Raw genomic sequence first — 57,671 nt, forward strand, 5'->3', positions numbered from 1 at the left:
GCTGGGACTGATCTTGCTCTCCCAATCGCTGGACCGCGTCTTCAATCCGCGAGTCCGGACGAAACTGTCGTCGTTCGACGCCATTGATTCCGACGAGGACGACGTTGAGGAGGTTATGAACGAATGAGTATTGATAACGTGACTGCGGAGTCTGATGAACAGCCACCCGAAGTCGAGCAAGTCGAGAAGCCCGACCCGATCATGCGCCTCGACGACGTTCGGGTCACCTTCGAGATGGATCGGGGTATCTCGCGGGTCCTCGACGACATCAACATGGACATCGGCCGCGGCGAGATCGTCGGCATCGTCGGCGAGAGCGGCGCGGGCAAGTCGACACTCGTCTCGGCGATGATGGACTCAGTCGAGGAACCCGGCGTCCTCGAAGGGTCGATCGAGTATCGGCCCTCGGAGGGCGAGGCAGTCGACATCCTCGAGTTCACCGACGAACAGCTCCGGCAGTGGCGCTGGGAGGAAGTCGCGATGGTCTTCCAGGGGGCGATGGCCTCGTTCAACCCCGTCAAGCGGATCGAGGATCACTTCGTCGAGACGCTGAAGGCTCACGACCACAACGTCAAAGAGGGAATGCAGCGGGCCCGCGACCTCATCGCCGACCTCTACATGCAGCCCGACCGCGTGCTATCGGCCTTCCCCCACGAACTTTCCGGTGGGATGCGCCAGCGCACGCTGCTTGCACTGGCGATGGTGCTCGATCCCGAGATGTTGATCATGGACGAGCCGACCGCCGCGCTGGACCTGCTGATGCAGCGGTCGATCCTCCAGCTGCTCCGGGACCTGCAGGAAGAACACGACATCTCGATGGTGTTCATTACCCACGACCTGGCGCTGGTGGCCAGCCTGGCCGACCGCCTGGCGGTGATGTACGCCTTCCGGATGGTCGAGGTCGGGCCCAAGGAGAAGATGCTCCGGGACCCCGGCCACCCCTACACACGGATGCTGTTGAACTCGACGCCGGATATCGACGCCCCGATCGATCAGAACCGTTCGATCGACGGGTCGAGTCCGGACCCGCTGAACGTGCCAGAAGGGTGTTCGTTCCATCCGCGGTGTCCGCTGGCCGAGGAGGCCTGTCTCGAGAGCGAGCCCGATCAGTTCTTGCTCGATGACGACCACGGGGCCGCGTGTTTCCGCTGGGAGGAGGCCCAGACGTCGATGCCGCTGGTCTACGAACAGGAGGTCGAGGACGTCGACAGTGAGGGAGCGGAAACCTCGACCAGCGCCAGACGCTCACGGGACGAAGAGCCGTTGCTCTCCGTCAACGACCTCGAGGTCCACTTCGAACAGTCACAGGGGATCATCGAGTCGCTGTTCGGCGACGACCCGAATGTCGTTCGTGCGGTCGACGGGATCAACCTCGACATCTACGAGAAGGACGTCGTCGCGCTGGTCGGCGAATCCGGCTGCGGGAAGACGACCCTCGGGAAGACGATCCTCGGACTCCAGGAGCCCACCAGCGGGTCCATCGAGTACCGTGGCGTCGACCTCGTGGAGGCCAAGAAAGGCAACGCCGAGATGTCCTGGGACGAGATCCGCAAATCGTTGCAGATCATCCATCAGGATCCGGGGAGTTCGCTCAATCCCAACCGCCGGCTGAAGTCCATCCTGTCAGTTCCACTCAAGCAGATCCACCCCGAGATGAGTACCGGGGAGCGTCTCGACCGGATCTACACGCTGATGAACTACGTCGGCTTGACGCCGGCGACGGAGTACGGTGAACGGTACCCCCACCAGCTCAGCGGCGGAGAGAAACAGCGCGTCGCCCTGTGTCGGGCCCTGTTGATGAACCCGGATCTGATTCTCGCCGACGAGGCGATCAGCGCACTGGACGTCTCCCTGCGCGTCGAGATGATGGATCTGATGCTCGAGCTCCAGGAGGAGTTCGACACCTCGTTCCTGTTCATCTCCCATGACCTCTCGAACGCCCGGTATCTCGCCCAGAAGTCCGGCGGCCGCATCGCCGGGATGTATCTGGGCGAGTTTGTCGAGATCGGACCTGCAGAGCAGATCACCCGCAATCCGTCCCATCCGTACACTGACGTTCTGCGATGGGGGACGCCGAATATCGACCCGGAGAAAGCCCAGATCGGGGAAATGCCGATGCGGAAGATCGACATTCCCGACCCGATCAATCCGCCCTCTGGCTGTCGGTTCCACACGCGCTGTCCGGAGGCTCGCGAGGCCTGTATCCAGGAGAAGCCTGCCGGCCAGCAGATCGACGCTGAGGGATTCCACACCTCGAGTTGCTTCCGGGAGTACGGTGAAGACCACCCCTACTGGGACAGCGAACCGGTCACCGACGAGATGATCGACGACTGATTATCCGCGTTCTTACTCGGACCCGCTCTCCGTGCGCCATTCGCCTCGTTGACGTCTGTTTTTCGCGCAACGCCACTGCATGAACACCGTCACGGCCAGCGCGGCGACCACCAGGATCAGATCGATCACTGCGATGATGTGTGAGGGTGAACCGCTCGTGGTGTACACGACGGAAAAGACAGTCAGGAGCAGCAGGACCAACAGGATGGCGAACAGGATCCGGAGACGTGGTGTCTGCTCGCAGACGACGGTCCAGAATTCTTCTTTCATATACGTACCGAGTGCAGGCTCTCGGTGATAACAATTGGCAATCGGATTTTGGGCGCGGAAGGCTCCCCCTCGCTTTGTGTATGCTCCTCAGTCGGTTCCCTACACTACCACCAACCCAAGCGCCAGTAGTCCAGCGCCGACCACGACGGGGACGATGCCGATCTTTGCCACGTCCCAGGCGACGCTGCGCTCGCGACCATCCGCGATGAGAAACCGCCGAATTCCATCGCCAGTGACACGGACGTTTACTTCGCCACCGCGACGACCCGCTCCGCTGTCATAATGTGCCCGTCCGTAGACGTAACACTCCTCCCCGGGATCGAGCCGCCGCTCGATGAACCGCTGATCGTTCCCAGTCTTGAGTTCGGTTACGCCCAGATCGATGGTTCCGTCCTGTGCGGCGACGTTTGGATTCCCGGAGACAAACTCTGCGAGTCGATCCGGCAAGGCCGTTCCGCCTGGAACCTCGACTGTCTGTTCCTCCAGATGCCGAACCGAGCCGGCCGGTTCGACGCGACAGCTCGCGGTGTCGTCGGCGAGTCGGAACGGTCCCCCGAGCAGCCCTTCGTCGAGCGTCTTCCAGTACGTGTTTGTCCCCTTGCCCGCACTGGTCGTCCGACGTTCCTGTACTTCCCATTCACAGATAAGGCTCCGAGAGCCGGAGATCGGCGATTCAACTGTCCCCTCGTCCGGTTCGGCGACGCCCTGGACTTCGACGGGCCCGAGTTCGTTCGGGAGTTCATAGACTGCGAGGGGTTCGCCCCGATAGATCTGCCACGCGAACCACAGCTCTCGGGTGCCGAGCGCGAGAAGGGCCACGCCAGCGACGGCGAGACCGCCGGCGAACAGGAGGGCTCCTGATACCATGCCCCGGATTTCTCAGGCCTGTCGAATCAACGTTGTGCTGTCCGGCACGCAACGGGAGTGACGACAGTCGGATTGCCAGCGGGCTGAACCTTAATATTCGTGCTGTCCTGCGTTACCGTATGGAAGACGAAGCCTGGCGCTCGATCGACGTGATTCACAACAACAAAGGTGAGCCACACGTCCTCCAACAGAAGGTAAAAGTGTTCACTGCTGGGGTCACCGAGGAGTCAAGCGGCTATACGAAGCCGACCGTGGACCATCGGCTAGTTCCACTCGCCGAGGTCACGAAGTGATCCTCACGACGAGCCAGCGGCTACGTGGTGTAATAGTGTATTAGGAAAACGCGAGTCGCGTCGAAGCCTTACTGGCGGACGACGTTGGTCGCGCGGGGGCCCTTCTCGGCCTGTTCGATGTCGAATTCGACTTCCTGTCCTTCCTCGAGGTCCGGGCCGCCGACGTCTTCCATGTGGAAGAATACGTCTTCGTCCGCATCCTCAGTCTCGATGAAACCGTAACCGCCAGTGTCGTTGAAGAAATCGACCGTACCAGTTGCCATTGCATTTCTACCAATGAGAGTCGGATGTATAAGGCTTCCGAGGGATGGCGTACCACGGGTGTGAAGGCCTCTCGTGACCCGTCTCTATACGCTATAGTGGGTCATTTCGGACCACCTTCGATGGCCGGCTGAGTCAAACCGGGCAGCGGGTTCTCGATACGAAACTGTGGGGTCGCCGCCGAAGGGGGCACACCCCGGCTATACAGTGCTCCCGAGCCCTATTTCTCGTCAGTTGTGTTGGGTGCGATCTACGCAGCGCAATATCGCTCCTAGATACCTACAAGGCCACTCGCGCCGCCCTGCTCAGTAATGCCAACGATCGATCACTGTGTGGTGACGGCTGTCGATTCGCGGCTGGTGTATGGGCGTGTGCACGAGGCCGCCCCGGGGCGCGACGATGGAGCCACTCGCGTGTGCTTTCGGCGTAGCGACAATGTCTTGGTTCGGGAGGGCGAGGCCATCTCGATCGAATACCGGTACGAGCGACCCGGCGAAGACCGTTTGCCGACGCTGTTGGTTGACGTCACTTCTGTCTGGAGCGCCGTTGCGTGAGCGTCTCGTGGATGCCGAGTACCAGTGCGGGAACGACGAGCATGAACAGGTGCTCCTCGATCGGGATGGCGAGCAGGTCGACCCCAGTCCGCAGTTCGATGGCGAAGACACCCACCTCGAGGGTGTACCAGTCCCAGACGTACGCCAGTGGGTAGAGGACAACGATCGTCCGTGCTGCCCGCGTGAGTGCCTCGGCCCGGACGAGCAACGTCAGCGCGAGCGCGCCGAACGCGACCTCCGTCGCGAGGTAGGTGTAGGGACCGAGCACGCCGATGTCGACGGGCAGCGGACCGGTCATCGGTCGATACCAAAGCGCGATCAACAGGAGGGCGAGGAAGACGTACGCCCCGCGGACAAGCAACATCGTGGCCAGTCGTGGCTCGGCCCGCCGTCCAACCGCGGCCACCGCGCCGAACGCGAAGACGGCCAGTACCGTCCCCGTCGGAAACACACCGACGGCGGCCAGGACGGCTACCCCAGCGAGCCCGACAGCGAGCAGCCCCTCCGCCAGTTGGCGCGCTCGACGCGGCCCCAGGACGACGGCGACCGTTCGCTTTCCGATCGAGCGGTCGTACGTCAGATCCTGGGCGTCGTCGATGATCTTGATCCCCAGGAGGACGGCGAGCAACACGCCAGCCAGTCCGAGGACAGTCGGGGTCACCGTGCCGGCCCCGGCGACGTACGCACCCACCAGCGACAGCGCGATCCCGGCCGGATAGCCCCCGGTCGCCGTGACCGGATTCGTATCCAGTTGCGGCGCGTGGAAGTACCCGAGCGCCCACGTCGGTGCGGTCAGCGCGGCGGCTTCCGGCCCACCAGTCAGGGCGACGCCGGTCAGCGCCACCGCGAAGAGGGTCCCGGCACCGGCCAGTGCAATCCGACAGCCACCCACCGACAGCGGATGATCCTCGTCCTCGCTCCGGACGAAGAAGTCGACGTAGCCATCCTTGACGTGGGCGGTGTAGACCGCTGCGAAGATCGCTATTGCGTGGGCCGCGACGACTGTGGGAGTGAACGATCCCGTCGCTCTGGCAGCGAGTAGTGAGCCCGTCAATGAGACGGCCACCGGCGGCAGCATGAACACCGGATGGACCTGGGACACCAGCGCACGGACTGCCGCCGCTGGACCGGGACGGTGACGGGCGATCGACATACCTGTTCCTCGGTATCGATCCGCATAGTCGTGTCGCCGCGTTCAAGTGTTGCTGCGGAACCGGTGGTTCACCCACCGTCGGCTCCGACACTGGTCTCGGCCCCGGTGTCCAAGTAGATCCGGCCCGATGGACGGCCATGCCCGAGACCGCCGTCGTCTGGCTGCGTCGCGACCTGCGAACGCGGGATAACGCGACGCTTGCGGCCGCCTGCGCTGCCGATCGCGTCCTGCCCGTCTACTGTTTCGAGCCGCGCCGGTACGGCCAGCGCGCCTTCGGCGGAGCAGCGTCGTTCGAATACGATGGCGTCGGGGCCGGTCGGGCACAGTTCGAACGCGAGGCCGTCGGGGACCTCCGTGACCGACTTCGCGAGATCGGTAGCGATCTATTCGTCCGCCACGGCCGCCCCGACGCGGTGCTGCCCGACCTGGTCGAGGCAGTTGATGCCGATCACTTGCACTATCAGACGCTCCCAATCCCCGAAGAGCGCACCAGAGAACACCAGGTCCGGCGGGCGCTACCGGAGGCGGTCACTGTCGAACGCCACTGGACGCACACGCTCCACCACGTCGAGGACCTGCCGACCCCCTACGACGAGATGCCCGACACCTTCACCCCCTGGCGACAGTCAGTCGAGGCCGAGAGTCGCGTCCGGGAGCCGATCGAGGCACCCGCGGTGCCGCCGGTTCCAGCGGACGCGCCACAGCCGGGGCCGATCCCGGAACTCGCCGATCTCGGCGTCGTCGGCGACGTCCCCGACGACGACCGAATGCCCCTCGACTTCGAGGGCGGGGAGACCCCGGGGCAGCGTCGGCTGGAACAGTACGTCTGGGAGACGGACTCCCTCCGGGCGTACAAACAGACGCGCAACGGGCTGGTCGGGCGGGACTATTCGTCGAAGTTCTCGCCCTGGCAGAACGTCGGCTGTCTGTCGCCGCGAGACGTCTATCAGACAGTCAAAGAGTACGAGCGCGAGCGCGTCAGCAATGACTCGACGTACTGGCTGAACTTCGAGTTGCGCTGGCGGGACTTCTTTCAGTTTCAGTTCGCCAAGTACGGCGGGAAATTCTTCACGCCGGGTGGGATCCGCGAACGAACGGACCTGGACTGGCGGCGCGACGAGAGCGACTTCCGGCGCTGGCAGGAGGGGCGGACTGGGGTACCGTTCGTCGACGCCGCGATGCGGGAACTCGTGGCGACGGGCTACGTCAGCAATCGCGCCCGCCAGAACGCCGCCTCCTTCCTGGTCCACGATCTCGGGATCGACTGGCGGTGGGGCGGGGCCCACTACGAGCACCACCTGCTCGATTACGACCCGGCATCGAACTACGGCAACTGGGCGTATATCGCGAAGGTCGGCAACGACAGCCGCGAGGGGGGTTTCGACGTCCTCTCGCAGGCCGAACGGTACGATCCCGGCGGCGAATACATCTCGCGGTGGTGTCCCGAACTAGACGGGCTGATCGCCGAGTACGCCCGCGAGCCCTGGCGAATGGACGAGGAAGAGCAGCGAGAGCGGGGTCTGGTGCTCGGCGAGGACTACCCCGAACCGATGGTCGATCCCGAGCGGTTGTGAGGAGGGCGACCTGACTCAGGTCCGTACGGAAAATTGTCATTTACTTGCGGCTGTTCGCCCAGCGCCGGGACCTCACAACGAATTTATTGCTCCGCCTCAAATACTGACAGCATGGAGCAAAATCCGGTTGAGGATAATTTCATCACCCGCATCATCCTCGGTTTCGTCGTGCTCTATGCGATGCTTATTGTGGGTAGTTCGCTTGGAAACATGTTTTCGACGGATAATGGATATGTAGCATTGATCGGCTTTGTCATCGGGGCTCTCTTCGTTTTCGTGATTTTTGCGGCTTTGTACAGCAGGTACGATCAATCATATACTAGTTGATTATGGGAGTACTGTCCTCTGTTGTGGTCTTTTGCAACTACTGTTCGGCCCGTTTTTGGAAACGGTGACTGACTGGGCGGCCGGCCGTCGAAAGCGATTACTGACGGCTGCCCGAAGACGAAAATATGACCGCAAACTTCCCAGGAAACCGCAAGCACAACCTGGCAATCGAGTTCTCCCGGTACGCCGAGTTCGGCGTTGGCGACGTCCTCGAAACCGACGAGGGTGAGGAAGTCACCGTCACGGACTTTGCCTTTCGGTTCGAGACCGACGACTTCGTCTACTGGTTCGAGCAACTCGATGGCTCCTACACCGAGAGCGAGATCGAGGAATGGGCGCTGGTCGAGGCCGCCGAGCGCGAGGAGTACGTCGATCCCGGGTTCGAGAGCCAGCAGATCCCAGATCCGGATGACGTCGACGGATCGTCATGACGACCGATCCCTGCGACGGCTGTGGCCGCGAGGTGCGGATCGCGGGCGGGATCGGCGACATGTGGAGTTCGGATCAGTCGGCCACCGGTGGGATGACGCTCGAACTCGCCGACGGGACCGAACACTTCCTGTGTTCGGATTGCATCGACGCGCTGCCCGACGACCGTGAGGTCCAGGCAGCGGACGTAGCCGGCCTCGAAGGTCGAGACGATTGAGCCCTGGTGCTCGGATCCTGGGTCCGTTGGGACTGCTGGAAGATTCGCCGAACGGTGTGCAATCGCTTCGCCCAACCACGGGGTTGGACAGCCACGTCGATCATCCGGACTCGTCAGCGTACTCGAAATAGTCGATGGTTCCCGCATCGATTTCGGTCCACACACCATCGCGTCGCTCCTCTGTAACGCGTCTGATGCGGTCTGTATCCGGCATTTCGAGCACGCGGATTCGCCGCGGTGGTCTCCCGATCGGATGGTACTCCATTTTGAATATTACGGCCATGCCATCACCGGAATCCGGTTTGCAGTTCAGCAGGTGTTTGCCGGCTGTCTTAGCGACTGGTATGTGCCGAACGTAGTGCTCCGGAACACACTTATCGGTACATGGGTCGGCTTCACGTGGGTGTCAGGCTTCGTCTGATCTCATCCCCTGTGCTGGTTTTCCACACGAACGAAGGGGGTTTGAAACAAACAGGGACTCACCGCACTGTCAGGCTGTTGCCGACGGACCCCTTCACACCACGCTTTTGCTATCGCCGGTTCAACTTAGCTCCAATGCGCGCAGACGAGATGAATTCCCAGGCACAGGCCGTCGTCGATCGACAGCGACGGCTCGGGATCTCGCCGATCTCCGATCATGATCACCGAATCATGCGCTTGTTGCAACGGGTGAGTACCTGGTTCGGCAATCGCGATCCGCCCGCGGTCGGCGCGACAACTGACGGCGCTATTCCAGGGCCCGAGGGGGACCTTCCCGTCAGGCTCTATCGCCCCGATGGACCCGGTCCGTACCCGACGATCGTCTTCTTTCACGGGGGCGGGTTCGTACTCGGAAGCATCGGGACCCACGACTGGCTGTGTCGGCAACTCACCCGCGAGACGGGCGCGGTCGTCGTCTCTGTCGACTATCGCCTCGCACCCGAACACCCGTTCCCGGCGGCTGTCGAGGACGCCTACGCCGCCACGCAGTGGGCGGCGGACAACCCCGACCGCCTCGCCTCCGACGGCACGCTTGCGGTGGCAGGCGACAGCGCCGGCGGGAATCTCGCGGCTGTGGTCGCGTTGCTGGCCCGGGATCGCGGTGAGCCAGCTGTCGATTACCAGGCGCTCCTCTACCCCGGGATCGGCATCAGCGACGACCAGGCCTCAGTCCGGGAGAACGACGGCATCGTCCTCTCGGTCGCGGATCTCGAGTGGTTTCGGGAGTGCTATTACGATGGTGACATCCACCAGCGCAATCCGTACGCCGACCCGGCCAACGCCTGCGACATCGGGGATGTCGCTCCCGCGACAGTCGTGACTGCGGGGTTCGATCCGATCCGTGACGGTGGCGTTGCCTACGCTGAACAACTCGACGCGGACGGTGTCGACGTCACGCATCGCCACTACCCGGACATGATCCACGGGTTCGCGACCGAGTCGTCCATCGATCGTGCCGAAGTAGCTCTCCGAGCGGTGGCGAGTGATTTCGCTGCTACAGTCGGGGATGAGTCTTGAACGGCGGCTCGAACGCGGCGAGAAGCGTCCTTACTGTGCGGTGGGAGTGTCGTCGTCGCCCATCGCCTGCTTGACCTGCAGTGCGGCGCTTGCTGCGAGTCCCTGTGCCAGGTCTGTACACTCCTGATCGTCGATCCGGAGATCGGTGTCCGGTTCCGGGGTGTACCCGGCGCTGACCGGTGAGCCGACCGGCGGCTGGACGGCGATCATCGCTTGGGGTCCACTGGCCCCGCTCGATAGTTCCGACCCGACCACGAACTCGCCGGGCAGCAACTCCCGCGTCTTGGCCGCGACGCGAGAGAGGTCGCTCCGGAGCGATCGACGCTCCTCCGGCGTGAGCTCGACATCGGGTTCGGCCTGCCCCGAGAACGGCGAGTTTCCATACATGAATCGTCTCCGGGTGTAGGCGAGGGGTCGGTATAAACTCGCCGACTCCTGTCCTCGAGAATAGGTTTCCTCCGGCGCGTCGCTCTCGGTCGTCAGGATTCGATCAGCGAGTGACTCCGTCCGTAGACAGCCAGCACGATCGCTGTGGCGTATGCCTCGTCCGCGCCGTCCGCACTCGCTGTCTCGAGTGCGACCTGGGTCTCGCCGAAGTCCCAGTCCCGGAGGTCGCGACCGGCCGCCAGCCCTGCCCGGACGTCTTCGCGTACAGTCTGCTTGTTCGACCCGGAGACTTCATAGAAAATGCCGGGTCCATCGGGCTCGCGCGTCCAGCCGATCGCCGCCGCTGCTTCGCCCTCTTCGGCCGTCTCCGCCGCCTGGACGACGTACAGCCCCTGCCCGGCAGGCCCGAGATCCGGGGCCGTCCCGACGCGCTCGATGGTCGCGTCGCCGGGGACGACCGACGACAGCGTCACGAGGTTGTAATTGTGGACGCCGGCCGCGGCCAGCGCGGCGTCGTAGGCGGCTGTCGGCGTCGGGCCGTGGCCCGAACCGCTGACGATCCGAATCGTTCCCATCACCGGGAATTCGGGCGAGCGACAAGTAAAGTCCGTCGTTCGGGGCCTGGGGTCACGGCCCCGAAACGTCGATCAACAACCATTATAATGATAGTTTCTCATTAACTGGGAACGCCCGGTAGGACTTACTCCGACACTGACACTCAACGGACTAAGAGACGAGTGAGGTGCCGATCTCGCACCGTCTCGGGGTGCACGAACCAATGAAAACTATCGATCGATCGGAGTTCGCGGCGTTGATCGACGAGCTGATCGCGTCAGATCCGCGCGACGTCGTCGGGGTAGTGACTGACGGGGAACAGTACGTCTTCGATCACCTGGAATCGGCCGACGAACTCGTCCTGGACTATGACCTCACGGCACTGTCGCCGAAGAAGTACATCATGCCACAGCGCGAGACGTTGTTGACCTACGATCGTCGGGGAGACGACTACGAGATGCGGGCCGAGGCTGACCCGACCGGTCATATCATCGTCGGCGTCCATCCCTACGATCTGGCGGCGATCAATCAACTCGATAAGATCTTCATCGACACGCTGCAGGACGAACCGTACCGCCGCAAGCGCGAGAATTCTGTCCTCATCGGAGTGACGATGCAGGACGTGGCCGAGACCTGTTTCGCCGGGAGTATGGACACGGCGACGGCCGAGTCGGGGTACGATCTCATGGTGACTGACCTTGGCGATCGGTTCGCCGTCGACATCGGCACCTTCGAGGGCGACCGATTACTCGAGTCGGTCCCGACCCGGAACGCGAGCGCCGAGGAGATCGATCGCGTCGCGGAGATCGAGGCTGCTCTCGAAGACGAGTTCGACCGCGAACTCACGTTTCCACCGGCGGCACTGCCGACGCTGCTCGAAGCCAGCTATGACGACATGGACTTCTGGGAGGACTATGCCGAGCAGTGTCTCTCCTGTGGCACCTGCAACGTCGTGTGTCCGACCTGCTTCTGTTTCAGTGTGGATATGATCCGCGACCTCGAGGGCGACAGCGGTCGCCAGGAGCGCCGCTGGGACGGCTGTCTGCTGGAGGACTTTGCGACGGTCGCCCAGGGCGAGAACTTCCGTGAGGAGGTCGCTCAGCGACACCGCCATCGGTTCATGCGCAAGGGCTGGTACATCTACGAGCGCTACGGCGACATCGCCTGCGTCGGGTGTGGTCGATGTACTCGCCACTGTGTCGCCGACGTTGCCGATCCCTGTGAAGTCTACAACGAACTCCGGGAGGCCCAATATGCGTAGTCCGACACGAAAGCGCTTCGAACACGGCACCAGCGAGTACCAGCCGATCGAGGGCCAGATCGTCTGGATCGACAACCACACCGACGAGGACAAGCTGTTCGTGATCGACCTGCCCGACGGCGTCAGTCTGGATCACGACCCTGGCCAGTTCGTCCAACTGTTCGTCCCCGGCGTCGGGGAAGCCCCGTTCTCGATCGCCTCGTCACCGACCAACGAGGGCCCCTTCGAGTTGTGCATTCGCGCGGTCGGCAACGTGACCAACGCCATCCACGACATGGAAGCGGGCGACGTGGTCGGCATCCGCGGCCCCTACGGTCAGGGGTTCGACGTCGACGCCATCGCCGGCGAGAACCTCCTCTGTATCGCCGGCGGGATCGGCCTCGCACCGCTGCGCTCGGTGATCAACTACGCCCTGGATCGCCCCGGAGAGTTCGGCGACCTGACGACGCTGTACGGCTGTACGGAGCCCGCCGAACAGCTGTTCCCGGACGAACTCGAATCGTGGGCCGCCTCCGACGTGATGGCGTACCGTGAGACCGTCGACGAGGTACCCGACGGCCAGGCGTGGGACGGACCGACGGGCGTGATCACGTCGCTGATCCCGCCGCTCGATTTCGATCCTGAATCCACGGTTGCCCTTGTCTGTGGCCCGCCCGTAATGTATCGGTTCGTCATCAAGGCCCTCCGGGAGAAGGGGCTTGCCGACGACCGAATCTACCTCTCGCTGGAGCGAAACATGCACTGTGGCCGCGGACTCTGTGGACACTGCCAACTCAACGAACTGTACGTCTGTCTCGACGGGCCGGTGTTTCACTATCCGACCGTCCGCGACAAGGAGGAGGCCGAAGTATGACGGGCGAGGACAAACCGCGTGTCGCCTTCTTCGATTTCACGGGCTGTGAGGGCGATCAGTTGCAGGTCATCAACCTCGAGGACCGACTGCTGGATCTCGTCGAGGTCGTCGAGGTCGTCAGTTTCCGCGAGGCGATGACCGAACACAGCGACGAGTACGAGATCGCCTTCGTCGAGGGTGGCGTCGCGACGGCTCACGACGAGCGCCGGCTGACCGACATCCGTGACAACGCCGATGTCGTCGTCGCGCTGGGTTCCTGTGCTGCCTTCGGGGGCATCAACGCGCTCCGGAATCACCAGGACTTCGAGACCGTCAAGGAGCGAGTGTACGGCGAGGATGCTGATTCGATCACGTCCTACCCGATCGCCCGGCCCATCGAGGATGTCATCGAGGTCGAGTACGAGATCCCGGGCTGTCCGATCGATCGCGAGGAGTTCCTCGGTGCCGTCACCGCGCTGGTCAACGGTGCTGAACCGTCTATCCCCAACTATCCCGTCTGCCTGGAGTGCAAGTTCGCGGAGAACACCTGCGCGTTCGAGCGCGGCGAGACCTGCCTCGGACCGATCACGCGTGGTGGCTGTTCGGCGACCTGCGTCTCGGCGGGCACCCACTGCTGGGGCTGTCGGGGCATGGTCGACCATCCGAACGAGGACGCCTACACGGACGTTCTCGAAGCCAACGGGCTGACGACCGAGGAAGTGATCGAGGAGTATCAACTCTACTGGGGCTGGCAACGTGATCAGGTGGCAGTCGCTGACGGCGACTCCCAGCCCGTCGCCGACGGGGGTGAGCGATGAGTCACACGATCGACGTCGAGGGCGACCTCGTCACCCGCGTCGAGGGCCACGGCTCGATCGTGGTCAACGCCGAGGACGGCGAACTCGACACCTGCGAGTGGCAGGTCGTCGAATCCCCGCGGTATTTCGAGTCGATGCTGGTCGGTCGCTCTTTCGAGGAGTCCCACCACGTCACCTCGCGGATCTGTGCCATCTGCTCGGTCAGCCACACCATCGCCTCGCTGCAGGCAACTGAGGCGGCCCTCGGGGTCTCCGTCTCCGAGCAGGACCGCCGGCTGCGAAAGCTCGCGCTCTACGGCGAGACGCTCCAGAGCCACGTCCTGCACCTGGGCTATCTCGCGTTGCCGGATCTGGTCGGCGAGAAATCCGTCCTGCCGCTTGCGGACACGCACGAGGACGAACTGGAGACCGTCATTGATCTCCACCGGCTGGGCAACGAGTTGACCGAAGTCGTCACCGGCCGATCGGTCCACGCCCAGCGACTGGTTCCCGGCGGCATCTCGCAGCTTCCCGAGGAGAGCGAACTCCAAGCGCTGCTCGATCGGCTCGTCAACAGCTGGGACGCCGTCGCGGAACTCGCCGATCTGTTGGCCGTTCTGGCCGATGAATTCCCCGCCTTCGAACGGGAGACCGAGTATATCTCCCTGACTCATCCCGAGGAGTACGCTTTCGCCGAGGGCACGATCTACTCTTCGGATGTCGGGGAGATCCCTGTTTCCGACTATCGGGACGTCGCCAACGAGTACGTCGTCGAGCACTCGACGGCGAAGTTCGCGCGGCACGAGCGCGAGTCGTACATGGTCGGCGCGCTGGCCCGCTTCAACAACAACGCCGACCAGCTTGCCCCGCGAGCGACGGAAATCGCCGATCGCTTCGGTCTGGACGCGCCCGTCCACAATCCGTATCTGAACAACGTCGCCCAACTTGTCGAGGTCGCCCACCTCCTCGGCGAGTCCGTCCGGCTGATCGAGGCGTTGCTGGACGATGGCCTCACCCCGCAGTCGAACTACCACGTCCCCGAGATCGACCCGACCGCGGGCCAGGGGATCGGGGCCATCGAGGTGCCCCGGGGCGTGCTCTTCCACGAGTACGCCTACGACGACACCGGCGAGGTGACCGAGGCCAACTGCGTCATCCCCACCAACCAGAACCACGGCAACATCCAGCGGGACATGGAGACGCTGGTGCCGACGATCGTCGACCACCCCGAGGACGAAATCAAGCACTCTCTGGAGATGCTCGTCCGGGCCTACGACCCCTGTATCTCCTGTTCGACGCACTATCTCGACGTCGAGTTCGCCGGTGGCGAGGGATGACCGGTATCGCGAACCCGACTCGTGGAAATCACGCATGACCGCCGATCGCGCCATCGTCGCACTCGGCAATCCCTATCGTCGGGACGACGGGATCGGGCCCGCGCTGGTTGATCGGCTCCGCGAGGAGGGACTGCCGTCGGTGGACTGTCTCGACCTCGGCGACGCGGGCTTCGATCTGGTACACGTCGTCGCCGATTACGACGCCGTCGTGATCGTCGACGCGGTAGATTTCGGCGGTGATCCGGGTGAGATTGTGGTGTTCGATCCGGCTGACCCTGCGACGGCACCCGACCGACGGGGCACCCACGGCACTGATCCGTTCGAACTTCTGGATGTGGCGACACGGCTGTCGGATTCGACGACTCCGATCCGCGTTGTCGGTGTCCAGCCCGCCGAGACTGGATACGGTGACGAACTGAGCCCGCCGGTTGCCGAGTCACTGTCTGCCGGGTGCCGGACGCTTTCGGAGACTGTCCGATCGCTGTAGGCCCATCGGACTGTCCCGATTGATGCTCGTTTCCCGTGGTACGTCATGTGTATCCAAACCAAGATTTGATTATCCCTCCCGACGAAGTATGACTGGTACGATGGATATTGCTGATATAGCCACCCGCGACTACATCGAGGTCGACGCGGACGAACGTCTGGGCAAAGTCCGATCGATCTTCGAGCGCGAAAATCCCAAAGGAATCATCGTCACGGAAGGGGGTGAGTACGCCGGCGTCATCACGCAAAAGGAGCTGGTCCAGTCCCACGTCGAGGACCAGGCCAAGGCCCGCGCGCTGATGCAACACGCGCCGAAGATCAAGCGGACGGGCGACGTCCGTGAGACGGCACGTGTGCTGGTCGAGAGCGGGACCAAGGTCGCCCCGGTGTTCGAGGCCAACAAGCTCTGGGGGGTCATCACCGACGACGACATTCTCTCGGCCGTCATCGACAACCTCGACGCCCTCACTGTCGAGCAGATCTTCACCGGCGACGTCGTCACTGCCACCGAAGACACCGAGGTCGGCCAGGTGATCAACAAGCTTCGCGAGCACGGGATCTCCCGGGTTCCTGTCCTGAACGACGACGGGAAGCTGACGGGGATGGTGACCCGTCACGACATCGTCGACGTCGTCGTCCGGGACATGGACAAGGCGACGACCGGCGAGCGCGCCGGCGACGTCGATCGGGTCCTCGATCTGCCCGTCTACGACGTGATGAGCAGCCCCGTCGCGACGACGACCATCGACGAGTCGGTCGAGGACGCCGTCCGCCGGATGCTCGAGAACGACTACGCCGGCCTCGTCGTGACGCCGGAACGCGACGACTCGCTTGTCGCCGGTATCATCACGAAGACGGATGTCCTCCGTGCGCTGTCGTTCACCGAGGAGGAACACATGGACGTCCAGATCACGAACATCAATCTCCTGGATACCCTCTCCCGCCAGGACGTCCGCGTCGGGATCGAGGACGTCGCCGACAAGTACCAGGCGATGCAGGTTCAACACGCCCACGTCCGCTTTCAGGAACACAAGGAGAAACTCCGTGGGACGCCGCTGATCAACTGCCAGATCCGCCTCCGGACCAACAAGGGCCAGGTCGCGGGCACCGGTGAGGGCTACGGCTCGAAGACCGCCTTCAACGTCGCTCTCGACAAACTCCAGCGCAACGTCCTCGAACGCAAGGGCGTCCGTAGCGACGAAGAGTACCGGGGGCAACTCCTCCGGAAACTCGGCGAGCTGTAATCGTCGACACCGGTTTTCCGATTTTGCTGTGCGGGAGTGATCCTGTGGATTGGCTCTCAGTCAGTCCTGCGTGGCCGAAACACCGGTCTGGGTTCGGTCACCGACCGTCACGGATGCCGCGGCGTGACGGTCCCAGAGCACGAGGAGGCTAGGCAACACCAGCAGGCTGACCAGAAATGCCGTCACCAGGGCGACCACGACGATCGACCCGAAACTCACGAGCTGTGGGTGTGGGACCAGTGTCAACGTCGCGAACGCGCCCGCCGTGGTGAGCGTGCTCCCGACCAGTGCGCCGCCAGTCCCCGTCACGGCCGCCCGGAGAGCCGGGATCGTTGGCGTTCCGGCACGGCGTTCATCGGCGAAGCGGTCACCGATGTGGATGTTGTAGTCGATCCCGACACCGACGACCAGACTCATCAGCAGGGCCGTCAGTAGCGTCAGTGGAATCTCCAGCAGATACATCGTGCCGATCACGCTCCCGACGACCAGGGCAATCGGGACTGCAACGACTGCCCCGAGTGTCGCGCTGCCGTGCATGGCCCTGAACACACCCATGGTCGTGAGGAGAATCGCCGCCAGCGCGAGCACCATCGTCAGGAGGATCCCCGCGACGAGGTCGGCGACAACCGCCTGATTCACTGAGAACGGGCCGGCAAGCGTGGCCGTCCGGTCGCTTCCGTCGACCATCGCCGCTGCGGCGGTTTCCATTTCCGTGACAGCCGTGTCCTGGGTCTCCCAGCCGGCGTCGATCGAGACGGTGACGAGTGCCGACCGGTACTCGCCGTCGGTGCGCTCGAGGACCCGACTCGCCAGATCACTGTCGGCCGCGTACAGAGCGTCGTAGAGGCGCGCGACGTTTCGGTCGGGGATCCCGTCGCCGTCACTGTCCGCGCGGTCGACCATCGCAGCGACGGTCGCGTTCCGGTCGGCGACCCTTCGCAGGGCTGACAGTGGTGATTCGACGCCGCCGGCATCGGCCTGGACGAGCAGCGACGCGGATTCGAGGTGATCGATGCCGTCGGCAATCCCGGCAAGCGTTCCGCCCCCGGTGACGTCTCCGTCCAGGAGAATTTGGGTCCGCGTCGCGTCCGCGGCACTCGCCGGCCGGTAGGTTTCCTCGACGTGGTCAGCCCGATCGTAGTACGCATGCCGGTCCCAGCCGATCGGGTCGGGCAGGTTCTGCTTCCAGTCGGCGACCTCGCCGTCACCCTGCTGGAAGCTCTCCTGATCGAGTGCGAACCACGCTCCGCCGCCCGCGGCCCCGAGCAGGACGGCAACGATCACGACTACTGGGGCCGCTCGCCTGGCGAGCGTGACTGTCCGTTCGAGTGCCGGACGGAGATACCGGCCGTGTCCCAGTGGGGCCTTCCGCCGGTCGAACCCGACACGTTCGAGCAGGCCGTCGATGCTGATCTTCAGGGCGGGGACGACCGTCACGAACAGCAACAGGGCCGAGGCTACGCCGAGCGTGATGGCGATCCCCAGGTTGCGGATCATCGGTAGCGGGTTCGCCAGGTTCGCCAGGAAGCCGATGGCCGCGGTGACCGTCACCAGGACGAGTGCTGTCGCGACCAGCCGGACGCCGCGGTTCATCGACGGGCGAATGCCCGCGTCTTCCCCTCGGCGGGTCGCATCCGCTTCCCGCTCGTCGGTTCGAGGCGCTCGGTCCGCTCCCGCCGCGCGCTGTTCCCGGTACCGGTTGAACACGTGAAAGCCGAAGTCGATGCTCAGCCCCGTTATCAGCACGACCGGGGCGATGATGACCACGCCCGCGCTGACGCCGAGCCACCCCAGCAGGCCGAACATCCAGGCGACCGAGAGGACGACCCCGGTCATCCCGACGATGACGTCGACGAGATCACGATAGGCGAACGCGAGAATCGCGACGATCAACAGCAACGCAAGCGGGAGGACGAGTTCGACCATCTCGCCCGTGAAGTGACTGTTGGCCGCTTCCATCGCCGGCCCACCGAGCGTGAAATAGCCCGACGCGTCACGGTCGTTGGCCGTCTCGAAAATCGCGTTCCGTGCGTCCTCGTAGACGTCTTGGTCGACGCCGGTATCGAGTGCGATCAGTAGCCGTCGATCCGTGGCACTGGTTTCCCCCGCAAAATCCGCCGGGAGCAGGCGACCCGCTCGCGGGTTGTCGGTGACTGTCTCCCTGAGGAGCGTCCGGATCTCCTGCTCGCTGGCCGACTTTACGGCAGCGAGTTGTTCCTCAAGGGAGGCCGCCCGATCGCCCGCCGCGCGTGTCGCGACCAGATTGGCGATCCCGGTCATCCCATCGGGGTGAAGTGCACGCCCGACGGCGTCGTCCTCGCGCAGTGTTTGCTGGAACTCGAGTTCCGCTCGCAGCGCCGGTTTCGAGAGGACGTTCCCGTCGGGCTGGTGGACGTACACTGTCGCGAGGGTCCGATTCGACTGGGAGTGCTCGTCGGCGCGATAGACATCCTCGATGTGCTGGGACGCCTGGACGCGATCAAGGTGCTCGAAGTCCGCGGCGGTCCCGCCCGCCTGACTCCCTGTATTCAACTGGGGAATGCCGGCGAGGACAACGCCCGTCAAGAGCACCATCACCAGCAGTGTGATGCGGTTGTGTTCGGTGACAAAATCAATACAACGTCTGAGGGGCCTTGTTCTCATGCTTACTCAGGGATTGCCACAGCAATACCGTATAAGCGGACCCAGAGTTGTCTCCGGCTCATCTCTGCGAAGGATTTAAGTACTCGATTCGGTTGACGCCGGTCAATTTTTGGCCGCGGTCAACGTCTCGACCAGCGAATAGCCGTCGTCGAGCAGTCGTTGTGTAAGCCATCCGGCCAGCCGGGCCAGGCCGTTGACGACGTTGAGGCCGAGCAGTGTGATACCCACGCCGATCATGGATACGAACAACGCACCTGGGAGCGTCTGGATCCGCCAGTAATCGAGCGAGAGGACGGTCTCGAATCCGATGAGGAGTTTGTTCCAGCCGACGTAGATCGCGGGGTGGATCTCGACCGGACGGTCGGTGATCACGCCGACGTAGACGCCGGGCTCGCCGAAGTACAGGGGCGCAAACACCAGGCTGATGCCCGTCGTCAAGGTTGTGAACACGACGACGACTGTGAGCACGCCAAACACGAACTTCGCCGGGAGATACACGAGCGGCGTATAGGTCCGGAGATCCGTCACGGCGGAGACGAGCTTTTCCCGACTGGAATCTCCCTCCAGCGTCGATCGTGTCTCGAACTCATGCCCGAGGAGGCGGGTCGCGAGCCACCGTTCCCAGCCGGCCAGCAACGTCCCGACAACGACGAGCGTCGCCAGGATCGGGATGCCGACGACGACGATAGACAGGCCGACGCCCAGCGCCAGCCCGACCACCACAACCACCAAGTACGCGATCCCGAGCGGAAACGCGAGTCCCAGGTACAGGAGATTGCGATAGGTCTGGCGGCGAAACGGGGCTCCGAGAAAGCCACGGAATCGAGACCGACTGTTCACCGACGTCACCCATGCCATCGATGTATGGGGGTGCCCGGCAACAGCGTATAAAGGTTCTGGGAGAGTTGGCGAGTGTCCAACCGATCAGGACAACCTTGTCGAGGGCATCCGAAGCACTACTGAAGCGGCGTGTATCCGCAAAGGGATCCATGGAACTATGACGTGCGGGCTACCACCAGCATGACGATGGATGACGGGGATCCGAAGGCGATCGTCGACCTGGTCAGCGACGGCTACGGCTGGCGGATCCTCGTCGAGACGCGAAACGAGTATAAGTCCGCCCAGACGCTCAGCGACAGCTGTGACGCCGATCCCTCGACGATCTACCGACGGATCGAGCGCCTTTCGGAGGCTGACCTGCTTGAGGTCCAGCAGCAACTCGACCCCGATGGGCATCACTACAAGGCCTACCGGGCGAACTTAGACGCGCTTCACATTCGTCTGGAGGACGAGGGCTTCACCGTCGAAGTCGACCGCCGTGAACCGCCCGCCGATCGCTTCACCCGGCTCTACGAGGGATTCAAATGACGACAGCGACGCCACTCCCCGCGTTCCCGTTCCAGACAACGGCCACCGGCGGATCCGCGACCGTTGTCGTGCTCGCGCTGGGGGCACTTTTGCTCGCGACGGTGCTGTCTCTCGTCGTCGCCCTCCGACTCTACCGGGGGTATCGGGCCGGCGGCAATCGCGACATGTTGGTGTTACTGATCGGCCTTGTCATGCTGACGACGGCACCGATCCTCCTCAGGCTCGTACTGACGAACGTCACCGAGACAGCTACGATCACGCGTGAGATCGTTGCGAGCGCGAGTCAGCTGCTCGGACTGCTTGTCATCCTGGAGGTGATCTATGTCCGTCGTTGATCCGGCCACCGTGCTGTTGGTCACCGCCGCCGCGACAGCCACGCTCGGTACCGTCGTCGCCTGGCTGGCCGACCGTGGCGGTCGGCGCAACGATAGCGCGACGATGCGGTGGCTCGCGGCCGGGATCGTCTGTATCGCCGTGCTCCCGTTCGGCGTCAACTACCTGCTGGAGCCGCTGGTCGGGCTCTCGGACGCCGCGACGCTACTGGCTGTCCTCGTCTGCTTCAACGCGGGACTGGTTGCGATCCTCTATTCGCTCGAGGGGACGTAGCTGATAACTCACTCAGGACAGCGGCTCAACGGTAACGTCTCCGGTGTCGGTTTCGATGCGCAGTGTCGGTCCGCCGTCGCCAAGCGTCCCGCGAACGGTCGTTCCCGTCATCGTCTCCGCCCGTTCGAGATCCGACAGAGAGAGCCCTTCAACCCTGAGATCGCCAGTTCCTGTCTTCACGAGGATTTCCACGTCAATATCGGTGGCCAGGCGGATCTGCGGATCGCCAGTGTCGGTCGATATCGACGTCGGCCCGTCGATCGCTGGGACGTCTGCCTCGATGTCGCCAGTGTTCGTCTGTAAGTCGCTGATCGTTCCGCCGCCGCTGACTTCGACGTCACCCGTCGACGTCCGCGCCTCGATACTGCCATCGACGTCAGTCGCGATCGCGTCCCCGACGTTCGAGCGTACATCGACGTCGCCGTCGATTGCGGTCGCGGTCACGTCGCCCACGCGAGACCGGAGTCTGACCGGGCCGCTCATTCCGGTGACCGAGACGTCTCCGACGCCCGATTCGAGCCGGTCGACAGTCATCGAAGCTGGTACTTTCGCGTCGATGTCAAGCTGTGCGGAGCCATCGAACAGGCCCCTACCACCGGCCCATTCGGAGTGAAGATGTACCCGGTCGCCCGAACGTGAACTCCGCAAGTCGAGTTTCGAGAGGTCGGTCCCGACGGAACTGGACTTTTTGATGTACGCCACGTCGATGGTCGATCGATCGGTGGCGGTCACCTGCACGTCCCCACCCTCCACAGTGATTCCCACTTCGTTGGCACCAGCCGGGTCGATCGTTCGGCTCCCCTCGATGCGCTTGCCGACGAATGGCGTCAGGCCGCTGCAGCCACTCAATCCGGCCAGGGTGGCAATCGCGCCCCCGGCAAGTACATCCCGCCGTGTGCGTTCTGTCATGCGTTGTTCGTCTCGGGTCGGGCGTTTCAAGATGCCATCCCCGTTGCTGTCAGCACAACCGATCCGAACCATTATATACTCGCCGGGATCCAAGTCGGCTTCGATACCGATCGCCGAGTGCAACGCTACGGCTGTGTTTCCGCGGCGTCGACCCGCGCTCGCTGGGTCTCCCTGACGAACGTCAGGAAGTTATCGAACAGCGCTTTGGCTTCACAGGCCCTGGCGTAGTTCTCCGCGTGGATACCGTCGAGCACAGCCTCGATCAGCGCCGGGGACACCTGCTCGGATTTCCCACGGGTTATCATCTCGGCTGTGTCCATGTCGTATTCCGGATGGAACTGGACGCCGAAGGCCCGCCCCTTCTGAAACCCCTGGATGCCGTACTCGTTTTTCGCGAACACCGTCGACCCGGGCGGCGCGTCGGTGACGTGATCGGAGTGGCTCATGAACACCGTCATCGTCTCGTCGATCCCCGCAAGCAGGGGATTGGATCCGTCCTGGTTCACCGGCCGGTAGCCGAGTTCGTACTCGCCCATGCCCTTGACGCTGCCACCCATGACGTCCGCGAGGAGCTGGTGGCCGAAACAGACGCCCAGCGCGGGCAGCCCCGCCCGGACCGCGTCGCCGACCCAGGTCTTCAACTCGCCGATCCACTCTTTGTCCCAGTAGACAGAGGCACTCGAGCCCGTCACGACGAACCCGTCGTAGTGGAGACTCTCGGGGAGTTCCCCGGCCGGCACGTGGAAGACGTCCAGGTCGGCGTCCAGTTCCCGCTCGAAATTCCGGCGCGTGTCCGCTGCTTCGTGGGCCGCGTTCAGGAGCGCGAGACGTGGACGATCCATTTATGCACGTGTTTCCGTCCGCAGGGAAATACGGTTTCGTCTCGTCATCTTTTGCCACTGCCCCTCGACGCTCAGTCGGCTGTGATCGAACTGACGCGACGGACGTCCGCTTCGAGGCGATCCGCGTATTCGAGGCGGCGGTCTCGCGCCTGTGATTCCGTGAGTTCCGCCGGCGCGTCCATCTCGCCCGCAAGGGGATCGTAGGCCTCGACCGAAAAGCCCATCCGGTCGAGGTAGGACCGAACAGCGCTCGAATCGAGGCCGTCAGTGATCGCGGCGTCGACGTACTCTGAAACGGCGTCGAACTTCGGCAGGACGATTTCCCCGGCCGCACATCCCCCTCGATCCCCTTCGATCCGGACCGCCGCCTCCGTGACTCGGCTGACGATACTGGCGACGTCGTCGGCCAGCCGGAGGAGCTGACTCGGCAGTGCGGCGTCGGGCGAACGCCACTCGACGGTCGAAAAGCGCTCGCGAAGCTGGACGGGCGTCCAGACGGCGCTTTCGGGCCCGAAGTACGACTCGACGCGCTCGCGGTCGAACCCGGTGATGATCGACTGGGTGACGAACTCGCCGTAGCGGTGTTCCAGGCGTTTGGCCCACTCCTCCAGATCCTCCGCGTAGGGCCACAGTCGCCCCTGATGGGGCAACGTCTCGTAGGCCATCCGCCGGTAGAGTTGTGACCGCGCGCCGGTCGTCAGCCGCTCGTGGCCGAAGTACGGCGAGGAGTTGACCAGCGCCAGCGCCGGATCGAGGGCGATCAGCGTGTTCAACTGCTCGATGACGTGGCCCGGCTGTTGTTCGACGTGGATGTGCGTGCCCGCACAGTGGCGGACGTACTCGAAGTCCGACCCGACGACTCGATCCTGGATTCTGGTCCGCTCGCCAGGACGGTCCGCGATCTCCCCGTCGTGCATGGGCGTTCCGAGTGGGACGAGGCGCTTGCCATGGTCCGACGCCCGCCTGAGTACCCCATCCAGCCGCTCGTAGAACTCCGTCCGAAGCGCGGCCGTTGACTCACACGGCGTGGTCTTGATCTCCAGCAGCGGCTCGACGAACTCCCGTTCGACGCCCTCGCCCGCGTCGCTGAGCTCACCCGGATCGGTCAACCGACCCTCGTCGTCGATCACCCAGTACTCGACCTCGATGCTGCGACGCAGTGGGGCGACACCCCCGTCGTTCCCGCCTCCGTCCTGCTTCGCCCCCGTCGTGGGATCGATCCGATCAGGCATGTTCGACGGGTGGGATATGAGAGCCACTCGGCGGCCGACCCAGCGCTGGCCGCCTTCTTCTAGGACGGTGCTGCCTTGTGGGGCTGCTCTCGCCGTGCAGACGCTGCCTGGCTCCGAGCCGCGGCTGTCGCCTCCTGGCCCGGACGCCCGGTCGAATCTCGTTTTTCGTGTGCATAGTTCACATACGTATTGAATCGACTGACGTTGGTATCTTAACGCTTGTGTATATATTGATCGGATATTCCTTATACAATAGCAATGGCTGTGCGTCTCCCGGCCACGTGTCGAGGTGGACGCCGTCCCGTCCGTGAGATTTCCCCGTGAAACGTCCCGTCGCACCCCAAAATTTTCCGATCATCCGTTCTTTTTTCGAGACATGCAACACTCGACCAGGGCGTTTCTGGGTTCACTCGCCGTCGGTACGGTGGTCGGGTTCGGGCTCTACTGGCTCGTGGGCAGGGTCACTCTTGCGGTCGTAACGGGTGTCACCTGGACGGCAGCACTCGGGGTTACGCTGCACATCAGGCGTGCGTATCCAGCGTTCAGTACCGGCGAGTCCTGGGGAGACAAGCGATGGACTGGGCTCGCTGTCGCTGTCGTCACGCTCGCTGCGCTCATCGGAGCGGGACCGGCGCTTCCCGTTTCGGCGGACTTTCAGTTCGCGCTCGGTCTTCTCGTGCTCGGTGCGTCTTTCACTGCATACATGGCGGGAACGCTCGCCGTACTGGACCGCGTCGACGTCGATTCGAACACGACGGGGTCCAGTCGTGTTTCACACGCAGCGGACGACGATTGAGGGCGGGAATCTGGACGGTTCTTTCGCAAATGCCGCTTTAGATGAACCGCCAGCTTGTCATGTATTGGCTCCCCGGTGCGTTCCCCGGAGACTGCTGTTGGACAAACACATTGATAGAGGCTGATCTGATGGAAGATGAAGATGTCCGGCGCGCGTAGCGCGCCGGTTCACCGCTGGAGCGGGACGCAGTCCCGCGACGGCGGCATTTTTGGCCCACCGTCAGAGCAAGCTCTGACGAGCCTTGTCACCGAAAATCTTTGATTTTCGGGATGAGCGTTGGACTACGTCCAACGAACCTGCGAGCGGGCCTGCGGCCCGCGAGCAGATGACGAGAGAGTCGTCCGAAAGAGCGCGACGCGCTCTTTCGTGATCCCGAGAGAGCTGCGCTCTCTCGGACGACTTCGCTCTCTCGAACCACCTCGCTTCGCTCGGCAAGAGAGCTTTTTTGGCGGGGGTCGAGTGCTCGCCGGAGGCGAGCACGAGGCCCCCGTGAAAAAAGGTCGTCTCCTACTGGAAGCCGATCCGGTCGGAGCCGCGGGGCTGGCGTGAGTCGGGGCCGCCGCCCTTGAACTGGTCTTCCATCTGCTCGAAGTACTCGCGGATGTCGTCGGTGACAGTCGGCCGGACCCCCTCCAGGGCCGATCGGAAGTGGGCCATGCCGATCTCCTCGGCGTCTTCGCTCTCCCGGAGGGCCTGGATGGCCGCCTCGCGGGCGATACTCTCCAGGTCGCTGCCGACGTAGCCCTCGGTGATCTCGGCGAGTTCGCGCAGCGAGACGTCGGGCGAGAGCGGCGAGTCGTCGGTGTGGATATCGAGGATCTCCTCGCGACCGTCGACGTCGGGTTCGCCGATGTAGACGAGGCGATCGAAGCGGCCCGACCGGATGAGAGCGGGGTCGATCATGTCCGGGCGGTTGGTCGCGCCGATGACCATCACGTCCTCCATGTCTTCGAGGCCGTCCATCTCGGTGAGGAGCTGGTTGACGACGCGCTCGGAGACGTTCGACCCCGAGCCCTGGCCGCCACGGCCGGGGGCCAGCGAGTCGAGTTCGTCGAAGAACACGACCGTCGGGGCGACCTGGCGGGCCTTCCGGAAGGTCTGGCGGATGGCCTTCTCGCTCTCGCCGACCCACTTGCTCAACAGCTGTGGCCCGCGCACCGAGATGAAGTTGGCGTCGGTCTCGTTGGCGACGGCCTTGGCCATCAGCGTCTTGCCGGTCCCCGGTGGCCCATAGAGCAGGACGCCCGACGGGGGTGCGACGCCCATCCGCTCGAACTTCTCCGGGGTGGTCATCGGCCACTCGATGGACTCCTGGACGTCGTTTTTCGCCGACTCGAGCCCGCCGACGTCGTCCCAGCTGATCTTGGGTAACTCGACGAGCACCTCCCGCATCGCCGAGGGCGACACCTCGTTGAGTGCGCCCTTGAAGTCGTCGCGCTTGATGATCATCCGGTCGATGAGACTCGGCGGGATGTCCTCCTCGTCGAGGTCGATCTCCGGGAGGTACCGCCGGAGGGCCTTCATCGCGGCCTCCTTCGTCAGGGACTCGATGTCCGCGCCGACGAACCCGTGGGTGTCCTCGGCCAGGCCGGGGAGGTCGACGTCGTCCGAGAGGGGCATCCCGCGGGTGTGGATCTTGAGGATCTCCTCGCGACCGGTCTCGTCGGGCACGCCGATCTCGATCTCGCGGTCGAAGCGACCGGGCCGCCGGAGCGCGGGGTCGACCGAGTCGACGCGGTTGGTCGCGGCGATGACGACGACCTGCCCCCGGGATTCCAGGCCGTCCATCATCGTCAGGAGTTGGGCGACGACGCGGCGCTCGACCTCGCCGGTGACGTCCTCGCGTTTGGGCGCGATCGAGTCGAGTTCGTCGATGAAGATGATCGACGGGGACTCCTCGGTGGCGTCCTCGAATATCTCCCGCAACTGCTGTTCGCTCTCCCCGTAGTACTTCGAGATGATCTCCGGGCCGGCGATCGAGAAGAAACTCGCCGAGGTCTCGTTGGCGACGGCCTTGGCCAGCAACGTCTTGCCCGTGCCGGGCGGGCCGTGGAGGAGGACGCCGCTGGGCGGTTCGATCCCCAGTTTCTTGAAGATCTGGGGGTGTTTCATCGGCAGTTCGACCATCTCGCGGACGCGCTGGATCTCGTTCTCCAGGCCGCCGATGTCCTCGTATGTGATCCCGCCCCCGGTCTTGTCGTATCCCGAGATCGGTTCCTCGCGCAACTCGACGTCGGTGTCCTCGGTGATGAGGACGACGCCCTCGGGTTCGGTCTCGACGGCGATCAGCGGGATGGCCTGGCCCGGCGAGCGCATGAAGGGGTGGTTCGTCGAGGACATCACGGGGACGATGTCGCGCTCGACGACCGGGCGTTTGAGGATCTGACGTTTGACCATGCCGGCCGCGTCCGAGCCGAACTGGACGCTCGCCTCCTCGGGCGGCGCGAGCACGAGCGAGTCGGCCTTCTCGGCTTCGGCCTTGCGGATCTCGACGCGCTCGCCGATGCCCACGTCGGCATTTTGCCGGGTGAAGCCGTCGATGCGGACCGTGTCGGTGTTCCAGTCCTGCCGGTCCGCGCGCCAGACCTTCGCGGCGGTGGTTTCGGCCCCTTCGATCTCGATGATGTCGCCGGGGGAGAGCTTCAGGTGCAGCAGCGTGTCGGGATCGAGGCGCGCGATACCCCGCCCCGAGTCGTTCGGGTAGGCTTTCGCGACCTCAAGTTGGACTTCGTTCATGATGGGGATGCAGTATGACACACTCAGGCATCCCGGGAGATATGCTTTTTGCTACTCAGGGTTTCCTCAACGTATCTGGAACGGTCGGTGGCGACGATCGAAAAGAGGCCAAACAGGTGGCTCGAACCGCGTCACTCCTCTCTCGCACCCACCGCTGTCTGTCCCAAACTGCAGATTCGGCTGGCTTCGTCAGTCTTCTTCCCAGTAATAAATGTCCTCTTTGGGTGCGCCGCAGGATGGACACTCCTCGGGGAGTTGCTCGATCTGTCCCATCTCGCCGCAGGACCAACAGCGCCACATGAGTTCAGCCTCGCCCGCAATCCCGCTTGCGAGATGTTCACTCGAAAGCGCTGCGATCCCGTCGTCGGTCGAGACATAAAACCCGTGTTCGTCGAACCCCCGCACTGTCCCGAGCTTGTTGCCTGCTTCGTCATAAACACCTGTCCCGAAGGTCACCTCAGTGGGTTCGGACGCCATCGTGGGTAGTCAAACGATAGCACACTGCAAAAAGCTTCTGTCCTCCTGTCAGGTCTGCCGGCAATCGTTCGGCGTCCACCATTCAGTGCTCAGGGTAGGCCCATTCTCGGGGAGTTAGCCACCGCCGTCGTGCCTTACCGCGAGAACAGGCTCGTGTGGACGGGCGCGAAGTCGCTGTCGGTCGACTCCTCGGCGTCGTTGCTCGTATCCGTGATGGCCGACCCGGCGACGCCGTCTTTGAGGAAGTCCGCGAGCGGTGGGCCGACGTTCTCGGGTTCGACGAGGAACGCGTCGTGGCCGTGGTCGGATTCGATCACGTGGTGGGCCGTCCCGACCGTTGCGTCCCTGAGGGAGTCTGCCAGGGATTCGGCCTGGGCGACGGTGAAGTGCCAGTCCGACGTGAATGACATCACCAGCGCTTCTCCGTCGAAGGCCGCCAGCGCGTCGGCGTCGGACTCGAAGCCCGCGGCGAGATCGTAGTTTTCCGTCGCGCGCGTCATCGTCAGGAACGCGTTGGCGTCGAAACGGCCCACGAACTTCTCGGCCTGGTAGTCGAGGTAGGATTCGACGTCCCGGTAGGGGAAAAACGAGGCCGCGGGTTCCTCGGGGAAGGACCGGTGGGCGTCTCTGCCCGCCGATCGGCGGCCGAACTTCCGATCCATCGAGGCCTTCGAGAGGTACATCACGTGGCCGATCTGGCGTGCCAGGGCCATGCCGTCCGTGGGATTAGGGTGCTCCTCACCGTAGTAGTCGCCGCCGTCCCAGGCGGGATCGCCCGTGATCGCGCGGCGCTTGATGCCGTGCAGCGCCAGCGACTGGGTGTCGAGTCGCGCGGAGGCGGCGATCGGGGCGATCCGGTCGACGTGGTCCGGGTGGCGCTTTGCCCATTCGAGGACGTTCATGCCGCCGACGCTGCCGCCGACCACGGCGTGGAGATGCGGTACCCCGAGTTCGTCCAGCAGTTTGCGCTGGGCCTCCGTCCAGTCGCTGACCGTCACCGGCGGGAAGTCCGTCCCGTAGGGCTCGCCGGTCTCGGGGTTCGTGCTCGCGGGACCGGTCGTCCCGTAGCACGACCCGGGGACGTTCGCACAGATGACGTAGTACTCGGTGGTGTCGATGGCCTTGCCCGGGCCGACGATGTCGTCCCACCACGCGCGGGCCTGGCCGCTGGTGGCGTCGTCGGCGTCGGGGTGGGCGGCGACGTGGGCGGACCCCGTCAGGGCGTGACAGATCAGCACCGCGTTGTCGCCCTCGAACTCGCCGTAGGCCTCGTAGGCGATCTCGAGTTCGGGGATCGACTCCCCACACTCGAACTCGAACTCGCCCACTGAGACCGTCTCGTGTTCGGCGGTGACCGTCATGTAGCTGTCTCGATTCCCTCTTTGAGGTCCCCAATGATGTCTCTGACGTCTTCGATCCCGACCGACAACCGGATCATGTCGGGCGCGACGCCGCTCGCCCGCTGTTCCTCGGGCGAGAGTTTGGCGTGGGTCGTCGAGGCCGGGTGGATGATCAGCGTCTTGGCGTCGCCGACGTTCGCGAGGAACTGCGCGAGGTCGGTCTCCTCACAGAGCCGTTTGGCCCCCTCGTACCCCCCGGAGAGGCCGAACGTGACCATGCCGCCGAATCCACCCTGCAGATACTCGCTGGCTTGCTCGTTGGTCTCGTGGGATTCCAGACCCGGATAGGACACCCACTCCACGGCAGGATGGTCGGCGAGGAACTCGGCGACACGTGTGGCGTTCTCGCAGTGACGTTCCATCCGGACAGCCAGGGTTTCGGCCCCTTGGAGCGTCGCCCAGGCATCGAAGGGTTTCTGGCCGTCGCCGACGTTTCGGACGGCCCGCTGGCGCGTTGCCACGGCGAAGGCCCGCTCGCCGAAGCGATCGACGAAGCTCTCGTCGTCCAGCGCGCCGGCACTCTCGCCCAGCGCGGGATACTTTTCGGGATGGTCCGCCCAGGGGAAGCTTCCGCCGTCGATCACGACGCCGCCAACAGTGGTCCCGGAGCCGTGAATCCACTTCGTCGTCGACTCCCAGACGACGTCCGCGCCGTGTTCGATCGGATTGCAGAGATAGGGCGTCGCAAAGGTGTTGTCCACGACGAGCGGCGCACCGTGATCGTGGGCGATGTCGGCGATCCGCTCGATGTCCGGCGTCACGAGCGAGGGGTTGCCGATGGTTTCGAGGTGGACGTAGGCCGTCTCGTCGTCGATGGTCGCCGCGTAGGCCCCATAATCGAGGGTGTCGACGAACCGCGCTTCGATCCCTCGCTCGCGGGCGGTCGTCGTCAGATAGGAATGGGTTCCGCCGTAGATCGAGGCGGCTGAGACGATATTCTCGCCCGCACTGGCGAGGGCTGTCGTCGTCGCGTCCAGAGCGGCCATTCCTGACGCAGTCGCGACGGCGTCGACGCCGCTCTCGAGCGACGCCAGTCGACGTTCCAGCGATCGGACCGTCGGGTTGTCGAAGCGACTGTAAACGTTGCCCTCAGCCTCCAGGGCGTAGAGATCTGCCGCCCGATCGGCGTCCTCGAAGGCGTAGGAGGTCGTCTGGTAGATCGGCGGTGCGACTGCGCCGGTCTCGGGATCCGGCGACTGGCCCGCGTGCAGACACCGCGTCCCGAACTGTCGTGATGGGGATTCCTGACCGCTCATGTTTCATATGCATATACCTCTGAACTGGTATAACCACGAGTTACGGCAAAATTGGGGATCGTGTCGCTGCAGTGTCCTGTCTGCCGACCGGCGATTTCTCGTTTCGATGTCCTGTGGCCCACTGTCCCTGCGCCCCGTCGATCTTTCGACCCCTCGTGCGTGCAGTCTGCCGGCTTCCGATCGGCAGTTCACACGCGGGCGAGTGAGACAGGGAAATGAGCGCGTGAGCAACTCGCCCCCTGTGTCACTCTCGGATACTGTTTTGTTGAAAAGTACGACCACGTATGTATATGAATAATTATGATGAACTATATACATTGGAACACAGAACTGTTCAGCACGCCAACCATCCGCCGGGCAGGCACCCAGGCCGAGACATCGGATTCGTATCGGCTCAGGAGACAATATTTGCTCGGTCGGCACAGGGTCGGCGACTGGGCGATCGGCGTCATTGGCGTCGAGGCGCCCGGGGAGCGAACATGATTCACAGATTCACACGACGTTCACAGCGGCGATCCGGAGGCGCCGACAGCCGACGATGACCTTCCAGCGCGAACGGGTCGTGATGGTCGGTCGAGGTATCGAGAATCACGGACAACCACACGGGCAGTTTCCGTCGGTGGCCGACGGCAATCACCTGCGCTGGAGTTTCGATCCGGCGGTCGGATTCGCCGATCACGGGTATTACCTGTTCCGTCGCGAACACGTCGGCGACGAGATCGATCCGACGTCGGTCGAGGATTACGTCGAGGGTGGGGGTGCGACCACCACGACGTACTCGGTTTCGACGCCGAACGGGCCGATCACGTTCACCAGTGATCGGCCGCAGTCGTTCGTCTCCGGCGGTGGCCTCGCGGTCGACGTCGACCCCGGACCGGTCGAGGTCGAGTTCCCGGAGCCCGTTTTCGAGGTCGCCCTTGACATACGGGTGAGTGACACCACCGAAGTCCGGGCGGTCGCCGGCGACGTCACCGTCGACTCAGCCGTCCTCGAGACCACCGGGACGGCGAGGGTGTCGTTCGACCGGATCGAGTCGGTGGTCATCGAAGGCGGACGGGCGACACTCGTTGACGTCCTGTTCTATCCCGTCTCCGCCGGGTACGTGGCCGAATGGAAACCGGTTCCGGGGTTCAACGGGCCCGTGACGCTGCCGCTCCAGCACCCGGACTACCCCGCCACCGGTGGCACCGGCCAGGATCTATCGACGGCCAGAACGTGGGCTCGCGATCGCATCGCGTACGGCGATCCGGCCCATTACACGAAGCCACGGGAGACGCTGGACCGTGGCGCGGTCGACGTCCAGTCGGGCTCGGCAGTCGTCACGGGGGCCGGGACGGACTGGTCGACCGACCTGGCCGGCCGGACATTCCGTGTCGGCGGCGATGACACGGCCTACGTCGTCACTGAAGTCCGTCCGAGGGAGAACAGCCCCGACGAACTGTTGTTGAGTCGCCCCTACGAAGGGATCACGGCAACCGAACAGGACTACGAACTCGCCGACGATCGCTTCGGGCAACTCCACGACTATCTGGTGCATCTGGTCGACGAGGGTGATTCCGCCGGCGGCCAGCTCGGCCGGGCGCTCCCGATGCCGATCGAGGGGGCCGGTCGGGCGGAAGTCACCAACGACAAATCCGAGGTAGACGGGACGAACACGAACTGGCGCGAGGAGCTACGCGGGCTCTACGTACAGTTCGCCACCGAGTGGGATGGGACCGTCGAGGTCGCCACCGGTGATCGGACGGTCCGTCGCGAGCCCGGAAGCACGAGCGACCCGGCGTGGTCGGCGGACCTGGCGGGGAAGGCGATCCGCTTTGGCGACCAGCGCGCCGTCTACACCGTCGCCGCCACCGACACTGGCGATCCGAACACGCTCGAACTCGACCGGGCTTACGCCGGGCCGGACCGCTCCGGGTCGTCGTTTGCGATCTACGGGTCGGCCCGCTATCGGATCGAAGCTGTCCAGCCAGGCCCGGAGACACTCGAACTTGCGATGCCGTATCAAGGCTCGACGGGGACGACGAGGTACCTGATCACGGGCGCGTTCGGGCCGCAGGGTCAGGAGGCGACGGCACCCTGGCAGAGTCCGCTGGAACTGGCGCTGCTCGGCAGCGTCGACCCGGCAATCGCCCAGGCACTCGGGCTGTACTGGATCGACGAGGACGCCGACCCCGACACCAGTTACGATTACCTGCTGTTGGCTGACCACACCGGGCGCGTCGGTGAGCAACTCGAGCGATCGGAGACGATCAGTCCGGAGGTCCTCGAACTCCGGTACGACGACGCCGTCGACGGCTACGTCACGTTCGACGTCCAGCGCGGACAGGCACCCCCGCTCGACGCACCGACGGGAACCGAAGTCCACGGCCTCCCGCCGAGTCCACCCGACGCTCACCAGACACCCGACGGGACGCGCTACGGGACGAACACCGCCGGGATCGGCTGGGACGAGGGACCGACCGCTCAGGGGGCGCTGTTGCCGGACGATCCCGTCCAGTATCACCTCTGGCGATACGATTTCGACGGCGACAGTCAACCGCCGTCGGCTCCCCCGGCCGAGAAGTACGAGCCCCTGACTGCGCCGGCCGTCGCCGACGCGGATCGGGCGGACCCGGTGATGGTGAGTTCGGCGGATGTGGCCGACGTCGAGGGCTGGCCCGCCGACCCGATCCATACCGTCGATCGCGGGTTGCTGGACGGCTGGTACAGCTATCGCGTCAGCGGCGTGGACCTGTTCGGCCGGGCGAGTGAGCCGAGCGACCCCGCCGACTGGATCGAGGACGGCACCGTCGCCCACCAGTCGGCGATCGAACTGCTCGACGACCGTGCGCCGCCTGCGCCACGGCAGGTCGAGGCCGAGGTGCTCGACGTCGAGCAACCGGTCGCGGGGACCGGCGAGGCCCGCGTCCGCTGGATCTGGCCGGAGACGTACCAGGCACAGGCTCCCGACGCCACCGAGTTCCGGATCCAGTACTACCCGGGCCAACTCAACGAGCAGTTCGGCGAGATCACGGCCGTCACCCCGCAGTCCGGGGACGGCTACGCGGTCGAGACGGACATCCCGGCGCTGTCGCCGGCCGACGGCTACGTCGGTGCGACCCTGCAGATCGGCGACGCGAGCTACGAGATAGTCGAAAGCGATGCGGCGGGCGACGGCACCCTCACAGTCGAACTGTGGGATCACCGACCGGATCCGAAGCAGACCGTCGAAACGAGCGACGGGACGAAGGAGATCGTGATCGCCGACAGCCGGCCGGGTGCCGCAACCGACCACGAGAGCCCGACGACCTCCCTGGACGCCGCGATCAAACGAGATCCTCCCGACGTCGGAGCGTCCTGTACGGTGTCGATCCCGCCGGTCTACCGGGAGGGAACCGTGAACGTCACCGACGGCGACCTGATCGTCTGGGGAGTCAACACCGACTGGACGGGCGCGTTAGCCGGCCAGTCCTTTACGACGCCGGACGGGCGGGAGTACACGATTGCAAGCGTCCAGAGCAGGGACAAACTCGAACTCGAATCGCCATACGAGGTTCCGGGCGCTGATGAGGAGCGGACCCGCTTCGACTACGCCATCGAGCACCCGGTCAGAGTCGACTACAGCGATCCCGACGCGTGGGAGACGCCGACCGTACCCAGCGACTGGCGGTCGACCTATGCGACGGTCGATATCGGCGACTACGACGAGCAGATCGCCGCGAGCGACCAGGACAACCCCCTGGACATCGACTACCGGGCTTACGAGACGACCATCCCCATCCCGAAGGTGGGCGACCCGCCGACCGATCCCTTCGCCACGAGCGAGGCCGAACCGGTCACCTACGCCCACGTCGGCGTCAACACCGTCGACCGACGGGGCAACGCCGGGCAGGTGAGCGCGCCCGTGACACTGACGCGCGTCTTCGAGGAAGTGCCCGAGCCACCGGCCCAGCCCTCTTTCGAGAGTTCGATCGACTACGCCACGCCGCCCGATTACGACGGGGAGTCGAAGTACACCGTCCGGTTCGTCCATCCCGGCGACCATCGCCGCGTCCACGTCTATCGGGCGATGGACAAGGCGATCTTCCGGGCTGATTACAACCGCCGACAGGCGGGCGAGGCGACCCGGACGCTCGATCCAAATCAGACGGACTTGTTCCCGCCGTACCGTCGTGACAGCAGCACGCTCCCGCGCCGGGAGGAGATCCGGGACGCGATCCAGTCTCTGCATGACGCTGTCACGAGCGAGTCGAACTTCGAGGACGCCCTCGTCCACTATCGCGATCTGGAGCCGGACGTGCTCCAGACGCTCGCCGGACTCGACGGGACCGACGCCGCCTACACCCAGCGGACGATGGATGCGCTGGATCCCGACGACTATCCCAACCGCAAGGGCCCGGACTTCCAGGCGGGCGATCCGGGGCCGAACTACCAGCCCGGGCCGAACGCGCCGGATTCGGCCGTCGCGGGGGGCGACCTCTGTGCCTGGGTCGACAGCTTCGACGGGAAGTCCCGCCGGCGGTACTTCTACCGGACCGGGACGGTCAACGAGGCCGGGACACGGAGCGACGGATTGAGTTATCCGACGCGGCCGGTCCAGGCGGTCGATACCGTGCCGCCGACGCCGCCGCGGCTGTCGAAGATCACGGCGGGCCACGCCGATCCGAACGAGTCTGACCACGGGGCGATCACGCTTCGGTGGTCGCCGAGTCCGGAGCGTGACGTCGAGAAGTACACTGTCTACCGTGCCGCCGACCGGGACGACGCCGAGGATATCCGACTGATGCAGGCGGTAGGTACTGTGTCACATACCGACTCCGACGAGATCGTCTGGACGGACGAGGGGCCGCCCCTTCTCGAACGTGTGTTCTATCGGGTGGTCGCCGAAGACGACAACGGCAACCAGTCCGATCCGTCCGGCCTATCTTCGGCACGGGCCGTCGATCCCTCTCTGCCGAGTCCGCCAGCGCCGTCAGCGACCTGGACGGCCGACGGCAACGGCGGCCAGGAGATCGAGATCACGTGGTCGAGTGCCAACGAGACGCTACTACAGCGACGGCCTGCGTCCGGGGGCGGATGGAAACCGGTGACGAACTGGTTACCACCAGATTCCCACACCGTTTCTGACAGCAGCGTCGATCCGTCGGCCGGCTACGAGTATCGACTGCGCGCCCGCAAAGCGACCGGCGCCATCGGCGCGGGAACAGCAACCACCATTTCCAGCACCTGATTCCAATGCCCGACATTCAAACACTCAAATCGACGTACTTCGTACAGAGTGACGACGCCGATCCGCCGACGAAGCCCGAACCGACGACGTACGAGAACAGCGATCTCGTTCCGCTGATCGACGGTGACGAATACTTCAGCGATCTGGCCGGCGAACTGGCCGCCCTCGGCGACGGGCCGGATTCCGACCAACACTTCGTGTATTCGACTGGGTGGCAGTTCGACCTCAAGGGACTGGTGGAACTCGCGCCTGGTTCGGCCGGGATGAGCGGCAAGCCCGGCATGCGGACGGGGCCGTTCAAACTCACGGCCAGCGCCGATCCGTTGCTGGACCTACTCAAAACGAAGGCTCGTGCTGGCGTCGACGTCCGCCTCCTCGGAAACGTCTTCTGGGCGTTGATGGGGACGCCAGGCGGCTGGCTGGGTCGCCAGCTGTTCCCGAACCAGGCAGGGGCCTGGACCAGAGTCTCCGCGAGTACACTCCACTCGATCGCCGACCTCCGGGAGGAGTCAAAACTCTCGAACGACTGTTGTCTCAACACGCTGTCTCACACCGTCGGTTCCGCACACGCTAAACTCGTCGTACTCCGGAACAAAAACGGGTTCGTCGCCTACACTGGCGGGATCGACTTCGAAGGGAGTCGCCACGCCGCTCGCGACCACTCGGAGTCCGCCTGGCACGACATTCAGGTGAAGATCACGGGGCCTGCCGTCCAGAGCATCTACGACGTGTTTCGGGCGTTGTGGAACGAACAGGTCGACCGCGATTCGATGACGTTTTCGGTCGGCGATAATCGAGTCCCGTCTGTCCCTTCGGGGGCGGAAGACGTCCCCGGGAAGTCCCTGGCAGCGTCGAACGCGGGAACCCACCACGTGCAATCGCACATCACCATTCCACAATTCAATTACGAGACTGCCAGTTTCGCCCCGGAGGGCGAGTCGCTCTCGTTCGCACCTGCTGGCCGATTCGAAGTCGCCAATGCGTGGCAAACAGCCATCGAGGGGGCCGAGGAATACGTCTACATCGAGAACTACGAGTTCGGATCGCCGACGGTCATGTCCTGGCTGAATGGACGGCTCAAGGCCGAGTCCGATCTCAAGGTCATCCTCCTTTCGGGCACGCGTCCGCCAAGCGAGCCAGCATTGAGTGTCTGGAGCAAACGCGCGATCAAGCAGGAACTGCTCGACGGGTTGAACCAGGCCCAGAAGGACCGGATCGCGATTTTCGGACGCGAGGACGCTTACGTTCACTCCAAAACGCTGCTGATAGACGATTCCTGGGTGTGTATCGGGTCCCCGAACTGCTCGCCACGGAGCCTCTATACCGATATCGAGCATTGTGTGACTGCCCTGGACGAAGCCGGCACTCTCGTCCCGGCGTATCGCGCCGAATTGTGGGGCGAACACCTCGGAGTCTCCGAATCGCAACGACAGGCCGGATTCCCGCTGGAGCAGGCACTCCATGCGTTTGACAACAACTGGGGGTCTTCGGGACTCGGTGTGTCTTCCCCTCCGTTGAAGCGCTTTTCGGTCAGTTCGATCGATTCAGCGTCGACCGGCGTCACTGATTTCCAGGAGTACAAACACCGGACGCTGGACAAACCGGATTCCCGTGAGAACTGGGGGGTGTTCCCGGGATGAGTCCCGACACCGTCTACCGGCCGCTGGGTGAGTATTTCGAGCAAAGCTGGCCCGACGCGTTCCCGGAACTCCCCACTGATGGGGCGCTCGATGAGATCTACATCGAACCGCCCGGCCTGACGAGCGACGATGCCACAGCCCTCTCGAGCAGTCTGATGTTCGAGCAGGAACTGGCATTGTCCGTCCAGGGATTCGACGCCGTCGAACTGTTGTTGGCGCCGGGTGGACTGGGGACCGCCGTCGACTTCGAGATCCAGGTCGAGCCGGCGTTCGCGTTCCGGATCGTCGACGTGCCCGTCGCATTACGGCTGGACGACGACCTGTTGCAGCCTGTCAAACCAGTCTCCGGATCGGGCGGGAACGCCTTCGAGCCGGATCCGAACGCGGACGCGGTCGAGGTCACAATCGCCACCGCCACTGTCGAGATCGATGGAAGCGGCAACGTCGAACTGGACTTTGACTCCAGCATCTCGTTGCCGCCCTGCATGGTCGGTGACAGCGGGCTGGTGATCGAGGCAACCAACCTGGAGCTGTACCTCGGTAGTGGCTCACCAGCCGGCAAACCCGACGGCTGGCGTGGGGTCACATTACAGAGTGCCTCACTGTACTTGCCCGACCCGCTGTCACAGTCCGTCGGGACGATATCGATCAGTGACGCCGCCCTCGGTAACGGTGGGTTCTCCGGCACTGTCTCGACGACGTGGTCACCCGGCAAGCAGGTCGACCTCTTCGGGATGGACGCGACGCTGCAGTCGGTCTCGCTCACGTTCGTCCAGAACGCGCTCACGGAGTCGACCATCAAAGGGACGATGACGATCCCGTTCTTCGACGATCCGGTCGACATCGAGATCGGGATCGACCTCGATGGCGGACTCGGGGTGACCCTCGCCGGCAGCCAAGGGGCACTCCAGACGATCGAGAAGGAATACTTCACCCTGGAGCTGCATCGCATCGGCTTCGAAATCGGCGATGACACCTCGGCAGTGTTGCTCGGCGGCGTGATCGACCCCAAAACCGACCAGATGGACGCCGATCTCTCGATGCCGGGCGTCGATATCGAGGAGTTGCGTGTCGACTCGGAGGGCAACGTCGACATCGAGGGTGGCTGGATCGAACTGGGTGATCAGTACCAGGCGAAGGTCGCCGGCTTCGGCCTCGAAGTCACGAAGTTCGGCTTCGGCAAGACCGACGACGGCGGGAAATGGGTCGGCTTTAGCGGCGGCATCGACCTCATCAAGGGCATCTCCGCCGGTGCCTCGGTCAAAGGACTGCGTTTCGAGTGGGGAGGCGACCGCGATTCCATGGAAGTCTCCCTCGACGGTGTCGGCCTGGAGTTCGAGATCCCGGGCACGCTGAAGTTCAAGGGCGAGGTCTCCTGGGAGGGCCAGACCTTCCGGGGGGACATCGACCTCGAATTGATCGCCCTGGACATGACTATCGACGCCGAACTCGTCTTCGGGACCGTCACCAAGAACGGCTCGGAGTTCGAGTACATGGGCGTCTACCTCGACGCCCAGTTGCCCGCCGGCATCCCGCTGTGGGCGACCGGCCTCTCACTGTATGGCTTCCAGGGGCTGTTCGCCAGCCAGATGGAGCCCGACAAGACCGAGGGGGAGAAGTGGTACTCCGTCGAGGAGGGGGAGAGCTGGTATCACAACGCCGATCCGGCGGGCGTCGTCCCGCTTGGCGAGCAGTGGGAACCCACGGAAGGGTCGATGGGCTTCGGCGCGGGGACGACCATCTCGACAGCGCCCGACAGCGGGCTCTCGGTCGCGACGGACGTGTTGCTGGCCGTGGTCTTCCCCGGCCCGGTGATCATGGTCCAGGGTCGAGCCGACATGATGAAACCGGGCGCGGAAGTCCCGGACGATGCGCCCTTCCAGGCGCTTGCCGTCATCGACGGTCGAGCGGGCTCACTCACGCTCGGCATCGACGCCAAATACAAGGAGGGCGATCAGGGACAACTCCTTGACATCGCCGCTTCCGTCGAGGCCTTCTTCAGCTTCTCGGATCCCGGGGCGTGGTATCTCAACATCGGGAAGAAAGAGCCCCGCGACGCGCGGGTTCGCGCCTCGGCGCTGTCGGTGTTCACCGCCGAGTCGTACTTCATGTTGAACCCGAGTCGGGTCGCGACCGGCATCTGGTACGGCTACGACAAGTCCTGGAGCTTCGGGCCGCTGTCGCTCACGCTCGAAGCCTGGCTCGACGCCAACGCGGTCCTCAACTTCGAGCCGGCCCACTTCACCGGGAGTCTCCACCTCCACGGCAAGGCGGCGCTGAAAGCCTTCGGCGTCGGGATCGGGCTGACCGTCGATGCGAAGATCGCTGCGGAGGTGTTCGATCCGTTCCACCTCAAGGGCGAGTTCAGCGCCTCGCTGTCGACGCCGTGGTCGTTGCCCGATCCGTCGGCGACGGTCACACTGGAGTGGGGCCCGACGAAGGACCCGCCCTCGCTCCCCGAGGTGGTCGACGAGGCCGGAGTCGGCCACGAGAAACTCGCCTCGACGTGGTCGGCCACCCAGGCGGTCGGCCCGAAAACGGTCTCCTCGGCGGAGCCGACCAGTAAACCGAGCGACGGACCGGCGGCGGACGCGCCGGTCGTCCCCCAGGATCCGCGTCCGGAGGTGACCTTCGCGCGGCCGGTCCACGACGAGAGTTCGGTCACGGAGGATCCGAGCCCGCCCAACCCGGCCCGGGAGGTCATCGGCGATCCCGCGAAGAACGAGGGGCCGGTCGACGCGAGGTACGCGCTCACCCAGCTGCGCCTGCTGGAATACGATGGCAACAGCTGGTCGGCCGTTGAGGACGTCGGCGGCGACTGGGCACCCATGCCAGCACAGCCCAAACACGGACAGGGAAAGCAGGGTGCGGATCCTGACCTCGTCCAGACGAAGCTGCACCTCTTCGCCCGGACGCCCTTCGCGTACAGTCGTCACACCGGCGGCGCATGGGAGGACTCGCTGTCACAGTCGTTCCCGCAGTATCCCTGTGCGACCGACAAACAGTGCTGGGACTTCGACGACCGGTCGCTCGAGACGGACTTCGATCGTGAACGTGAGTACGTCAGGGAGTCCGATCGCACGTCGATAACCTACCGGAGCCACGACCAACCCTGGCCGCAGTTGACGGTCACCGAGTCCGGCAAAGTCCAGTCCCTGCAAACCCTCTCGGTGTCGATCGAGCCGGCACGCGGCGGCGGGGACGCGCTCGTCCTGGCCGAGGGCGATCGGCATCCGGACACTGAGGCCGAATACCCCTACGAATTCTACGTGTCCGTCCCGGGCTCGCCCCGGTCGGTGAGTCTCACCTTCCAGGGACCGAAATACGAGGTCGAGGGCGAGGTCGTGACCCTCGACGATCAGTCGCCGCTGAAAGAATCGTGGTCGGTCTCGGCCGGCAACGACGACCCGGTGGTGATCACCGCACCGGGCGACGGCAGCGTCGGCTTTCTCACCGTCCGCTTCCGGTTCCCCGGCGAGCCGAACATGGAGGGCAGACGCAAGCTGTCCCTGCTGGAGATCTGTGGCTCGGCGGTCGATCTGGCGAACCCGCCGACCGGGACCGATTCACGCGTCGAGCAAGCGCGCGATCGCCTGGAAGCCTTATCGGAGCGCGGCCAGGTTCTCGAACCCGACACCGACTACCGGCTGGAAGTGGTCACCGCCACTGACGCGGACGGCCGCGGGGACTTCGAGTACGACGAGACGACCTATCGTGCCCACTACTTCGACTTCCACACTGCCGGGCCGCCGGGACTGGAGACACCTGAAAAGCCCGGGGAACCGCCCGAGAGTGGGACGGAGGGCAAACAGTCCAGTGGTCTGGCGACGCTGGCCCGGTACGTCGATCAGACGACGCCGGCCACGATCCCTGCCGAGGGCGAGCGCCCGCCATTGCCCCGCCCGGTCTACCGCACCGACCCCATCGGCGCGGACTTCGACGTCGACTACGTCGATCAGCAGTACCGCATGGCGAAACGCGATCTCACGCTGCACCTCTACGACGACAACGATCGACCGGTTCGGGACGCCCGCGGCCGACTGGTCCTCGTCGACGACGAGTGGGGGTCGACGCCCGAACTGTTGCTTGACCGCGCCACAGCCCGGTGGCTCGCGACCGTGGGCGAGAGCCCGTGCCTCGACGACGACGGCATCCGGATCGAGGCGACGAAACGCCTCGAACGCGCCGCCGAGGAGCGCGTGCTCGAACCCGACGCGGTCCACGAAGCGCGTGTGAAGCCCCTCCTCTTCCGTGAGCGTTTCGATCAGGGGACCGACGCGTGGTCGGCCACCGGCGGCTCGTGGGGACTGGACGTCCACGACGGGTTCGACGGGGACAGCGGCACGCTCCAGGGCGATACGCTCGGCGTCTCCGGCGGCGTCGTCGGGAATCTCCGGGCGGGGTTGGACACGGTTACGATCGAAACCCAGAGCGGGACCGAAGGGTTCGGTATCGACGCACTTGACGCCGGCGACGACGAGATCACGCTCGACCGAACGCCGAGCGTGGCGGGTCCGGTCGAGTGGTCGGTCCCGGCGCGGTCGGTCGCCGTCCAGACCGGGTCGACCGGCGGCGAACGCTTCCGGCTCACCGATCCGCCGACGTTCGGTGGCGACCCGCCCACCGAGTGGACCGACTACCGGGTGGCGGCGACGGTTCGCGTCCGGAGCGGCGGCTCGGGCGCGGTCGGGATCACGGTCCGAGACACGGGCAGCGATCGGTACCGCTTCGAACTCGACACCGGCGGGACGCGACGGCTCGTCCGCGTCGAGAACGGGAGCGTCGCCGAAACCTGGGAGGCTTCGGGCGGCTGCGACCCCGGGAGAGACTACCGGGTCGCCGTCGAGGTGATCGGCGACGAGCTACAGGTCCTCGTCGACGACGAACGCCAGGCGTTCGACGAGGCGTCGGTCGTCACCGTGACCGATGCGGATGGGGCTGACAGCGGGACCGTCGGACTCTACGCGGATACACCGGACGCCCAGTTCGACGACATCCGGATCGACGACTTCCGGGCGGGTGCGCCGGTCGCCTACCGCTTTGCGTTCACGACGTCACTGTTCGCCGACGCTCGCCACCACCTCCAGAGCTTCGACGACGTCGTCTGGCCGGGATCCTACCCCGCGAGCGAACTGAGCGGCGTGACCAGCGTCGCCCTCGGCGACGACACGTCTTCCGGTGAGTTCCGGGACTTCCGGTCGGTCGCAACGGCGCTGTCCGCCGGCGAGGTCGATCGCATGGAGGTCACCCGACTCGACGACGACGGCACGAGCAAGGGCCTGTTCGTCAACTCGCCGGAACCGATCGACTGGGAGACGACGGCCATCGAGCTGGAACGTGGCCCGCGATTCGATCACCAATCCGAACCACCCGAGCAACTCAAACTGACCGATGCCGACCCCGGCGCGGCCGACGTGAGGGCACTGCTCCGGTCGGATGGCGACCTGCGTGACTACGTGATCGAGTCACGTCGGCCCGGCGCGGGCTTCGATCCGTGGCTGGTCGAGGACGGCCCGTCGCTCGATGCTGACCTCGACGAAGTCGGAACGGGAACCTGGGCGTTCGACGGCAGTGTCACGGGCCAGACCGGTGGGACGCTCTCCCTGCTTGGTGACGCCGGTGATTCGACCGTCGCCGAGGTCACTGTCAGTACCGGTGACGCGACGACTGGCTTGCGCTTTCGCCGCACAGCGGCCGACAGTCACTACCGGTTCGTCGGCGACAGTGACGGTCTCCAGTTGCTTCGAACCGACGGGAGCGAGACCGTCCTCTGGGAGGGCGGCCCGTCGCTCACTGCCGACACCGCCCGGACGCTCACGGTCGAACTCGTCGACGGACGGATCCGGGGGCGTGTCGACGGCGTCCCCTGTTTCGACGTCGCCGATCCCGGCCAGGGCGGTCTCGGCCGGACCGGCCCGACAGTTGCGGACGGCACTGCGACCGTCGAGACGTTCCGGACGGGAGAGGACGCCGTCGTGACGACGCTCGATCGACGCGAGTTCGAGACGTCAGGTCTCGGCGACTGGGACATCGTCGACGAACCGCCCTACACCACCCAGGAGTCCGACTGGCACGTGAGTAACGGTCGGCTTCGCCAGACGAGCAACATCTACGGGTTCGTCGGCGGCGACTACAACGCACCGGGGACCTACGCCGTCACCGGCGAGGAATGGGACGACTACCGGGTCACGGCCCGTCTCTCGGCGGGCGACAACGACGCGATCGGACTCATGTTCCGGTACCGCGACGACGGGAACTGCTACCGGTTCTCGATGGACAACCAGCGGAGTTACCGCCGGCTGATCGCCCGGATCGACGGCGAAGTGCGCCTTCTCTGGTCCGACGAAGGCACGGGCTATGAGTCCGGTCGGGAGTATCTGCTGACCGTCGAATGCGTCGGTGATCGCCTCCGTGGCTATCTCGACGGCGAGGAACTGTTCGACGTCCGCGACCGATCGCACGCGAGCGGCCAGGTTGGCTGTTATACCCGCGCCAACGAGGACGCCTCGTTCCACGACCTCCAGGTGACCGCGCCGGCGGACACCTGGCGGGAGTACCATCGCTTCGGCGAGCAACCCCCGATGCCGGCGGGGACGCGCGTCTCGATCGCCGACTCCCCGCCGTCCTGGGTCGGCGAGGCGCGCACCGACCATCACCAGCCCAGTTCGGGTCGGCCGTTGCCGACGGGACAGACAGTCCTGCGGGTCCGCGACCCAGACGGGGAGAGTACCCATGTCCGGGCGTTCCGTGACGCCACGTACACGGCAACGTCCGTCGACGTCCTGCGGAGCGAAGACGGGACCGGGCTGGTGTTGTACGATTCGAACGGCCTCGATCCGGGTGCGTATCGACTCACTCTCTCGCCGGATGGCTCGGACAGTCCACTGGACGGGCCAGTCAGCCTGGACCTGCCGTGGGTTCCCCGGTCGTAGGGGGACTCCGTCGGTCGTTCACTCGTTCCGTCCTTGGCGCAGCCGACCACGGACGCGCGGCTATCAAAACTACCATGTTTTACCGCATCGAGGGTACTGGTACGACGATGTGCCCCGTGACTGACGCACCCGACCGCGAATATACCGACGACTATCCCGAAAAGACGCTGTACATCCCCGGACCGACCGAGGTCCGTGAGGACGTTATCGAGGAGATGGCCCAGCCGATGTTCGGCCACCGGATGGATCGGATGACCGACCTCTACACCACGATCGTCGAGGACACCAAGGACTTCCTCGATACCGACAACGAGGTCATCATCCTGACGGGGTCGGGGACGGAATTCTGGGAGGCCTCGACGCTGAACCTCGTCGACGAGAAGATCCTCGTGCCGACCTGCGGGAGCTTCAGCGAACGCCACGCCAACGTCGCCGAGCGCCTGGGCAAGGACGTTGATCGCCTGGAGTACGAGTGGGGTGAGGCGATCAAGCCCGAAGACGTTCGCGAGGCCATCGAGGAAAGCGACAACGAATACGACGTCGTCGCTAGCGTGATGAACGAGTCCTCGACCGGCGTCCGCAACCCGATCGAGGAGATCGGCGACGTCGTCGCGGAGTACCCGGACACCTACTTCGTCGTCGACGCCGTGAGCGCGCTGGGGGGCGATTACGTCGACATCGACGAGCACAACATCGACGTGATCTTCACCTCGACCCAGAAGGCCTTCGCGATGCCGCCGGGGCTGGCGATCTGTGTCGTGAGTAGCGAGGCCTACGAGCGCGAGATCGAGAAAGACAGTGCCTCGTGGTACGGCGGGTTCCAGCGCTGCCTGGACTACTACGACCGGAAGGGCCAGACCCACTCGACGCCGGCCATCCCCATCATGTTGGCCTACCGCAAGCAGATGAAACACATGCTGGAGGAGGGCCATCACGCCAGGGACGAGCGCCACCGCGAGATGACCGAGTACGTCCACGAGTGGGCGCGCGAACACTTCGACCTGTTCGCCGAGGAAGGCTATCGCTCTCAGACGGTCTCCTGTATCGAGAACACGCAGGGCATCGACGTGGCAGCGACCATCGAGGAAGTCTCGGCGGAGTACGACATGGTGTTCTCGAACGGGTATGGCTCCCAACTCGGCGAGAAGACCTTCCGGATCGGGCACATGGGCGAACACGACCTCGAGAGCATCCGTGAGTTGACTGAAGCCATTGAGGACGTGGCCGGTCTGTGAGAATTGGCGGCAGTAATGTGAGCGAGTCGGACACAGTTGCACGGTGGGATTTGAGTTACTGTCCGTCGCTATTGTTTACCTCACATAAATGATGCGGTCGACGTCAGGTTTAATCCCAACTTAAGGGAAACTATTTGACTTAGGCCCCATTTCGTCTTCGTAATTCCAATGGCCAGGGACGAACTTCCAGACGGGGCACCGGGGAAATACGTCCCGTTCGGACAGCGGTCGTACTATCTTCCGGACGAACTGCCGCCAGCGGATGGAATCGAACTCAGCTCCGGGTTTCAGGAGACGCTTCAGGATGCGATCTACCAGCTGGGTCGTCTGGAGGGGATCAGTGAGGAAACGGACGCGAGCCCGATCGTCTACACGTCACTCGTGCGGCGCGAGGCGGTCGAATCGGTCCTCATCGAGGGGGCAGACATCGAACTCGAGGACCTCTTTCGGCCCGAGGACATCGACCACGGCGAGACGACCAAAGACATCCGCGAGGGTATCAACTACGAGACGGCCGTTCGGGAGGGGGCCACCCGCGTCTCCGAGACCGGGGAGATCACGGTCGACTTGCTCAACGACCTGCACGGGACGCTCATGGCGGGTGTTCGTGACGAGGGACATGACGCGGGTGCGTTTCGGACGGCCCCGGTCCACATTCCGCCGCCTGAGCCACACTTGACACCGTTCGTTCCACCTGCCGCCACGAAGGTGCCCCACCTCATGGACAACCTCGTGGCGTACATCCAGGACGGTGGTGCCTATCACGACCTCGTCGACCTGGGTCTTGTTCACTACCAGTTCGAGACGATCCACCCGTACGGCGACGGAAACGGCCGCCTGGGACGATTGTTGATCACACTCCAGCTCATCCAGCAGGGCTATCTGAGCGATCCGTACCTCTACCCGAGCGCGTATTTCAACGAGCACAAGATCGAGTACGTCAACCGAATGCGCGCGGTGAGCGAGGAAGGGGCCTGGGAGCCGTGGCTCCAGTTTTTCGTCGACGGTATCCGCCAGCAGGCGGCCGACGCAGTCGCCCGAACGGACGAGCTGCGCGAACTGCGCCGGGAGTACGAGATGCGCTACGGTCACGAGAAGGCCGCCCGGGATCGGCTGGCGATGCGGCTCTTCCAGTATCCATACGTCACGACGAAGGAAGTCCAGAAACTGCTCGACGTGTCCCACCAGACCGCCCGGAACGCGATCATGGCTCTGGAGAACGAGGGTGTTCTTCAGGAGACCACCGGGAAGGAGCGCTACCAGGAATTCAAGGCAGTGGACATCTTCGACATCCTGACCCGGTCGTTCGATGAATCGGCGTAAATCTCGATTTGAGTTAGCGTCGGTAGCATAAACGATTCCATATAAACCCATCGAGCGTGTGACAGTATAAATAAAAAATATCTCCCGGAATTTTGAGTTAGGATAGATCTTCGGGACGTAATCCAAGTGTGTTTGGGGGTGGTAGCATTTTCGGACAGTGCCCGAAGCGGTTCGCGTCCGGACCTCGTGGGTAGGTGACACGGAAATCTGCCGTGGTGTGATCCATTGGGCCCTTCGAACGGTAGCCTTATTCTCAGGCCGCCGCGAAGCGACGATATGACAGCGGTCGAGCCGCCGGACAACCCCTACGTCGAGAACCCACCGACGGACTTCGAGTCGGTCGATGCACTCGACGCCGAGTCCGCCCACGAGCAGGCCGAACAGTTGCGCGAGGCTATCAGATATCACGACCACCAGTATTACGTGGAAAACGACCCCGTCATCGGCGACCGGACCTACGACGCCCTGTTCGCCCGTCTGCAAGACCTCGAAGACGGCTTCGGCCTCGACCGCGAGAACAGCCCCACCCAGCGCGTCGGCGGCGAACCGCTGGACAAACTCGCATCCGTCGAGCACGTCGCGCCGATGCAGTCGATCGACCAGGGTGGCGAGGTGACGGAGGTCCGGGAGTTCGATGAGCGCGTTGCCCGCGGGATGGGCGACGCGGGCTTTGACCCCGACGAGCGGACCTACTTCTGTGAGCCGAAGTTCGACGGCCTCTCGGTCGAAATCGTCTACGAGGACGGCGTCTACCAGCGGGCGGCGACCCGCGGGGACGGCGAGGTCGGCGAGGACGTCACCGAGAACGTCCGAACGATCCCGAGCGTGCCGGGCCGACTGCGCGGCGACTATCCGGACACGCTGGCGGTCCGCGGGGAGGTCTACATCCCGACCGACGCGTTCCAGGCGTACAACCGCGAACGCATCGAGCGCGGCGACGACCCCTTCGCCAACCCCCGCAACGCGGCCGCGGGCACCCTCCGGCAACTCGATCCCTCGATCACCGCCGAGCGCCCCCTGGCGATCTTCTTCTTCGGCGTGCTGGACGCGAGCGTCGAGTTCGAACAGAACAGCGAGGTCTACGAACGCCTGCCGGAGTGGGGACTGCGGGTGACCGACCTCGCCGAGGAGGTCGACTCGATCGAGGACGCCATCGACTACCGCGACCGCTTGCTCGATGAACGGGACGACCTCCCCTTCGAGATCGACGGCGTCGTGATCAAGCTCAACGACCGGGCAGCCTGTGACGCGCTGGGATCGACCGCGCGCGCGCCACGGTGGGCCTTCGCCTACAAGTTCCCCGCCCGGACCGAACGGACGACGATCCGGGACGTCGTCGTCCAGGTCGGCCGGACCGGGCGGCTGACGCCCGTCGCGCTCATGGACCCAGTCGAGGTCGGCGGGGTGATGGTCTCGCGTGCCTCGCTGCACAATCCCGCCGAGATCGAGCGGCTGGGTGTCGACGTCGGCGACGAGGTGCGCGTCCAGCGGGCCGGCGACGTGATTCCGGAGGTTGCGGAGGTCCTCGATGCGGCGAGCGATGGGACCTTCGACTTCCCCGAATCCTGTCCCGTCTGTGACAGCCCGGTTGAGCGGGACGGCCCGCTGGCGTTTTGTACCGGCGGACTGGCCTGTCCCGCCCAGTTAGAGCGGGCGATCGTCCACTACGCCAGCCGCGCCGGCCTCGATATCGAGGGACTGGGTGAGGAACGCGTTCAGCAACTCCTCGATGCCGGACTGGTCGAAGAACTGGCAGACCTCTACGAACTCGGCCAGCTCGATCTCACCTCGCTGGAAGGCTGGGGTATGCAATCTGTCGCCAACCTCCAGGAGGAACTCGAAGCCAGTCGGGAACCCCCGCTCGATGACTTCCTCGCGGCGCTGAACGTCCCCTCCCTCGGTGCGGCGACAGCGACCGCACTGGCACGCGAGTTCGGGACGTTTGAGGCAGTGATGGACGCTGACCGCGAGCAGCTTCAGGCGGTCGACGATATCGGGCCGAAGGTGGCCGCGGAGATCCGGGAGTTCTTCGAGACCGAGCGCAACCGCGAGGCGATCGAGCGCTTACTGGACCACGTCGACCCACAGCCCTACGAGGTCGAGGGTGGCGACGAACTCGACGGGCTGACGTTCGTCTTCACCGGGACGCTTTCGAATTACACCCGAAGCGAGGCCCAGGAACTTGTCGAGGTCCACGGCGGATCGGCCACCAGTAGCGTCTCGGGCAACACCGACTACCTCGTGGTCGGCGAAAACCCGGGCCAGCGCAAACGCGACGACGCCGACGCCAACGACGTGCAGATTCTTGACGAGGACGAGTTCGAGGAACTGCTGGCCGGGCGTGGCGTTCTGGACTGATCCGGAAGAGCGGGGAACCGTCCGTATCCCGTCTCACTACCCACTCGGCGCGCGTTGTCACATCCCTCGCCCCTATGTCCGTCCAGCGCCAATAATACGTAATGAGTCTCGAATCGACGGGCACGCTCCACAAGGCCCCACGAACGGATGTTTCACAGAACCAGGGGAAGTTCCGCATCCACCTCAACTTTCCCGGGCGCAACCTCCCTGATCACGACGACCACGGGTACGGCCCGCTGGCGACCGTCGTCGAGTCGTTCATGGACCCGGATACGCTCATCTCGATGCACCAGCACCGCAACGAGGAGATCATCTCCTGGGTCCCTGCGGGCGTGATGCGCCACGACGACGGCGAGGGGAACAAGCTCGTGACCGATCCCGAGCACATGATGGTGATGAACGCCGGCAGCGGCTTCTGGCACGAGGAGCGCACGCTCGCCGACGACCCACCGCTGCGGATGCTCCAGATCTTCGTCCGCCCGCACAGCCTCGACCTCGAACCGGACATCCAGCACGAGCCCATTCCCGAACCCGTCGACAATGAATGGCGACACCTCTTCGGACCCGAGGAGTCCGAGGCCCCGCTTTCCGTCCGCAACGATGTCCACTTCTACGACACTCACCTCGAAGAGGGCGAGCGCATCGACCTACCGACGGAGCCTGAGTGGGACACGTACTTCTACGTCTTCGACGGGGCGGTTACCGCCGGGGACACTCACTTTGACAAAACCGAGAGCGGGCTGCTCGTCGACGGGAGCGAGACGACAGTCACCGCCGAGACTGAGGCGTTGCTTGTCGCGTTCACCATCGATCCTGACGCGCCGATCACCCGGCAGGGGACGATTGGCCGCTGAGCGGCCGATCGGTTCCGATCCGTCCCGTCGCGATGGCCCTACAGATCGGTCGTCTGGAACCGCCAGTACCCAGCGGCGAGCGGCAGGACGATCCACGCGAGCACGACGATCGCGGCGAAGACAGGCTCATGATACCAGGGGAGACTCTCGCCGACTTCGCCGGCCGCGAGCGGGAACGAACCAACGATCTCACTGACGACTGGCTGGGCGAGGTTTCGGAGCGCGGCGAACGGCGACAGTTGGACGAAGACGGCCGCCCACTCCGGCTGTGGCCCGCTCGGCATCGTGAGGCCGTTGAGCAGGTACCGAACGCCGCTGGGGATGACCGTCCACAGTTGCATGACGAACAGGAGGAAGACGCCGAAGGAGCCCCCGGCTGAGAGCGTCGTCGATCTGGTGAACGTCGAGATCCCGAGCGCGATCGCGGTGAACACCAGCGACAGGAGCCAGATCATCCCGAAGGCCCCGGCCAGCGCGACTGGATCGACAGGTGCACCCCGCACGCTCACCACGAGCGGCGCGAGGACGAACACCGCGACGAGGACGACCGTCATGACGGCCATCCGACCGACCAGACTCCCGAGGACGATCGTCCGTCGGGAGAAGGGCAGACTCAACAATACGGAGAGTTCGCCGGTCGCCCGCTTGCCGACGATGTCGGCCTGGCTGATCGTCAGTGCGACGATCGGGGCGAGAATAGCGAACACCGGAATCAGGACCATGGCCGTTTGGCCGGGGGAGACGAACTCGGGATTGTCGCCGACGATGTAGCCGATGCCGAGGGCGAACAGCGACAGAATCCCGAGCAGGTAGTACAGCTGTCGGTCCCGCCGGGCGTCGTCGAAGTCCTTGCGGGCGATCTGTAACCACCGCATCTCAGGCACCCCCCGTGTAGGCGGCGAAGAGATCCTCTAAGCTCGCCTCGCTGGTTTCGATGTTCTCGACGGTCGCGCCTGCCTGCTGACAGGCCTCCACGACGGCTGCCTTTGCCGGGTTCTCACACCCGGCGACGATGGAGTACCCGTCGACGCGGACGGACGTGACTCCCTCGATGGCACTGATCTCGTCGCCCAATCTGTCAGGCACGGTATCGAGCGTCACGGTCATCTCGCCGGTCGTGCCGGCCGCCTCCCGGAGGCCGTCGATGGAGTCGACGGCGACGAGGTTGCCGTAATCGAGAATGCCGACCCGATCACAGACCGCCTCGACCTGCTGGAGGATGTGACTCGAGAAGAACACGGTTGCGCCGCGTTCGGCTTCAGCCCGAACGATCTCGCGCATCTGTCGCGCGCCGTTCGGATCGAGGCCGGTCGTCGGTTCGTCGAGGATGAGCAGGTCGGGCTCTCCCACGAGGGCCATCCCGAGCATGAGCCGCTGGGTCATCCCCTTCGAGTAGCCGCTGGCGGGTCGATCGGCCGCGTGGTCGATGCCAACCCGCTCGACGATCCGCCCCGGATCGTCGTCGGCGTTCTTCGCTTCGACGGTGAATTCGACGTGCTGGCGGCCGGTCATCTCGCCGAGCGGACCGAACCGTTCGGGCAACACGCCGGTTCGTTCCCGGACGGCGACGGTCTCGTCCTGTGCGTCCATGTCGAGTACCTCCGCGTGACCGGCCGTCGGTCGGGCGTGATCGAGCAGAATATCGATCGTGGTGGACTTCCCCGCGCCGTTGGGGCCGAGAAAGCCGAACACCTCGCCGTCTTCGACGGTCAGGTCGACTGACTGGAGGGCGGTGACGTCACCGTACGTCTTGGTGACGTCAGTAAGGTCGATGGCGACCATGCCCGCCTGTTTTTATGGTGCCGTGATAATTCTTGTCGTTTCGACAGCGGGCCTACAGATCCGCCGTCGAGAACTGTCGGTAGCCGATCGCGAGCGGCACGACCAGCCAGAATGCGAGCATGACGACGCCGATTCGTGGCATTTGGTAGAATGTGACTGTTCTACCCGTCTTTGCTATTCATATAACCTGAATTCGGTTGCAGAATCCATTCTAACATTGATGTATTGCTCTGTCGAAGTACATTATTTATGGATATTTGTCTTGCGATTGGTCGCCATTAAGAACCAGATATACCTGATTCAAATAGTGGTTGCCACCAGTTGAATTCGGTGTCTACTGTCCCGTCGCGGGTTTCGCCTTGCTACCGAGACCCTACTTTCTAAGAGCGTATATCTATACCTCATTCAATCTATTCGTTTTACAAATATAAAATGTAGAATGGTAACTAGATTGATACGGTCAAGTTGAGGGATTGAGTAACAAGCAGGTCGTAGTGAGTGGTGATTATGAAACTCGCAGACCTGACAAAGAACACGCTTAGACGTGGAGAATCAAGACAATTAGGAGAACGAGCGTAGGCCAATACCCGGGGGTGTTTCGCCGTTTGACTTCACTCGATGGAGTTTTCGTTGCGGAAGTTGGGGCTGTCCTGGATTGGCTAGATGTCGAACGCTGTCATCAAGTGAACTGGTACGGGAAGGAGACGCTTGCCGAAGACCAGCGCGAACCACCGTGGCAGCGCCGTCGCGGGTCGCGGTCGATTAGAAACAAATCAAGATTATCGACGAAAAGAGTGGCTCTGCGCCGCCATCGACACCGAATCGACACTCTTGCTTGATGTAGACCTGATCATCCGCCGCGGGACTGACCTTGCGATGATATCATGTAAATATAACTAAGTATATGTTGTCCTATTAATATACTCGCTCCTCCGAAGAACGATCCGACAATTACGGGAAGTATTTTTCCACCAAGAATATATTCAGAAAACAAAATACCAACTAGAAATCCAATGAGAAAAAATACAGGATTTAGAAACCAGTGTTGACTTCGATGAAACAAGGGACTATCGGTTAAATAATCCATCATTGTATCTACCTTGTATTTATATAATTTGGAAATTATTCACTGATAAATCGGGGAGACATTTATATACCAGTCGATCATTCCCGGGAAACTATCAAAACTCCTGCAATCTTCATGAGAATACACATGCCCACTTGCACCACCAAATTTGACCAATGGCGCTCCTAAAAACCCAGTACTGTCCCACATCCCGAATGTAGTCTTATTCCCTCCAGAATTCACATCAATAAGAATAGATCCGAGCAGTGAACAAGCCGCACCCGCCAATGCGTTTAGTAAAGTACCAATTCCTGGAATTAGGGAACATATTGCCCCACCGACAGCTGATGCAGTATAATTCCCGAGGTCTTTTCCTGTAGTGAATGCAACTCCTGCTTCATACTGTGTCGTACCTAAATGGCTTCCAATTTTGCCACCCCATGGTTCGGAGTAACGAATTAGGTCGACAGATTTCGCATCCAACTCACTGATACTCCGCTCATGTCGACTGATCTCGTTCATCGCTTCCGGATTCATTTCTGCTACTTCCCCAATAGACGCAACCCCTTCAACATGATCAGCAATGATGAATTTGCCGTCTGGTTCCCTATTCTCCTTTAGAAGTGTTTTTTCTGAGGTTGCTTGAATGACCTCAAAATCACAACCTCCCTTATCGTTTATCGGCTTATTATTTGCTTTCTTCTGTATTCCAATATCGTTTGGCGTACCCTTCGCATTAGCCACACCAATTCCGGAACTTCCAACTAGCAATCCGATACCTCCTTTCTTAAGCAGATCTCTCCTCTGCATATCCAAATTACCATTCAATCTAATACCACATAAATTCTTCCATTCTGAAATACACTTTATATCTGCATATGTTCTATACACATTTGTGGATGGAAAATACCCTAATCCAGACTTTGTTTCTGACAGTAGTGCGAGAATATTTTACATGTTCGCAAATATTTGGCCCAAATCAAAATTTTGATATCTGCGGGAAAAACCAAAAAGACCAAGCTAAATCTTCAGAGATCTGCCTTCGAGAACTGTCGGTAGCCGATCGCGAGCGGGACGACCAGCCAGAATGCGAGCATGACCACACCGACCCACGGCGTCTGGTAGAACGCATCGGCCGCGGTTTCATCTGCCAGGCCGATGTCGCCGGGGATGAGCGCGGTCAGACCGGTCGTGTATGCTGCACTCGGTGGCACCTGTGCAAGGATGTAGATCCATTCGGGGTCGTTACTCACGAACGAGAGTTCCCGAGAGATCCATGAGATGCCAACCAAGACGCCACCCCATAGCAATTCGAAGACGAAGAAAAAGCCGATCGTCAGCATCGAGGCGCGGCTGGTCGATCCCGTGAGTGCTGAGAGGCCCACCATAATAGAAATATACGTAAGGACGAAGATGAGCGACATCAACAACAGCGCGCCAAGTGCGACGGGTGCAACCTCGCCCATCAGCGCGGTCCCCAGTGCTGCGCCCGCGACCAGGCCAATGAGCGTCGGGACGACCAGCGTCGCACTTCGGCCCAGCACTTTCCCCAGTAGGACGTCCCGGCGGGTGTGTGGAAGCGAAAGGAGGATCTTGATCGATCCACTTTCGCGCTCGCCCGCGATCGCCTTGTACGCGATCACGATCGCCGTGATTGAGACGAACAGCCCGATCTGGCTGGCGAGGAAGTACGCCAGTCCTTTCGCTGTCTGCTCTTCGATACCCATCTCCGTCGTGAACTCGGCGAACACATAGGCGATCAGCAGCGACAGCAAAATGAAGATCACCGAGAGTCCCCATAGCGCCTTCGAGCGTAACGCGTCCTGGAAGTCCTTCTTCGCGACGGCGAGCGTGCTCATCGTGATCCCTCCGTGTAGCTCATGAATATCTCCTCGAGTGACGTCTCCTCCGTGCGGAAGTCCGTCACCTCGTGACCGGCGTCCTCAAGCGCAGAGAGGACCCGCGTCTTCGAACCGTTGCCGACCGAGACGGTGAGGCCGCCGTCGCGTCGACGGACCTCGGTGACGCCGCTGACGCTTTCGACGACGGCGATCGCGTCGTCGGTGACGGTTGCGAGTTCGACCCGTAGCGTCGCGCCGTCGCCGGCCGCCTCTCGGAGGCCGTCGATGGAGTCCACGGCGACGAGTTCGCCCGCCCGGAGGATGCCGACCCGGTCACAGACGGCCTCGACCTGCTCCATGATGTGGCTGGAGAAGAACACCGTCGCACCGCGCTCGGCTTCCTCGCGGACGATTTCGCGAATCTCCCGTGCGCCGGCAGGGTCGAGTCCCGTCGAGGGCTCGTCGAGGATAAGCAACTCGGGCTCGCCGACCAATGCCATCGCCAGCGTGAGCCGTTGTTTCATCCCCTTGGAGTACTCGCCGGCCTTCCGGTCTGCGGCCTCCGGGATGCCGACTCGCTCTAAGAGCGCGTCGGGGTTGTCGTCGACCTTCTTCGAGTCAATCACGAACTGGACGTGCTGGCGACCGGTGAGTCGGCCGTACACCTGATACCCTTCCGGAAGGACGCCAGTCCGACGGCGGATCTCCTGGGACTGGTCCTGAGCGTCCATACCCAGCACTGTCGCTGACCCGCTCGTCGGCCGGACAAAGTCAAGCAGAATGTTGATCGTCGTGGACTTCCCCGCTCCGTTGGGCCCGAGAAAGCCGAAAATCTCCCCCTCCTTGACCCGAAGGTCGACGCCGTCGAGGGCGAAGATATCGTCCCCAAACCGCTTTCCTAATTCGTTCGTTTCGATTGCTGGCATGTCTCGAACGGCGATACGCCGGATTCCCTCTTATAATCACGTGTCAGGTTTCAGGGCCGGAAGGTCACCTGTCGTTTCAGGTATCGCCGACCGGCTGCCGTCATCACCGTCGCTCGACGCGCCAGGTCGTCGCGTTCGAATAGGCCCACCGCTCGACGTCGAGATCGTCGGCTTCTTCTCTGAGATCCGCGAACAGCTGGCCGATCTCGCGAGTCGAGAGTTCGAGGTCGCGGGCGACGAACTTGCTCTTGAGATAGCACTCGCCCTCGGCCGTCCGGTCGTGGAGGTACGCTCTGAGCCGCTGGCGTTTCGTGTCCGTCGTGGCCGTCATCGGGATCCCTCCGTGACTGGCCGGCGGTCACTCGATCCAGCGATCCAGCCGGCCGCGGGGTCGTGGTACTGGCCGACGACCAGACAGACGACGTTCGCGAGGAGGACGAGTGCGACGACGTCGGCCGACGTCGGCACGACTGCCAGTAACGCGATCGCGACCGGTGGGAAGATCACCGCACCCCAGAACCCGATCGCCAGGACCGCTCGCCGGAGCGTCGATTCGACGGTTCGGTTTCGATCGTCGGGCGGGAGACCAATCCAGTCCATGTTCTCCCCCACGGACCCGTCCCTTCAAAATGTCACGGTAGGTCAAACTCTCCTTTGAGCTTGCCGCCCTTTGCTTCTGCGCCGAGTCCCTTCTCCGAACTCGCTTCGTTCACGGTGTCCTCACACTGGATCGTCGGGTTCGTGCTGTTCGGCCATCCGCTCGGCTTCGCGGACGTATCGGTCCCGTTCCGACTCATCGACGGGTTCCAGCCGATCAGGTTCGATCTCGATGGCGGCCGTCACCTGCTCTTTCATCAGTAACGCGGTCGATCGTTGCTGGGTAACGGCTCGCGAGCCGTCCGGCGTCGCGTAGATGAGTGTCACGAGGTCCTCGTCGTAGAAGTCCCGCTCGACGAGCCAGCACTGAACGGTGTCATCGGTCATGGAAACCCGTTTGTCGGGTAGCGGGTTGTATCCTCCGACCGATCGTCGGCCCGACGACATCGTCGCCCCCACCCATTGATTTCTTGTGATCGGGCCACGTACTGCCAGTGATGGCCGACTGGAGTGATCGTGTCGAGGAGTTGCTCTACGAGGGCGAGGACGTGACCGAGCGCGTCTCGGCCGGCGACGCGCACGTGGTCGTCACGACCCACCGCGTACTGGCGTTCACCCCCGCAATGGAGGGCGAGAACTTCCGCCAGGTCGAACGCCCCAACGTCACCGACGTCGCCGTCAAGTCCGGTGGTGAAGCCCGATTCCTGATGATGGGGCTCAGGACCGGCCTGTTCGGTATCGTCTTTCTCGCCGTCGGGTTACTCGTCGACTTCGGGGCGCTGATGGGCGACATCGATCTCACTGACACCGGCAGTACCGGGCAGTTGGGGATCGGTGGCATCCTCGGGATGGTCCAGGGGATGATCTCGATCATTTACAGTCTCGATGACTACATGCGCATGCTCGGCGCGCTGTTGTTGCTGGCCGCACTGGTTCCCACTGCAGTGTATCTCTACTCCCGGGAGACC

The 57,671-nt window shown here is 63.6% G+C and carries 50 protein-coding genes (2 of these 50 only partly in view); 27 read left to right on the top strand and 23 right to left on the bottom strand.

The annotated features are described in order from the left end of the window. Positions 1-127 carry the 3' end of an ABC transporter permease gene (locus HUTA_RS12700; RefSeq protein ID WP_015790312.1) on the top strand. 1,025 nt of this gene lie to the left of the window's left edge, so only the last 127 of its 1,152 coding nucleotides appear in the window; the start codon falls outside the window, past its left edge; its stop codon occupies positions 125-127. Beyond that, positions 124-2,334 (top strand): ABC transporter ATP-binding protein, encoded by a 2,211-nt coding sequence (locus HUTA_RS12705; protein WP_015790313.1) that lies wholly within the window; start codon positions 124-126, stop codon positions 2,332-2,334. The genes HUTA_RS12700 and HUTA_RS12705 overlap by 4 nt, the downstream gene beginning before the upstream one ends. Before the next feature lie 12 nt (positions 2,335-2,346). Here the strand turns inward: HUTA_RS12705 and HUTA_RS12710 are convergent, their stop codons facing one another. Continuing rightward, the gene (locus HUTA_RS12710; protein WP_015790314.1) at positions 2,347-2,604 is read right to left on the bottom strand and encodes a hypothetical protein; all 258 of its coding nucleotides are present in this window, start codon (positions 2,602-2,604) and stop codon (positions 2,347-2,349) included. A gap of 99 nt (positions 2,605-2,703) precedes the next feature. Beyond that, a complete protein-coding gene (locus HUTA_RS12715) occupies positions 2,704-3,471 on the bottom strand; it encodes a hypothetical protein (RefSeq protein WP_015790315.1) in 768 nt (255 codons plus the stop codon). Positions 3,472-3,590: 119 nt separating this feature from the next. Here HUTA_RS12715 and HUTA_RS15670 point away from each other — a divergent pair, with 119 nt between their 5' ends. Further along, positions 3,591-3,764: a hypothetical protein gene (locus tag HUTA_RS15670; protein ID WP_015790316.1), complete on the top strand. Its 174-nt coding sequence runs from the start codon at positions 3,591-3,593 to the stop codon at positions 3,762-3,764. A 68-nt stretch (positions 3,765-3,832) separates the two neighbouring features. Here HUTA_RS15670 and HUTA_RS12720 read toward each other — a convergent pair whose 3' ends face one another. After that, positions 3,833-4,027, bottom strand: coding sequence for a cold-shock protein (locus HUTA_RS12720; RefSeq protein ID WP_008526685.1), 195 nt, complete (start codon positions 4,025-4,027; stop codon positions 3,833-3,835). 309 nt (positions 4,028-4,336) lie between these two features. On the opposite strand from HUTA_RS12720, the gene HUTA_RS12725 reads away from it, so the two are divergent. Further along, entirely contained in the window at positions 4,337-4,579 is a 243-nt protein-coding gene (locus HUTA_RS12725; RefSeq protein WP_015790317.1) for a hypothetical protein, read from the top strand. On the opposite strand, the gene HUTA_RS12730 is transcribed toward HUTA_RS12725, so the two are convergent. Further along, complete coding sequence (locus HUTA_RS12730) at positions 4,551-5,732, bottom strand: lycopene cyclase domain-containing protein (protein ID WP_015790318.1); 1,182 nt, start codon at positions 5,730-5,732, stop codon at positions 4,551-4,553. The two genes, HUTA_RS12725 and HUTA_RS12730, sit on opposite strands and share 29 nt — an antisense overlap. A 137-nt stretch (positions 5,733-5,869) precedes the next feature. On the opposite strand from HUTA_RS12730, the gene HUTA_RS12735 reads away from it, so the two are divergent. From HUTA_RS12735 to HUTA_RS12755, 5 genes are all read left to right on the top strand, one after another. After that, a complete protein-coding gene (locus tag HUTA_RS12735; RefSeq protein ID WP_015790319.1) occupies positions 5,870-7,306 on the top strand; it encodes a DASH family cryptochrome in 1,437 nt (478 codons plus the stop codon). Between the two features lie 111 nt (positions 7,307-7,417). After that, positions 7,418-7,633: a hypothetical protein gene (locus HUTA_RS12740; RefSeq protein ID WP_015790320.1), complete on the top strand. Its 216-nt coding sequence runs from the start codon at positions 7,418-7,420 to the stop codon at positions 7,631-7,633. A gap of 125 nt (positions 7,634-7,758) precedes the next feature. Next, on the top strand, positions 7,759-8,064 hold the full coding sequence (locus tag HUTA_RS12745) for a hypothetical protein (RefSeq protein ID WP_015790321.1): 306 nt from the start codon (positions 7,759-7,761) through the stop codon (positions 8,062-8,064). Then, positions 8,061-8,279, top strand: coding sequence for a DUF7561 family protein (locus HUTA_RS12750; RefSeq protein ID WP_015790322.1), 219 nt, complete (start codon positions 8,061-8,063; stop codon positions 8,277-8,279). Before HUTA_RS12745 ends, HUTA_RS12750 begins: the two co-directional genes overlap by 4 nt. A 555-nt stretch (positions 8,280-8,834) precedes the next feature. After that, complete coding sequence (locus tag HUTA_RS12755) at positions 8,835-9,776, top strand: alpha/beta hydrolase (RefSeq protein WP_049941347.1); 942 nt, start codon at positions 8,835-8,837, stop codon at positions 9,774-9,776. A gap of 30 nt (positions 9,777-9,806) precedes the next feature. Here HUTA_RS12755 and HUTA_RS12760 read toward each other — a convergent pair whose 3' ends face one another. Further along, positions 9,807-10,163: a DUF5811 family protein gene (locus tag HUTA_RS12760; protein ID WP_015790324.1), complete on the bottom strand. Its 357-nt coding sequence runs from the start codon at positions 10,161-10,163 to the stop codon at positions 9,807-9,809. 92 nt (positions 10,164-10,255) lie between these two features. Continuing rightward, complete coding sequence (locus HUTA_RS12765) at positions 10,256-10,738, bottom strand: pyruvoyl-dependent arginine decarboxylase (protein ID WP_015790325.1); 483 nt, start codon at positions 10,736-10,738, stop codon at positions 10,256-10,258. Positions 10,739-10,941: 203 nt separating this feature from the next. On the opposite strand from HUTA_RS12765, the gene HUTA_RS12770 reads away from it, so the two are divergent. From HUTA_RS12770 to HUTA_RS12795, 6 genes are all read left to right on the top strand, one after another. Continuing rightward, complete coding sequence (locus HUTA_RS12770) at positions 10,942-11,979, top strand: 4Fe-4S dicluster domain-containing protein (protein ID WP_015790326.1); 1,038 nt, start codon at positions 10,942-10,944, stop codon at positions 11,977-11,979. Next, positions 11,972-12,832 carry an FAD/NAD(P)-binding protein gene (locus HUTA_RS12775; RefSeq protein WP_015790327.1) on the top strand — a complete coding sequence of 287 codons (861 nt, stop codon included), beginning with the start codon at positions 11,972-11,974 and terminating at the stop codon, positions 12,830-12,832. Before HUTA_RS12770 ends, HUTA_RS12775 begins: the two co-directional genes overlap by 8 nt. Further along, complete coding sequence (locus tag HUTA_RS12780; protein WP_015790328.1) at positions 12,829-13,629, top strand: NADH-quinone oxidoreductase subunit B family protein; 801 nt, start codon at positions 12,829-12,831, stop codon at positions 13,627-13,629. The genes HUTA_RS12775 and HUTA_RS12780 overlap by 4 nt, the downstream gene beginning before the upstream one ends. Further along, on the top strand, positions 13,626-14,945 hold the full coding sequence (locus tag HUTA_RS12785) for a Ni/Fe hydrogenase subunit alpha (protein WP_015790329.1): 1,320 nt from the start codon (positions 13,626-13,628) through the stop codon (positions 14,943-14,945). The genes HUTA_RS12780 and HUTA_RS12785 overlap by 4 nt, the downstream gene beginning before the upstream one ends. A 34-nt stretch (positions 14,946-14,979) precedes the next feature. Next, on the top strand, positions 14,980-15,432 hold the full coding sequence (locus HUTA_RS12790) for a hydrogenase maturation protease (RefSeq protein WP_015790330.1): 453 nt from the start codon (positions 14,980-14,982) through the stop codon (positions 15,430-15,432). 100 nt (positions 15,433-15,532) lie between these two features. Next, positions 15,533-16,675 carry a CBS domain-containing protein gene (locus tag HUTA_RS12795; protein ID WP_049941348.1) on the top strand — a complete coding sequence of 381 codons (1,143 nt, stop codon included), beginning with the start codon at positions 15,533-15,535 and terminating at the stop codon, positions 16,673-16,675. A 60-nt stretch (positions 16,676-16,735) separates the two neighbouring features. Here the strand turns inward: HUTA_RS12795 and HUTA_RS12800 are convergent, their stop codons facing one another. Continuing rightward, on the bottom strand, positions 16,736-19,318 hold the full coding sequence (locus tag HUTA_RS12800; protein ID WP_015790332.1) for an efflux RND transporter permease subunit: 2,583 nt from the start codon (positions 19,316-19,318) through the stop codon (positions 16,736-16,738). 102 nt (positions 19,319-19,420) lie between these two features. Beyond that, complete coding sequence (locus tag HUTA_RS12805; RefSeq protein ID WP_015790333.1) at positions 19,421-20,176, bottom strand: sensor domain-containing protein; 756 nt, start codon at positions 20,174-20,176, stop codon at positions 19,421-19,423. A 162-nt stretch (positions 20,177-20,338) separates the two neighbouring features. Here HUTA_RS12805 and HUTA_RS12810 point away from each other — a divergent pair, with 162 nt between their 5' ends. From HUTA_RS12810 to HUTA_RS12820, 3 genes are read left to right on the top strand one after another with little or no spacing between them, the layout of a single operon-like run. Further along, positions 20,339-20,686: a helix-turn-helix domain-containing protein gene (locus tag HUTA_RS12810; protein WP_015790334.1), complete on the top strand. Its 348-nt coding sequence runs from the start codon at positions 20,339-20,341 to the stop codon at positions 20,684-20,686. After that, the gene (locus tag HUTA_RS12815) at positions 20,683-21,021 is read left to right on the top strand and encodes a hypothetical protein (RefSeq protein ID WP_015790335.1); all 339 of its coding nucleotides are present in this window, start codon (positions 20,683-20,685) and stop codon (positions 21,019-21,021) included. The genes HUTA_RS12810 and HUTA_RS12815 overlap by 4 nt, the downstream gene beginning before the upstream one ends. Beyond that, positions 21,008-21,292, top strand: a complete 285-nt coding sequence (locus HUTA_RS12820) for a DUF7521 family protein (RefSeq protein ID WP_015790336.1) — start codon at positions 21,008-21,010, stop codon at positions 21,290-21,292. Before HUTA_RS12815 ends, HUTA_RS12820 begins: the two co-directional genes overlap by 14 nt. A gap of 12 nt (positions 21,293-21,304) precedes the next feature. Here the strand turns inward: HUTA_RS12820 and HUTA_RS12825 are convergent, their stop codons facing one another. From HUTA_RS12825 to HUTA_RS12835, 3 genes are all read right to left on the bottom strand, one after another. Then, positions 21,305-22,201 carry a DUF4097 family beta strand repeat-containing protein gene (locus tag HUTA_RS12825; protein WP_169304899.1) on the bottom strand — a complete coding sequence of 299 codons (897 nt, stop codon included), beginning with the start codon at positions 22,199-22,201 and terminating at the stop codon, positions 21,305-21,307. Between the two features lie 125 nt (positions 22,202-22,326). After that, positions 22,327-23,043: a type 1 glutamine amidotransferase gene (locus HUTA_RS12830; protein WP_015790338.1), complete on the bottom strand. Its 717-nt coding sequence runs from the start codon at positions 23,041-23,043 to the stop codon at positions 22,327-22,329. Between the two features lie 71 nt (positions 23,044-23,114). Further along, on the bottom strand, positions 23,115-24,275 hold the full coding sequence (locus tag HUTA_RS12835; protein ID WP_015790339.1) for a glutamate-cysteine ligase family protein: 1,161 nt from the start codon (positions 24,273-24,275) through the stop codon (positions 23,115-23,117). Between the two features lie 376 nt (positions 24,276-24,651). Here HUTA_RS12835 and HUTA_RS12840 point away from each other — a divergent pair, with 376 nt between their 5' ends. After that, on the top strand, positions 24,652-25,071 hold the full coding sequence (locus HUTA_RS12840) for a hypothetical protein (protein ID WP_015790340.1): 420 nt from the start codon (positions 24,652-24,654) through the stop codon (positions 25,069-25,071). Positions 25,072-25,578: 507 nt separating this feature from the next. Here HUTA_RS12840 and HUTA_RS12845 read toward each other — a convergent pair. From HUTA_RS12845 to HUTA_RS12860, 4 genes are all read right to left on the bottom strand, one after another. Beyond that, positions 25,579-27,807, bottom strand: a complete 2,229-nt coding sequence (locus tag HUTA_RS12845) for a CDC48 family AAA ATPase (RefSeq protein WP_015790342.1) — start codon at positions 27,805-27,807, stop codon at positions 25,579-25,581. Between the two features lie 189 nt (positions 27,808-27,996). Next, positions 27,997-28,284, bottom strand: coding sequence for a DUF7130 family rubredoxin-like protein (locus HUTA_RS12850; RefSeq protein WP_015790343.1), 288 nt, complete (start codon positions 28,282-28,284; stop codon positions 27,997-27,999). A gap of 134 nt (positions 28,285-28,418) precedes the next feature. Continuing rightward, positions 28,419-29,645: a homoserine O-acetyltransferase MetX gene (gene metX / locus HUTA_RS12855; protein WP_015790344.1), complete on the bottom strand. Its 1,227-nt coding sequence runs from the start codon at positions 29,643-29,645 to the stop codon at positions 28,419-28,421. After that, positions 29,642-30,940, bottom strand: a complete 1,299-nt coding sequence (locus HUTA_RS12860; RefSeq protein ID WP_015790345.1) for an O-acetylhomoserine aminocarboxypropyltransferase/cysteine synthase family protein — start codon at positions 30,938-30,940, stop codon at positions 29,642-29,644. Before HUTA_RS12860 ends, metX begins: the two co-directional genes overlap by 4 nt. Before the next feature lie 538 nt (positions 30,941-31,478). On the opposite strand from HUTA_RS12860, the gene HUTA_RS12870 reads away from it, so the two are divergent. From HUTA_RS12870 to HUTA_RS12900, 7 genes are all read left to right on the top strand, one after another. Further along, the gene (locus HUTA_RS12870; RefSeq protein ID WP_015790347.1) at positions 31,479-36,149 is read left to right on the top strand and encodes a hypothetical protein; all 4,671 of its coding nucleotides are present in this window, start codon (positions 31,479-31,481) and stop codon (positions 36,147-36,149) included. 5 nt (positions 36,150-36,154) lie between these two features. Further along, a complete protein-coding gene (locus HUTA_RS12875; RefSeq protein ID WP_015790348.1) occupies positions 36,155-37,789 on the top strand; it encodes a phospholipase D-like domain-containing protein in 1,635 nt (544 codons plus the stop codon). Next, on the top strand, positions 37,786-44,721 hold the full coding sequence (locus HUTA_RS12880) for a hypothetical protein (RefSeq protein WP_015790349.1): 6,936 nt from the start codon (positions 37,786-37,788) through the stop codon (positions 44,719-44,721). Before HUTA_RS12875 ends, HUTA_RS12880 begins: the two co-directional genes overlap by 4 nt. A 107-nt stretch (positions 44,722-44,828) precedes the next feature. Then, positions 44,829-45,956, top strand: coding sequence for a pyridoxal-phosphate-dependent aminotransferase family protein (locus HUTA_RS12885; protein WP_015790350.1), 1,128 nt, complete (start codon positions 44,829-44,831; stop codon positions 45,954-45,956). A gap of 168 nt (positions 45,957-46,124) precedes the next feature. After that, positions 46,125-47,279 carry a Fic family protein gene (locus HUTA_RS12890; protein ID WP_015790351.1) on the top strand — a complete coding sequence of 385 codons (1,155 nt, stop codon included), beginning with the start codon at positions 46,125-46,127 and terminating at the stop codon, positions 47,277-47,279. Between the two features lie 276 nt (positions 47,280-47,555). After that, complete coding sequence (gene ligA / locus HUTA_RS12895; RefSeq protein ID WP_015790352.1) at positions 47,556-49,637, top strand: NAD-dependent DNA ligase LigA; 2,082 nt, start codon at positions 47,556-47,558, stop codon at positions 49,635-49,637. A gap of 101 nt (positions 49,638-49,738) precedes the next feature. Further along, a complete protein-coding gene (locus HUTA_RS12900) occupies positions 49,739-50,491 on the top strand; it encodes a pirin family protein (protein ID WP_015790353.1) in 753 nt (250 codons plus the stop codon). 38 nt (positions 50,492-50,529) lie between these two features. Here the strand turns inward: HUTA_RS12900 and HUTA_RS12905 are convergent, their stop codons facing one another. The 8 genes from HUTA_RS12905 to HUTA_RS12935 form a co-directional block, all read right to left on the bottom strand. Next, a complete protein-coding gene (locus tag HUTA_RS12905) occupies positions 50,530-51,366 on the bottom strand; it encodes an ABC transporter permease (RefSeq protein WP_015790354.1) in 837 nt (278 codons plus the stop codon). Position 51,367: 1 nt separating this feature from the next. Beyond that, complete coding sequence (locus HUTA_RS12910; RefSeq protein ID WP_015790355.1) at positions 51,368-52,273, bottom strand: ABC transporter ATP-binding protein; 906 nt, start codon at positions 52,271-52,273, stop codon at positions 51,368-51,370. A 1,126-nt stretch (positions 52,274-53,399) separates the two neighbouring features. Then, positions 53,400-54,149 carry a hypothetical protein gene (locus HUTA_RS15395; RefSeq protein ID WP_015790356.1) on the bottom strand — a complete coding sequence of 250 codons (750 nt, stop codon included), beginning with the start codon at positions 54,147-54,149 and terminating at the stop codon, positions 53,400-53,402. Between the two features lie 218 nt (positions 54,150-54,367). Continuing rightward, on the bottom strand, positions 54,368-55,198 hold the full coding sequence (locus HUTA_RS12915) for an ABC transporter permease subunit (RefSeq protein WP_015790357.1): 831 nt from the start codon (positions 55,196-55,198) through the stop codon (positions 54,368-54,370). Next, positions 55,195-56,106, bottom strand: coding sequence for an ABC transporter ATP-binding protein (locus tag HUTA_RS12920; protein ID WP_015790358.1), 912 nt, complete (start codon positions 56,104-56,106; stop codon positions 55,195-55,197). The genes HUTA_RS12915 and HUTA_RS12920 overlap by 4 nt, the downstream gene beginning before the upstream one ends. 103 nt (positions 56,107-56,209) lie before the next feature. Beyond that, positions 56,210-56,437: a DUF7123 family protein gene (locus HUTA_RS12925; protein ID WP_015790359.1), complete on the bottom strand. Its 228-nt coding sequence runs from the start codon at positions 56,435-56,437 to the stop codon at positions 56,210-56,212. Further along, entirely contained in the window at positions 56,434-56,706 is a 273-nt protein-coding gene (locus HUTA_RS12930) for a hypothetical protein (protein ID WP_015790360.1), read from the bottom strand. The genes HUTA_RS12925 and HUTA_RS12930 overlap by 4 nt, the downstream gene beginning before the upstream one ends. 120 nt (positions 56,707-56,826) lie before the next feature. Continuing rightward, on the bottom strand, positions 56,827-57,090 hold the full coding sequence (locus tag HUTA_RS12935; RefSeq protein ID WP_015790361.1) for a hypothetical protein: 264 nt from the start codon (positions 57,088-57,090) through the stop codon (positions 56,827-56,829). 110 nt (positions 57,091-57,200) lie between these two features. Between HUTA_RS12935 and HUTA_RS12940 the strand changes: the two genes are divergently transcribed. After that, positions 57,201-57,671: the 5' portion of a hypothetical protein gene (locus HUTA_RS12940; protein ID WP_015790362.1), read on the top strand. It continues 165 nt past the right edge of the window; only the first 471 of its 636 coding nucleotides appear in the window; it begins with the start codon at positions 57,201-57,203; its stop codon lies off the right edge, out of view.

Origin of the sequence: Halorhabdus utahensis DSM 12940 (assembly GCF_000023945.1) — an archaeon.
Lineage (GTDB): Archaea > Halobacteriota > Halobacteria > Halobacteriales > Haloarculaceae > Halorhabdus > Halorhabdus utahensis.

Excerpts from the sequence above, each read along its gene's own strand:
- HUTA_RS12745 (WP_015790321.1), top strand. The coding sequence starts at position 7,759 with ATGACCGCAAACTTCCCAGGAAACCGCAAGCACAACCTGGCAATCGAG.
- HUTA_RS12730 (WP_015790318.1), bottom strand. The coding sequence starts at position 5,732 with ATGTCGATCGCCCGTCACCGTCCCGGTCCAGCGGCGGCAGTCCGTGCG.
- HUTA_RS12710 (WP_015790314.1), bottom strand. The coding sequence starts at position 2,604 with ATGAAAGAAGAATTCTGGACCGTCGTCTGCGAGCAGACACCACGTCTC.
- HUTA_RS12875 (WP_015790348.1), top strand. The coding sequence starts at position 36,155 with ATGCCCGACATTCAAACACTCAAATCGACGTACTTCGTACAGAGTGAC.
- HUTA_RS12820 (WP_015790336.1), top strand. The coding sequence starts at position 21,008 with ATGTCCGTCGTTGATCCGGCCACCGTGCTGTTGGTCACCGCCGCCGCG.
- HUTA_RS12835 (WP_015790339.1), bottom strand. The coding sequence starts at position 24,275 with ATGCCTGATCGGATCGATCCCACGACGGGGGCGAAGCAGGACGGAGGC.
- HUTA_RS12845 (WP_015790342.1), bottom strand. The coding sequence starts at position 27,807 with ATGAACGAAGTCCAACTTGAGGTCGCGAAAGCCTACCCGAACGACTCG.
- HUTA_RS12920 (WP_015790358.1), bottom strand. The coding sequence starts at position 56,106 with ATGCCAGCAATCGAAACGAACGAATTAGGAAAGCGGTTTGGGGACGAT.
- HUTA_RS12795 (WP_049941348.1), top strand. The coding sequence starts at position 15,533 with ATGGATATTGCTGATATAGCCACCCGCGACTACATCGAGGTCGACGCG.
- HUTA_RS12725 (WP_015790317.1), top strand. The coding sequence starts at position 4,337 with ATGCCAACGATCGATCACTGTGTGGTGACGGCTGTCGATTCGCGGCTG.
- HUTA_RS12720 (WP_008526685.1), bottom strand. The coding sequence starts at position 4,027 with ATGGCAACTGGTACGGTCGATTTCTTCAACGACACTGGCGGTTACGGT.
- HUTA_RS12800 (WP_015790332.1), bottom strand. The coding sequence starts at position 19,318 with ATGAGAACAAGGCCCCTCAGACGTTGTATTGATTTTGTCACCGAACAC.
- HUTA_RS12785 (WP_015790329.1), top strand. The coding sequence starts at position 13,626 with ATGAGTCACACGATCGACGTCGAGGGCGACCTCGTCACCCGCGTCGAG.
- HUTA_RS12815 (WP_015790335.1), top strand. The coding sequence starts at position 20,683 with ATGACGACAGCGACGCCACTCCCCGCGTTCCCGTTCCAGACAACGGCC.
- HUTA_RS12740 (WP_015790320.1), top strand. The coding sequence starts at position 7,418 with ATGGAGCAAAATCCGGTTGAGGATAATTTCATCACCCGCATCATCCTC.
- HUTA_RS12790 (WP_015790330.1), top strand. The coding sequence starts at position 14,980 with ATGACCGCCGATCGCGCCATCGTCGCACTCGGCAATCCCTATCGTCGG.
- HUTA_RS12775 (WP_015790327.1), top strand. The coding sequence starts at position 11,972 with ATGCGTAGTCCGACACGAAAGCGCTTCGAACACGGCACCAGCGAGTAC.
- HUTA_RS12760 (WP_015790324.1), bottom strand. The coding sequence starts at position 10,163 with ATGTATGGAAACTCGCCGTTCTCGGGGCAGGCCGAACCCGATGTCGAG.
- HUTA_RS12735 (WP_015790319.1), top strand. The coding sequence starts at position 5,870 with ATGCCCGAGACCGCCGTCGTCTGGCTGCGTCGCGACCTGCGAACGCGG.
- HUTA_RS12860 (WP_015790345.1), bottom strand. The coding sequence starts at position 30,940 with ATGAGCGGTCAGGAATCCCCATCACGACAGTTCGGGACGCGGTGTCTG.
- HUTA_RS12840 (WP_015790340.1), top strand. The coding sequence starts at position 24,652 with ATGCAACACTCGACCAGGGCGTTTCTGGGTTCACTCGCCGTCGGTACG.
- HUTA_RS12755 (WP_049941347.1), top strand. The coding sequence starts at position 8,835 with ATGCGCGCAGACGAGATGAATTCCCAGGCACAGGCCGTCGTCGATCGA.
- ligA (WP_015790352.1), top strand. The coding sequence starts at position 47,556 with ATGACAGCGGTCGAGCCGCCGGACAACCCCTACGTCGAGAACCCACCG.
- HUTA_RS15670 (WP_015790316.1), top strand. The coding sequence starts at position 3,591 with ATGGAAGACGAAGCCTGGCGCTCGATCGACGTGATTCACAACAACAAA.
- HUTA_RS12765 (WP_015790325.1), bottom strand. The coding sequence starts at position 10,738 with ATGGGAACGATTCGGATCGTCAGCGGTTCGGGCCACGGCCCGACGCCG.
- HUTA_RS12935 (WP_015790361.1), bottom strand. The coding sequence starts at position 57,090 with ATGACCGATGACACCGTTCAGTGCTGGCTCGTCGAGCGGGACTTCTAC.
- HUTA_RS15395 (WP_015790356.1), bottom strand. The coding sequence starts at position 54,149 with ATGCAGAGGAGAGATCTGCTTAAGAAAGGAGGTATCGGATTGCTAGTT.
- HUTA_RS12850 (WP_015790343.1), bottom strand. The coding sequence starts at position 28,284 with ATGGCGTCCGAACCCACTGAGGTGACCTTCGGGACAGGTGTTTATGAC.
- HUTA_RS12910 (WP_015790355.1), bottom strand. The coding sequence starts at position 52,273 with ATGGTCGCCATCGACCTTACTGACGTCACCAAGACGTACGGTGACGTC.
- HUTA_RS12805 (WP_015790333.1), bottom strand. The coding sequence starts at position 20,176 with ATGGCATGGGTGACGTCGGTGAACAGTCGGTCTCGATTCCGTGGCTTT.
- HUTA_RS12905 (WP_015790354.1), bottom strand. The coding sequence starts at position 51,366 with ATGCGGTGGTTACAGATCGCCCGCAAGGACTTCGACGACGCCCGGCGG.
- HUTA_RS12885 (WP_015790350.1), top strand. The coding sequence starts at position 44,829 with ATGTGCCCCGTGACTGACGCACCCGACCGCGAATATACCGACGACTAT.
- HUTA_RS12890 (WP_015790351.1), top strand. The coding sequence starts at position 46,125 with ATGGCCAGGGACGAACTTCCAGACGGGGCACCGGGGAAATACGTCCCG.
- HUTA_RS12870 (WP_015790347.1), top strand. The coding sequence starts at position 31,479 with ATGACCTTCCAGCGCGAACGGGTCGTGATGGTCGGTCGAGGTATCGAG.
- HUTA_RS12825 (WP_169304899.1), bottom strand. The coding sequence starts at position 22,201 with ATGACAGAACGCACACGGCGGGATGTACTTGCCGGGGGCGCGATTGCC.
- HUTA_RS12770 (WP_015790326.1), top strand. The coding sequence starts at position 10,942 with ATGAAAACTATCGATCGATCGGAGTTCGCGGCGTTGATCGACGAGCTG.
- HUTA_RS12880 (WP_015790349.1), top strand. The coding sequence starts at position 37,786 with ATGAGTCCCGACACCGTCTACCGGCCGCTGGGTGAGTATTTCGAGCAA.
- HUTA_RS12780 (WP_015790328.1), top strand. The coding sequence starts at position 12,829 with ATGACGGGCGAGGACAAACCGCGTGTCGCCTTCTTCGATTTCACGGGC.
- HUTA_RS12750 (WP_015790322.1), top strand. The coding sequence starts at position 8,061 with ATGACGACCGATCCCTGCGACGGCTGTGGCCGCGAGGTGCGGATCGCG.
- HUTA_RS12810 (WP_015790334.1), top strand. The coding sequence starts at position 20,339 with ATGACGATGGATGACGGGGATCCGAAGGCGATCGTCGACCTGGTCAGC.
- metX (WP_015790344.1), bottom strand. The coding sequence starts at position 29,645 with ATGACGGTCACCGCCGAACACGAGACGGTCTCAGTGGGCGAGTTCGAG.
- HUTA_RS12915 (WP_015790357.1), bottom strand. The coding sequence starts at position 55,198 with ATGAGCACGCTCGCCGTCGCGAAGAAGGACTTCCAGGACGCGTTACGC.
- HUTA_RS12830 (WP_015790338.1), bottom strand. The coding sequence starts at position 23,043 with ATGGATCGTCCACGTCTCGCGCTCCTGAACGCGGCCCACGAAGCAGCG.
- HUTA_RS12900 (WP_015790353.1), top strand. The coding sequence starts at position 49,739 with ATGAGTCTCGAATCGACGGGCACGCTCCACAAGGCCCCACGAACGGAT.
- HUTA_RS12715 (WP_015790315.1), bottom strand. The coding sequence starts at position 3,471 with ATGGTATCAGGAGCCCTCCTGTTCGCCGGCGGTCTCGCCGTCGCTGGC.
- HUTA_RS12925 (WP_015790359.1), bottom strand. The coding sequence starts at position 56,437 with ATGACGGCCACGACGGACACGAAACGCCAGCGGCTCAGAGCGTACCTC.
- HUTA_RS12930 (WP_015790360.1), bottom strand. The coding sequence starts at position 56,706 with ATGGACTGGATTGGTCTCCCGCCCGACGATCGAAACCGAACCGTCGAA.
- HUTA_RS12705 (WP_015790313.1), top strand. The coding sequence starts at position 124 with ATGAGTATTGATAACGTGACTGCGGAGTCTGATGAACAGCCACCCGAA.